At 68.4% G+C, this 57,671-nt stretch carries 53 protein-coding genes (1 of these 53 running past the window's edge); 14 read left to right on the plus strand and 39 right to left on the minus strand.

Annotated features, from left to right (window positions below; genetic code table 11):
• Positions 1-1,037: alpha-ketoacid dehydrogenase subunit beta (locus tag NJ1_RS11450; protein WP_281202109.1), on the plus strand; the 1,037-nt coding region annotated here is incomplete at its 5' end.
• A gap of 250 nt (positions 1,038-1,287) precedes the next feature.
• On the opposite strand, the gene NJ1_RS11455 is transcribed toward NJ1_RS11450, so the two are convergent.
• A complete protein-coding gene (locus tag NJ1_RS11455) occupies positions 1,288-3,549 on the minus strand; it encodes an ATP-binding cassette domain-containing protein (protein WP_067691680.1) in 2,262 nt (753 codons plus the stop codon).
• A gap of 61 nt (positions 3,550-3,610) precedes the next feature.
• Here NJ1_RS11455 and NJ1_RS11460 point away from each other — a divergent pair, with 61 nt between their 5' ends.
• On the plus strand, positions 3,611-4,612 hold the full coding sequence (locus NJ1_RS11460; protein ID WP_067691682.1) for a helix-turn-helix transcriptional regulator: 1,002 nt from the start codon (positions 3,611-3,613) through the stop codon (positions 4,610-4,612).
• Between the two features lie 245 nt (positions 4,613-4,857).
• Entirely contained in the window at positions 4,858-5,838 is a 981-nt protein-coding gene (locus NJ1_RS11465; RefSeq protein WP_067691685.1) for a M56 family metallopeptidase, read from the plus strand.
• 311 nt (positions 5,839-6,149) lie between these two features.
• Here NJ1_RS11465 and NJ1_RS11470 read toward each other — a convergent pair whose 3' ends face one another.
• Positions 6,150-6,524, minus strand: a complete 375-nt coding sequence (locus NJ1_RS11470) for a BlaI/MecI/CopY family transcriptional regulator (RefSeq protein ID WP_067691688.1) — start codon at positions 6,522-6,524, stop codon at positions 6,150-6,152.
• 236 nt (positions 6,525-6,760) lie between these two features.
• A complete protein-coding gene (locus NJ1_RS11475) occupies positions 6,761-7,120 on the minus strand; it encodes an ACT domain-containing protein (RefSeq protein ID WP_067691696.1) in 360 nt (119 codons plus the stop codon).
• Positions 7,121-7,240: 120 nt separating this feature from the next.
• Here NJ1_RS11475 and NJ1_RS11480 point away from each other — a divergent pair, with 120 nt between their 5' ends.
• Complete coding sequence (locus NJ1_RS11480) at positions 7,241-8,065, plus strand: TIGR02452 family protein (RefSeq protein WP_067691939.1); 825 nt, start codon at positions 7,241-7,243, stop codon at positions 8,063-8,065.
• Positions 8,066-8,353: 288 nt separating this feature from the next.
• On the opposite strand, the gene NJ1_RS11485 is transcribed toward NJ1_RS11480, so the two are convergent.
• From NJ1_RS11485 to uvrC, 11 genes are all read right to left on the minus strand, one after another.
• Entirely contained in the window at positions 8,354-9,010 is a 657-nt protein-coding gene (locus NJ1_RS11485) for a response regulator transcription factor (RefSeq protein ID WP_245717336.1), read from the minus strand.
• Entirely contained in the window at positions 8,977-10,098 is a 1,122-nt protein-coding gene (locus NJ1_RS11490; RefSeq protein ID WP_067691699.1) for a sensor histidine kinase, read from the minus strand. The genes NJ1_RS11485 and NJ1_RS11490 overlap by 34 nt, the downstream gene beginning before the upstream one ends.
• 5 nt (positions 10,099-10,103) lie before the next feature.
• A complete protein-coding gene (locus tag NJ1_RS11495) occupies positions 10,104-10,592 on the minus strand; it encodes a hypothetical protein (RefSeq protein ID WP_067691701.1) in 489 nt (162 codons plus the stop codon).
• A gap of 352 nt (positions 10,593-10,944) precedes the next feature.
• Positions 10,945-13,281 (minus strand): glyoxal oxidase, encoded by a 2,337-nt coding sequence (locus NJ1_RS11500; RefSeq protein WP_067691945.1) that lies wholly within the window; start codon positions 13,279-13,281, stop codon positions 10,945-10,947.
• 152 nt (positions 13,282-13,433) lie between these two features.
• Complete coding sequence (tpiA, locus tag NJ1_RS40420; protein WP_067691703.1) at positions 13,434-14,219, minus strand: triose-phosphate isomerase; 786 nt, start codon at positions 14,217-14,219, stop codon at positions 13,434-13,436.
• Positions 14,220-15,467 (minus strand): phosphoglycerate kinase, encoded by a 1,248-nt coding sequence (locus tag NJ1_RS40425; protein WP_067691705.1) that lies wholly within the window; start codon positions 15,465-15,467, stop codon positions 14,220-14,222. It abuts the gene before it with no gap.
• A gap of 5 nt (positions 15,468-15,472) precedes the next feature.
• Positions 15,473-16,492 (minus strand): type I glyceraldehyde-3-phosphate dehydrogenase, encoded by a 1,020-nt coding sequence (gap, locus tag NJ1_RS11515; protein WP_067691707.1) that lies wholly within the window; start codon positions 16,490-16,492, stop codon positions 15,473-15,475.
• A gap of 309 nt (positions 16,493-16,801) precedes the next feature.
• Positions 16,802-17,785 (minus strand): DNA-binding protein WhiA, encoded by a 984-nt coding sequence (gene whiA, locus NJ1_RS11520; RefSeq protein ID WP_067691715.1) that lies wholly within the window; start codon positions 17,783-17,785, stop codon positions 16,802-16,804.
• Positions 17,776-18,822 carry a gluconeogenesis factor YvcK family protein gene (locus tag NJ1_RS11525; protein WP_067691718.1) on the minus strand — a complete coding sequence of 349 codons (1,047 nt, stop codon included), beginning with the start codon at positions 18,820-18,822 and terminating at the stop codon, positions 17,776-17,778. Before NJ1_RS11525 ends, whiA begins: the two co-directional genes overlap by 10 nt.
• Positions 18,819-19,754, minus strand: a complete 936-nt coding sequence (gene rapZ, locus NJ1_RS11530; protein ID WP_067691720.1) for an RNase adapter RapZ — start codon at positions 19,752-19,754, stop codon at positions 18,819-18,821. Before rapZ ends, NJ1_RS11525 begins: the two co-directional genes overlap by 4 nt.
• A gap of 184 nt (positions 19,755-19,938) precedes the next feature.
• Positions 19,939-21,936 carry an excinuclease ABC subunit UvrC gene (gene uvrC / locus NJ1_RS11535; RefSeq protein ID WP_067691723.1) on the minus strand — a complete coding sequence of 666 codons (1,998 nt, stop codon included), beginning with the start codon at positions 21,934-21,936 and terminating at the stop codon, positions 19,939-19,941.
• A gap of 189 nt (positions 21,937-22,125) precedes the next feature.
• On the opposite strand from uvrC, the gene NJ1_RS11540 reads away from it, so the two are divergent.
• Together NJ1_RS11540 and NJ1_RS11545 are read left to right on the plus strand one after the other, a co-directional pair.
• Complete coding sequence (locus NJ1_RS11540; protein WP_067691726.1) at positions 22,126-22,338, plus strand: hypothetical protein; 213 nt, start codon at positions 22,126-22,128, stop codon at positions 22,336-22,338.
• Positions 22,339-22,472: 134 nt separating this feature from the next.
• On the plus strand, positions 22,473-22,805 hold the full coding sequence (locus NJ1_RS11545; protein WP_067691728.1) for a hypothetical protein: 333 nt from the start codon (positions 22,473-22,475) through the stop codon (positions 22,803-22,805).
• Positions 22,806-22,927: 122 nt separating this feature from the next.
• Here the strand turns inward: NJ1_RS11545 and NJ1_RS11550 are convergent, their stop codons facing one another.
• Positions 22,928-24,208 carry a winged helix-turn-helix domain-containing protein gene (locus NJ1_RS11550; RefSeq protein WP_067691948.1) on the minus strand — a complete coding sequence of 427 codons (1,281 nt, stop codon included), beginning with the start codon at positions 24,206-24,208 and terminating at the stop codon, positions 22,928-22,930.
• Positions 24,209-24,391: 183 nt separating this feature from the next.
• On the opposite strand from NJ1_RS11550, the gene NJ1_RS11555 reads away from it, so the two are divergent.
• On the plus strand, positions 24,392-26,056 hold the full coding sequence (locus NJ1_RS11555; RefSeq protein ID WP_067691951.1) for an FAD-binding dehydrogenase: 1,665 nt from the start codon (positions 24,392-24,394) through the stop codon (positions 26,054-26,056).
• Between the two features lie 76 nt (positions 26,057-26,132).
• On the opposite strand, the gene NJ1_RS11560 is transcribed toward NJ1_RS11555, so the two are convergent.
• Both NJ1_RS11560 and NJ1_RS11565 read right to left on the minus strand, forming a co-directional pair.
• Positions 26,133-26,630, minus strand: coding sequence for a hypothetical protein (locus tag NJ1_RS11560; protein WP_067691731.1), 498 nt, complete (start codon positions 26,628-26,630; stop codon positions 26,133-26,135).
• 486 nt (positions 26,631-27,116) lie between these two features.
• Complete coding sequence (locus NJ1_RS11565) at positions 27,117-28,586, minus strand: amino acid permease (protein ID WP_067691734.1); 1,470 nt, start codon at positions 28,584-28,586, stop codon at positions 27,117-27,119.
• Positions 28,587-28,849: 263 nt separating this feature from the next.
• On the opposite strand from NJ1_RS11565, the gene NJ1_RS11570 reads away from it, so the two are divergent.
• Positions 28,850-30,814, plus strand: a complete 1,965-nt coding sequence (locus NJ1_RS11570) for a gamma-glutamyltransferase family protein (RefSeq protein WP_067691741.1) — start codon at positions 28,850-28,852, stop codon at positions 30,812-30,814.
• Positions 30,815-30,979: 165 nt separating this feature from the next.
• On the opposite strand, the gene NJ1_RS40960 is transcribed toward NJ1_RS11570, so the two are convergent.
• From NJ1_RS40960 to NJ1_RS11590, 4 genes are all read right to left on the minus strand, one after another.
• On the minus strand, positions 30,980-31,612 hold the full coding sequence (locus tag NJ1_RS40960) for a PH domain-containing protein (protein WP_339380960.1): 633 nt from the start codon (positions 31,610-31,612) through the stop codon (positions 30,980-30,982).
• A gap of 2 nt (positions 31,613-31,614) precedes the next feature.
• Positions 31,615-32,094, minus strand: a complete 480-nt coding sequence (ribH, locus tag NJ1_RS11580; protein WP_067691749.1) for a 6,7-dimethyl-8-ribityllumazine synthase — start codon at positions 32,092-32,094, stop codon at positions 31,615-31,617.
• Positions 32,095-32,116: 22 nt separating this feature from the next.
• Positions 32,117-33,370 (minus strand): bifunctional 3,4-dihydroxy-2-butanone-4-phosphate synthase/GTP cyclohydrolase II, encoded by a 1,254-nt coding sequence (locus NJ1_RS11585; RefSeq protein ID WP_067691751.1) that lies wholly within the window; start codon positions 33,368-33,370, stop codon positions 32,117-32,119.
• 100 nt (positions 33,371-33,470) lie between these two features.
• Positions 33,471-34,097 carry a riboflavin synthase gene (locus tag NJ1_RS11590; RefSeq protein ID WP_067691754.1) on the minus strand — a complete coding sequence of 209 codons (627 nt, stop codon included), beginning with the start codon at positions 34,095-34,097 and terminating at the stop codon, positions 33,471-33,473.
• A gap of 549 nt (positions 34,098-34,646) precedes the next feature.
• Here NJ1_RS11590 and NJ1_RS11595 point away from each other — a divergent pair.
• Positions 34,647-35,093 carry a hypothetical protein gene (locus NJ1_RS11595; RefSeq protein WP_067691757.1) on the plus strand — a complete coding sequence of 149 codons (447 nt, stop codon included), beginning with the start codon at positions 34,647-34,649 and terminating at the stop codon, positions 35,091-35,093.
• 20 nt (positions 35,094-35,113) lie between these two features.
• On the opposite strand, the gene rpe is transcribed toward NJ1_RS11595, so the two are convergent.
• The gene (gene rpe / locus NJ1_RS11600; protein ID WP_067691765.1) at positions 35,114-35,773 is read right to left on the minus strand and encodes a ribulose-phosphate 3-epimerase; all 660 of its coding nucleotides are present in this window, start codon (positions 35,771-35,773) and stop codon (positions 35,114-35,116) included.
• 124 nt (positions 35,774-35,897) lie between these two features.
• On the opposite strand from rpe, the gene NJ1_RS11605 reads away from it, so the two are divergent.
• The gene (locus NJ1_RS11605; protein ID WP_067691957.1) at positions 35,898-36,320 is read left to right on the plus strand and encodes an ATP-binding protein; all 423 of its coding nucleotides are present in this window, start codon (positions 35,898-35,900) and stop codon (positions 36,318-36,320) included.
• Between the two features lie 17 nt (positions 36,321-36,337).
• Positions 36,338-37,240: an RNA polymerase sigma factor SigF gene (locus tag NJ1_RS11610; RefSeq protein WP_281202112.1), complete on the plus strand. Its 903-nt coding sequence runs from the start codon at positions 36,338-36,340 to the stop codon at positions 37,238-37,240.
• A gap of 303 nt (positions 37,241-37,543) precedes the next feature.
• On the opposite strand, the gene NJ1_RS11615 is transcribed toward NJ1_RS11610, so the two are convergent.
• Entirely contained in the window at positions 37,544-38,902 is a 1,359-nt protein-coding gene (locus tag NJ1_RS11615) for an RsmB/NOP family class I SAM-dependent RNA methyltransferase (RefSeq protein ID WP_157573906.1), read from the minus strand.
• Between the two features lie 741 nt (positions 38,903-39,643).
• Between NJ1_RS11615 and NJ1_RS38940 the strand changes: the two genes are divergently transcribed.
• Positions 39,644-39,805 (plus strand): hypothetical protein, encoded by a 162-nt coding sequence (locus NJ1_RS38940; RefSeq protein WP_157573907.1) that lies wholly within the window; start codon positions 39,644-39,646, stop codon positions 39,803-39,805.
• Positions 39,806-39,909: 104 nt separating this feature from the next.
• On the opposite strand, the gene fmt is transcribed toward NJ1_RS38940, so the two are convergent.
• From fmt to NJ1_RS11640, 5 genes are all read right to left on the minus strand, one after another.
• The gene (gene fmt, locus NJ1_RS11620) at positions 39,910-40,833 is read right to left on the minus strand and encodes a methionyl-tRNA formyltransferase (RefSeq protein ID WP_067691768.1); all 924 of its coding nucleotides are present in this window, start codon (positions 40,831-40,833) and stop codon (positions 39,910-39,912) included.
• Positions 40,833-41,402, minus strand: a complete 570-nt coding sequence (def, locus tag NJ1_RS11625) for a peptide deformylase (RefSeq protein WP_067691771.1) — start codon at positions 41,400-41,402, stop codon at positions 40,833-40,835. The genes fmt and def overlap by 1 nt, the downstream gene beginning before the upstream one ends.
• A 64-nt stretch (positions 41,403-41,466) precedes the next feature.
• Complete coding sequence (locus NJ1_RS11630; RefSeq protein WP_245717337.1) at positions 41,467-42,543, minus strand: esterase/lipase family protein; 1,077 nt, start codon at positions 42,541-42,543, stop codon at positions 41,467-41,469.
• A gap of 60 nt (positions 42,544-42,603) precedes the next feature.
• Positions 42,604-43,299 (minus strand): PadR family transcriptional regulator, encoded by a 696-nt coding sequence (locus NJ1_RS11635; protein WP_067691969.1) that lies wholly within the window; start codon positions 43,297-43,299, stop codon positions 42,604-42,606.
• A 133-nt stretch (positions 43,300-43,432) separates the two neighbouring features.
• Positions 43,433-44,128: an HAD family hydrolase gene (locus tag NJ1_RS11640; RefSeq protein WP_067691775.1), complete on the minus strand. Its 696-nt coding sequence runs from the start codon at positions 44,126-44,128 to the stop codon at positions 43,433-43,435.
• Positions 44,129-44,214: 86 nt separating this feature from the next.
• Here NJ1_RS11640 and NJ1_RS11645 point away from each other — a divergent pair, with 86 nt between their 5' ends.
• Positions 44,215-45,015: an ABC transporter ATP-binding protein gene (locus tag NJ1_RS11645; RefSeq protein ID WP_067691776.1), complete on the plus strand. Its 801-nt coding sequence runs from the start codon at positions 44,215-44,217 to the stop codon at positions 45,013-45,015.
• Between the two features lie 133 nt (positions 45,016-45,148).
• Here NJ1_RS11645 and NJ1_RS11650 read toward each other — a convergent pair whose 3' ends face one another.
• Positions 45,149-45,733: a TetR/AcrR family transcriptional regulator gene (locus NJ1_RS11650; RefSeq protein ID WP_084478019.1), complete on the minus strand. Its 585-nt coding sequence runs from the start codon at positions 45,731-45,733 to the stop codon at positions 45,149-45,151.
• An 86-nt stretch (positions 45,734-45,819) separates the two neighbouring features.
• Between NJ1_RS11650 and NJ1_RS11655 the strand changes: the two genes are divergently transcribed.
• Positions 45,820-46,665, plus strand: coding sequence for an NAD(P)H-binding protein (locus NJ1_RS11655; protein ID WP_067691972.1), 846 nt, complete (start codon positions 45,820-45,822; stop codon positions 46,663-46,665).
• Positions 46,666-46,971: 306 nt separating this feature from the next.
• Here NJ1_RS11655 and NJ1_RS40430 read toward each other — a convergent pair whose 3' ends face one another.
• The 10 genes from NJ1_RS40430 to carB all read right to left on the minus strand — a co-directional run.
• Complete coding sequence (locus tag NJ1_RS40430) at positions 46,972-49,980, minus strand: primosomal protein N' family DNA-binding protein (protein ID WP_245717339.1); 3,009 nt, start codon at positions 49,978-49,980, stop codon at positions 46,972-46,974.
• 120 nt (positions 49,981-50,100) lie between these two features.
• The gene (metK, locus tag NJ1_RS11665) at positions 50,101-51,315 is read right to left on the minus strand and encodes a methionine adenosyltransferase (RefSeq protein ID WP_084478022.1); all 1,215 of its coding nucleotides are present in this window, start codon (positions 51,313-51,315) and stop codon (positions 50,101-50,103) included.
• A 206-nt stretch (positions 51,316-51,521) separates the two neighbouring features.
• Positions 51,522-52,742: a bifunctional phosphopantothenoylcysteine decarboxylase/phosphopantothenate--cysteine ligase CoaBC gene (gene coaBC / locus NJ1_RS11670; protein WP_067691784.1), complete on the minus strand. Its 1,221-nt coding sequence runs from the start codon at positions 52,740-52,742 to the stop codon at positions 51,522-51,524.
• 78 nt (positions 52,743-52,820) lie between these two features.
• Positions 52,821-53,096 (minus strand): DNA-directed RNA polymerase subunit omega, encoded by a 276-nt coding sequence (rpoZ, locus tag NJ1_RS11675; protein WP_067691787.1) that lies wholly within the window; start codon positions 53,094-53,096, stop codon positions 52,821-52,823.
• A gap of 100 nt (positions 53,097-53,196) precedes the next feature.
• Positions 53,197-53,778: a guanylate kinase gene (gmk, locus tag NJ1_RS11680; RefSeq protein ID WP_067691790.1), complete on the minus strand. Its 582-nt coding sequence runs from the start codon at positions 53,776-53,778 to the stop codon at positions 53,197-53,199.
• Positions 53,779-53,785: 7 nt separating this feature from the next.
• On the minus strand, positions 53,786-54,109 hold the full coding sequence (mihF, locus tag NJ1_RS11685) for an integration host factor, actinobacterial type (protein WP_067691792.1): 324 nt from the start codon (positions 54,107-54,109) through the stop codon (positions 53,786-53,788).
• A 752-nt stretch (positions 54,110-54,861) separates the two neighbouring features.
• The gene (locus NJ1_RS11690) at positions 54,862-55,281 is read right to left on the minus strand and encodes a VOC family protein (protein ID WP_067691795.1); all 420 of its coding nucleotides are present in this window, start codon (positions 55,279-55,281) and stop codon (positions 54,862-54,864) included.
• Positions 55,282-55,398: 117 nt separating this feature from the next.
• Entirely contained in the window at positions 55,399-56,241 is an 843-nt protein-coding gene (locus NJ1_RS11695; protein WP_067691798.1) for a patatin-like phospholipase family protein, read from the minus strand.
• 186 nt (positions 56,242-56,427) lie between these two features.
• Positions 56,428-57,252 carry an orotidine-5'-phosphate decarboxylase gene (gene pyrF / locus NJ1_RS11700; protein ID WP_067691800.1) on the minus strand — a complete coding sequence of 275 codons (825 nt, stop codon included), beginning with the start codon at positions 57,250-57,252 and terminating at the stop codon, positions 56,428-56,430.
• A gap of 4 nt (positions 57,253-57,256) precedes the next feature.
• Positions 57,257-57,671: the 3' end of a carbamoyl-phosphate synthase large subunit gene (carB, locus tag NJ1_RS11705; RefSeq protein ID WP_067691802.1), read on the minus strand. 2,954 nt of this gene lie beyond the right edge of the window; the window shows 415 of its 3,369 coding nt (coding positions 2,955-3,369); its start codon lies off the right edge, out of view; its stop codon occupies positions 57,257-57,259.

Consider the following 57,671-nt stretch of genomic DNA (forward strand, 5'->3'; position numbering starts at 1 on the left):
GTGAGCCGGTGACCCTGGCACAGGCGGTGAATCACACTCTCGCGCATCTGCTTTCCCGCGATCGGGATGTGCTGGTGTTCGGCGAGGATGTCGGGCGCAAGGGCGGCGTGTACGGCGTCACCAAGGGATTGCAGAGCGAGTTCGGGGTCCGCCGGGTGTTCGACACGCTGCTGGACGAGCAGAGCGTGCTCGGCACCGCCCTGGGTGCGGCACTGGCCGGGTTCGTGCCGATTCCGGAGATCCAGTATCTGGCGTACGTGCACAATGCCGAGGATCAACTGCGCGGGGAGGCGGCCACGCTCTCGTTCTTCTCCGACGGGCGCTATCGCAATCCGCTGGTGGTGCGGATCGCGGGGTTCGCGTACCAGAAGGGGTTCGGCGGGCATTTCCACAACGACAATTCCATTGCGGCACTGCGCGATATCCCCGGCGTGGTGATCGCGGCTCCGTCCCGGGCCGACGACGCGGCGGCCATGCTGCGCACGTGCGTGTCGGCGGCGCGGATGGACGGTCGGGTGTGCGTCTTCCTCGAGCCGATCGCGCTCTATCACACCCGGGATCTGCACCGGCCCGGTGACGGCGGCTGGCTGGCGCCGGTCTCGGCGGTGCGCCACGCGGAGATCGCACAGGCCCGGGTGCACGGTGCCGGCACACATCTGACGATCGTGAGTTTCGCCAACGGGGTGCCGATGAGCCTGCGGGTGGCGCGGCGGCTGGCCGCGCACGGCGTGCACGCGCGGGTGCTGGATCTGCGCTGGCTCGCACCGCTGCCGATCGAGGATCTACTGGACAACGCCCGGGCCACCGGCCGGGTGCTGATCGCCGATGAGACCCGCCGCAGCGGCGGGGTGTCCGAGGCGGTGTGCGCGGCGCTGCTCGATGCCGGGTTCGAGGGCCGCGTCGCCCGGGTGACCAGCGAGGACAGTTTCATTCCACTCGGCCCCGCGGCGGCCACGGTGCTGCTGGACGAGGCCCGGATCGAGGCCGCGGCGCGCAGGCTGCTCGATCTGGACCGGGCCGACGGCGGCACGGCCTGAGCCGACCGCGGCGCACGGACGACGAGGGGAATGGGCCGGTGGGGGGATCAGCCCATTCCACCCGTCATCGGCACCGGTCCGGTCGGTGCCCCTGTGCCGGGTTCGTGCACGGCACAAGTTCATCTACGTTCTACGTACGTAGATAGTAATACCGGAGGGGGTGCACCGCACGCAAACCGCGCTCCGATACCCGCGCGCCGGTCGGCGCCGTCGGTCCCGGCGACGAAACATCGCATCCCCGTTGCGGCCCTCAGCGCAGGGCGCGGCCGGTGGCCGACTCCCGGCACCCGGGCAGATCGCCCGGAACGCCTTCGAACAGGATCCGGCCGCCGTGCCGTCCGGGCCCCGGCCCCAGATCCACCACCCAGTCCGCACCGCGGATCACCGTGAGGTCGTGCTCGACGACCACCACGGTATCCCCCTGTCCGACAAGGGTTCCGAGCACATCGAGCAAAGTGTCGACATCGGACAGGTGCAGTCCGGTGGTCGGCTCGTCCAGGACGTACAGGGTGTGCCCCTCGCGCTTGCCGAGTTCCCTGGCGATCTTCAACCGCTGGCATTCACCGCCCGACAGCGTGGCGAGCGACTGCCCGAGCCGCAGATAGCCCAGACCCACGCGGGCGAGGTCACGCAAGGCCCGCGTGATACCCGGACTGGGCAGCCGTTCGACCGCCTCGTCCACGGTGAGCTCGTCGATATCGGCGATGGACAGCCCATCGACCGTGTAGGTCAGCACCGCGTCGGTGAAGCGCCGACCGCCGCAGGTCTCGCACACCAGCTCCTGATCGTCCATGAACGCCAGATCCGTGCGGATGACACCCAGACCCGCGCAGGCCGGGCAACCGCCTTCGGAATTGGCGCTGAACAGCGCGGCACTCACCCCGTTGCGCCGCGCGAAAAGCGCGCGAATCGCCGGTGCGATACCGGTGTAGGTGATCGGCGTCGAGCGCCGATGAGCGGCGACCGGGCGCTGATCGACCACGGTGGCCGGATGCCGCGCCACCAATTCGGCCACCAGACTGGACTTTCCGGACCCTGCGACACCGGTCAGGACCGTCAGCACACCGGTCGGCACCTCGAGGTCGATTCCGGCGAGGTTGTTGCGGGTCGCGTTCCGCACGCCGATCGTGCCGGTGCGCGTACGCGGCGTGTGCTCGGTGCGAGCGCGCCGCAGGGCACGCCCGGTGGGAGTATCGGCGCGGCGCAGCCGGGTGAAGGACCCCTGGAACACCACGGCGCCGCCGTCGGATCCGGCGCCGGGGCCGATCTCCACGATCTGATCCGCGATCCGCATGACGGCCGGGTCGTGTTCCACCACCAGGACCGTATTGCCCTTGTCCCGCAGCCGTTTCAGCAGTGCGGTCATGGCGTGCACGTCATGTGGGTGCAGTCCGACAGTGGGCTCGTCGAACACGTACAGCATCTCGACGAGGCTGTTGCCCAGGTGCCGGACAGCCTTGACGCGCTGCGACTCGCCGCCCGAGAGCGTGGCGGTGGGCCGGGCGAGCGACAGGTAGCCCAGACCGATATCGGCCAGTGCGGTGAGCCGTTCGGCCAGCGCGTCCAGCACGGGCGCGACCCGTGGATCACGCACCGCGGCAAGGACCTTCAGCAGGTCGTCGATCTCCATGCGGGACATCTCGACGATGGTGTGCCCGGCCACCCGGGCCGAGCGCGCGGCCTCGTTCAACCGGTCACCACCACAGTCGGCGCAGCGCCGGGTGTGCGTGAAGCGGTGCAGCACAGCTTCTTTCCGGTCGGACTGGTTGTCGCCGGTGTGCAGGTGGATGCGTTCGAAGCGATCGATCACGCCCTCGTAGTCCCGGGGCGGGCTGCTCGCCAGTCGGGCGGCGGCCGCTCCCCCGTACAGCAGCGCCTCGCGCTGATCGGCGGTCCACTCCCGCAGCGGCGTCGTGACATCGAACGACCCGATATCCGCGTACTGCCGATACCAGTACTGCCCGTTCCCGAAGCCGGGCAACAGGATCGCGCCGTCGCGCAGCGATCGGTCCAGGGCGAGCACCCGGTCCGGGTCGGTGACCACGATTTCCCCGAGACCCGAACAGGCCGGGCACATTCCGGCCGGATCGTTGAACGAGAAGCGGTTGGACTCACCGACATAGGGGGTCCCGACCCGCGAAAACAGCAGGCGCAGATAGCTGTACACGTCGGTGCTGGTGCCGAGCGTGGATCGGGCATTGCCGCCGAGGCGCTTCTGATCGATCACCACCACCGGCGAGAGCCCGTCGATGGCGTCCACCTCCGGACGCCGCCGGCGCGGCAGCCGATTGCGCACGAAGGGCGGATAGGTCTCGTTCACCTGATACCCGGCCTCGGCGGCGATGGTGTCGAACACCAGCGAGGATTTGCCCGAGCCCGATACGCCGGCGAAGACGACCACACTGTTGCGGGGCACGTCGAGATCGATCCCGCGCAGATTGTTGGTCCGCGCGGCCCGGATGCGGATGGCACGATGCGGCACGGGTGCGGAGCGGTCGCGAATCTCGGTCATGACTCGAACGTACGAGCAGATGCGGCCGGATCCTGACCGCAATCGACGGCATCATGGAGACATGCCCGACGTCACCCAGCGCATGCTCGAACTGCTCGCGCAGCTGCAGACCGGCCGGCGCTTCGCGGGCCGCGAGCTCGCGGGACGACTCCAGGTCAGTCCGCGCACGCTGCGCCGCGATGTGGAGCGACTACGCACCTACGGCTATCCGGTCACCACCGCGCCGGGGCCCAGCGGCTTCTATCGACTCGCGGCCGGTGCCACCCTGCCACCGCTGGTACTCGACGACGAGGAGGCGGTCGCCACGCTGGTGGGGCTGGCACTGCTGGGCGCGACCGAGCCGCGCGCGGCACACGAGCACGCCGGCATCGGGGCCGCCGCCGATCGGGCCTTCGGCAAGATCGACCAGTTTCTCCCGAAACGCCTGCGGCCCAGCGTGATCGCGCTGCGCGGCACCCTCGAGGCCGCACCGCAGCGCGCACCGGCGGTGGATCCGGATCTGCTGTCGGCGCTGAGCATGGCGGCCGCCAGGCACGAACTGGTGACCTTCGAGTACACCGGCCGCGACGGGCGCGGTTCGCGACGCCGGGTCGAACCGTATCGACAAGTGCATCTGCGACTGCGCTGGTACCTGCTCGCATGGGATGTCGAGCGGGACGAGTGGCGCACCTTCCGGCTCGATCGGGTGCGCGAGCTCACCGCCACCGCCGCGCACTTCACCCCGCGTCCGCTGCCCGCGGACTCCGCCGCTGAGTATTTGCGTGCCGAGCTCACCGCGCCCCGGCACCGCGCGGTCGTGCGGGTCGACGCCTCGGCCGAGCGGGTGGGTGACGCGCTCAAGTCTCAGGACTGCGATATCGAGCCCCTCGGCGCGGACCGCTGCCGGGTCACCACCTGGGTCGATTCCTTCGAATGGCTCATGCTGAGCGTCGCACTGCTCGGTGCGGACTTCGCCATCGAGGAGCCCGAGCTGTTCCGGGAGCGCGGCCGGGAACTAGCGGACAGGTTGCGGCGGGCCACTGAAAAGTCAGCTGCGGAGTCCGGGGCGTCACCTGCGGAGTAAGGATGCCCTCAGGTTTCCTCCGTACACTCGTGCGGATCAACTGGAGGAGCATCGATGCGACCGGATGCACCGGCATGTTCGTGGAGGGACGAACAGGGCCGATGTAGTAACCGATCAGAACTGACAGTCATGCCGGGTGAGTGGTCCCCCGGCACGCGATCCGAATATCGCCGCGGGTACAGCGGCATACCGGAACGCCCGAATTCGATCGCCGCCGAGGCGATCACCCCGCGGCAGGTGATGCGATGAGTGTCGCCGCCTGCCTGGCGCTCTACGGATTCGCCGTCGCGGTCCTGGCGCCCAAGTTGTTGCGAAGTGTGAACCATGCGGGCGCGGTGCCCCATGTCGCCCTGGCCGCTTGGCTGGGCGCGATCGCCTCGACCGTGCTGGCATGGGCCATCGCACTGGCCGTGCTGATCATCGATATCGTCACCCACCCGTTCTCCATCACCCCGCGCCATTTCGTCGACAGCTGCCTGCTGCACCTGCACGACGCGCTCATCGGCCGCTACGGCCTGCCCGTGCAGACCGGACTGTTGCTGCTGGGCGGATTCGCCGGACTCGCGGCGACCATCTGCGCCACTCGCCTCGGCACCACCCTGTTCCGTGCCCGGCGCAACACTCTCGAACACGGCCGGCTGGCACGGATGGCGGGACGGCACCATCCCGACCTCGATGCCGTCGTGCTGGAGGTGGACGAACCGGCCGCCTATTGCGTTGCGGGCAAACCACATACGGTCGTGGTCAGTCGCGGTGTGCTGGCGGTGCTGGACGAGGATCAGCTCGACGCGGTGCTCGCCCACGAGCGCGCGCACCTGGCCGGACGCCATCATCTGCTGCTCGCGCTGACCCGGAGTTTCGCCGCGGTCATGCCGCGGATCAGCCTGTTCACCATCGGCGCCCGCGAGGTCGCCCGATTGCTGGAGATGATCGCGGACGACGCGGCGGCCCGCATCCACGGCCGCCCCGTCGTGCTCGGCGCGCTGCGCACGCTCGCGGGCATCGCCACCGGTCCCACCGGATCGCTGGGTGCGGCCGAAGTGGGCATCGAGAGCCGGGTGCGCCGGCTCGAAGGCCCGACGGCTCCGGCGGCGCTGCGGGCCAAGACCCGGCTCGCCTTCGTCGCCATGACCGCGATGGCCACGCTGGTGCCGCTCGCCGCGGTGCTCACCGCCGCGATCGGAATCGCGGTCTGCGCACCGATTCCGGGTGGAGGACACCTCTGATCGCTCCGCCGGGAGGACGGCAGCCGTGCTCCCGGCGGACACCGGTCCCGAACGGTCCGCCCGCACCGAGGTCATCGCCGGGCACGGACGTGATCCCGAATCCGATTGACCCGAGCGTGTTTTCGGCGTCCGGCCCACCTCACGGCGACATCATTGACATCGCCCGGAAACAATCTACTATCTGCGTACGTACTTAGTTGTACCTGTGTGAGCGCGTCCACGCATACGTCGCGAACACGAAGTGAACAAAGGAAACACGGGGCATGGGTAGAGGTTTCATCGTTCACGAACCCGGCCGGGCCGGGCCCGCATCAGGTCCGCTTGGCGCGCGAGAGCTTGCGCAGGGCGGCGCGCAGTCCCTCGGATTCCTCGGCGCTCATCTGCTCGACGAAATGCGCGAGCACGAGTTCGGACCTGCCACCGCTGCCCAGCGCCTCGCGCATGAGCTGGGCGCTGTACTCCTCGCGACTCAGCGACGGCCAGTACCGGTAGGCCTTGCCGATCCGCTCGCGCTCGAGCCAGCCCTTGCGGTGCAGGTTGTCCATGGTCGACATGACCGTCGTATAGGCGATTTCCCGTTCGGCGGCCAGTTCGTCGAACACCTCCCGGACTGTGGTCTTCTCGCCACGATCCCAGACGCGTTCGATGACGACCGCTTCCAACTCTCCGAAGCCTCGCGCGCCCACTTCTGACTCCTCACCTCACGGCCAAGCCGTTCGACACCGCGTCTCGGCCTACATCCCGGTGCGTCGCACCGATGGTAGGTGACGCCGAGGATCCGGCATGGAAATACCGGTCGGCGACACGGAGGCGCTCGCATTATTACGGTCTACGTACGTAGACCGTAATATGGTGCACCCGGGGGGCGGTCCGCGCAACCGGGCACGGGACCCGCGTGGCGCACCCGCGCGTGCGGCCCCGCTCAGGCGATTCGATGCCCGGCCTCGCGCAGGGTCGCCGATGCCTCACCGAGACGGTTGTCGGGCACGAGCACCAGATCCGCGTGATAGGTCGACGCGACGAATACCGGGATCCTCGCCTCGGCCAGCGGGCCGATCAGGGCGGCCAGCATGCCGGTCTTGCTCATCCCGTGCGGGCCGTCGCTGTAGAAACCCTTCCAGATCTCGCCCTCGGCCCAGCCCGGCGCCTCCCGAATCACGGTGAGCCCCTCCGGGGCACGCACGAGCGCGATCCACTCATCGTCGTCGGGGAACGTCGAATTCGGCATGTGATCGACGGAGAACTGCGACGGGACGATCCGCAAACGCTGGCTGCCGCTCATGGCGTCATCGTATGTGGCGCCGGTGTCGCCGGATCGACACGGCCCACCTCGAATCCATGAATTAGTACTTTTGACTAAAATAAGATGACCGGTACCGCCGGCACCCGTATCGTCACCGGAATGAGTACCGACCCAAGACAAATCGCCACCGACAACGAGCGGATCGCCGAGACCGGCGGCTACCGAACCACCGACGGCACGGCCGTCGACATCAGCGGCACACTCGCCGCCGCGTGCGCCGGGACGGTGTCCTACGCACCCGGACACGACGTATCCGGCGGCCCGCGAGGACCTTTCGCGGGGACCCCGGAGGTGACCGCGGAGGGAAGCGTCGACGCCGCCCAGCGGCTATACGACCGCGGTGGCACGCACGTCGCGATCCTGAACTTCGCCTCCGCGCGCAATCCGGGCGGCGGCTATCTGCGCGGCGCTCGCGCGCAGGAGGAGGACCTGTGCCGCAGCGCGCTGCTGCACCGCACGCTGCTGCGCGCGCCCGACTACTACGCGAACCATCGCGCCTCCTCGGATCTGAACTACAGCCACCACATCATCTACTCCCCCGGTGTGCCGGTCATCCGGGACGGGCGCGGTGAGCTTGTCGCACAGCCGATCCCGGTATCGTTCCTGACCTCGCCCGCACCCAATGCCGGACAGCTCGCGCAACACGCGGGCCGGCCGATCGACGTGCGCGAGGTGCTCATCGAGCGCGCGGACCGCGTGCTGGCCGTCGCGGCCGCCCACGGGGTGCGCGACCTGGTGCTGGGCGCGTGGGGATGCGGCGTCTTCCGCAATGATCCGAACCAGGTCGCCGAGGCGTTCGAGCTCGCACTGCGAACCCACGGGGCGGCGTTCGACCACATCGTGTTCGCGGTCTGGGACCGCTCCCCGGTCTCGGCCAATCGTTCGGCGTTCGAGGCCCGATTCGGCGCGGCGGTCTCACCCTGATCCCGCGCCGTCGCATCCCGGAATCGTCCGGGTTCACCCCGGACATCCTCCGACTCGCCCTGGATCAGCGGGTAGCGCTCCGGCCGCATATCTCGAACGGTCTCGGTGCGCGCCCTGTTCGTCCAGGCTGAGCGCCCGCGCAGCGGGCGGATGTCCCGGCGGGAAACCTGTCCCGGTTTTCATGCATAGATCGCTACATCTACAAATCTTGATTATTGGTCCGTGGCGAGGCACATTGCGATCCTGCCGGGCAGCCGGTAAGACGAGGACTCGTTCCCGCGCCGTGCGCTACCCCGCCAAACCGGTGCGGTGGGCGTAGGCGATGGCCTGTCCCCTGTCGCGGACTCCGAGCTTCGCGAACAGCGAATTGATATGCGTCTTGACAGTGCTCACTCCGATGAACAGTTCCCCGGCGATCTCGGAGTTGTTGCGGCCCTGGGCCATCAGGCGCAGCACGTCGAGTTCACGGTCGGTGAGGTCGGCATCCGGCTGTGCGGGCCCGGTCAGCGCCGAGACCACGCGGCGACCCACATCCGCCGCCAGGGTGGTGTGGCCACTGGCGACCGATCGGATGGCCGAGGCGATGTCGGCGCGACCGGCATCCTTGGTCAGATAGCCGCGTGCGCCGGCCCGCAGCGCGCCCGCGATCGAGGCGTCGTCCGCGTACGTGGTCAGCACCAGCACCGCGGTATCGGGATGGGACGCGGTGATCGCGGCGGTGGCGGCGACCCCGTCGATACCGGGCATGCGCAGATCCATCAGCACCACGCGGGGCGAGAGGGCGCGCACCAGCTCGACCGCCTCGGCTCCGTCGCGAGCCTCCCCCACCACGTCCACGTCCGGCAGCAGGGACAGCACCGTGGTGAGACCCTCGCGCACGGTGGTCTGATCGTCGGCAACCACCACCGTGATCACCTGCGCGGCACTCGAATTCGCACCGTCCACCGGCCCTGCTCCTTCCGTGCGTCCACCGATCCGCCCACGGCGGCCATGCGCTCACGCATCCCCAGCAGGCCGGCGCCCGATCCGGACTCCGCGAGCGAACCACGCCGGGCCGACAGCGGATTGGACACCCGCATCCGAATCACGTCCGCATCCGACCGCAGCGCGAGCGTAACCGGTTGTCCGGGAGCGTGTTTGCGGGCATTGGTCAGCGCCTCCCGCGCCGCGCGAGCGATGGCCACCGCCACTTGTTCGTCGGTGAGCTCGAGGTCACCGTCGGTGTCCAGGTCCACTCGTTCACCCGCGTCACGGTGTTCGTCCGCGAGCCGCCGCAGTTCGGTGGTCAGGTCGAAGCCGTCCGCGCGCAGGGCGTCCACCACCCCGCGCGCCTCGGCCAGACCGGACACCGCCAAGGCGTGTGAGGCTTTCACCCGGTCTGCGGCGCGCTCGGTCTCCCCCGCCTCGAACAGGGCATCGGCGGCGTCGAGCTGCAGCACCAGCCCACCCAGGGTGTGCGCGAGCACATCGTGCATATCGCGGGCGATCCGGCCGCGTTCGGCCAGCGCCGCGGCCCGGTCGCGTTCGGCCCGAATCACCCGGCTCTGTTCGACCAGCAGCCGATTCTGCTCGGCGGTCACCCGGTTCTGTCGTCGGCTCCACCCCATCAGTCCCACCACCACCGCGCCCGCGAGCAGCCCGAGGATCGCCTGCGCGCGCATTCCGGCAGCCACCGACGAGCCGAACATGCATGTCAAGGTCAGCGCGGCCACCGAGATCCCGGCCCGAAGCGATTCGCTCGACAGGGCGAAGGCGACGAACACCGTGGCGAACGCGGTGATCGCCGAACCGGCCACCTGAACACAGGTCGCACCGCCTCCGACAGCCATGGCGCACAAGCTGATTCGCTCGATGCGACTCGGCCCGGCGGGCGATATCGTCCAACCCGCCCAGCCGATCCAGGACACCGCGGCCAGGACCACCGCCCACGGCTGACCCGGCATACCGGCGTGGATCGAGGTCACCACCACCGAGACCAGCCCGACCAGGCGCAAGAGCCTGGTCAGGCGCGTCGGGGCGAGTGCGGGAACCATCGGTCTCAGTGTGCCCGAACCAGCCGGGCCCGCTCGGCGCGCCGGGCCAGCACGAGGGTGCGGCCCGCCCGGTTCAGTGCCACCAGCACCAGGATCACCCCCAGCGAGGTGACCACCTCGGCCCCGGACACACGCGCCACCACATCGACGCCGACCCGCACCGCCAGCAGCACGATCCACAGCAGCGATCCGGTCCAGCCGGTCCGCGCCTGCCAGCCGCCGTCGGCGAGGCGCACCTGTGAGAGCTGCCCCATCACCACCCCGACACCGAGGCTCACGACCGCCGACACCAGCAGCAGGCCGAGCGCCACCGCGCCGATCCCGTCCTCGGAAACCGCGGATTTCGCCTCGAACACGCCGATCACGGCCAGCACGATCGGTCCCCGCCACATCCGGGAGGAATCCAATTCCTGCCACCGCGTCTGCCGGTACATGATCCAGCCGACCACCGCGACGATGACGACGCCTTCGACCACCGCATTCCGCATATCCATACCTTCACGATGGATTCGCGAGCGCCTTCCACCCACCACCCAGGGGTGGACCTGGGGTGGATTCGCTCCCCCGCTCCACCGCACCGCACGACGGATGCACGTCCGTCCCCGACCGCTGTCCCACGAATACCCTGCCGCCGGATCGGCCACAGCCGGTGACGCACGCGTGCGGAGAGCCCTGCCCCGCCGCAGGTTTTCGAAAGGCGGGTCCCGGGCCGACACCGACCGATCGGGGCCGGATGCGGAGTAGTCGCCGAGTCTGCGACAACCTGCGGTCAGGCGGGTGGAGACCGACGGTGCGGCGCCTGCCGAGTGCTCGGCGGCCGCACGGCTGTCGGTGGCCGAACACCGTTCACGCGTGCAACTGGATCCACTTGCCGATGGACGGGACGCCGTCGGTGTCCACCACCACCACGAGGTACCAGCCCGGCGGTGCCAGAGCGGGGTTGTCCGGCATGGTCAGGGTGATCCTGCCGGGGGCGGTGACCGCGAAGTCGAGGTCGATCAGGCGCTGGTTGTTGTCGCAGGAGTGGGTGCAGGACGTCGGGTGCAGCAGGCTCGCTTCACGCAGGATGGCGGTGGTGGTCGCGGCGACGGTGGCGCCGTAGGTGGCCGTGGTCGCGGTCAGGTGCAGCGGTGGGCGAGGACCTCGGAAAAGGTATGGGGGCGAATAGAGTTCGATGCGGAGCTCTTCGGTCTTGCGGGCGGGGTTGGAGCCCGCGGTGATCACCTTGCCGTCGGGGGTGAGCAGCGCCACCGAGTGGTAGAGGCGAGGGATGCGCTGGGGCGCGGTGGGCATCCACATGCCCATGGCGGGATCGAGGATCTCGGCGTGCGCGGGAGCGGCCTCCCCCATCTCCTCCATGCCGGATCCGCCCGCCACCAGCACGGTGCGGTCGGGAAGGATGACGGCGCTCAGGTGCATGCGCGCGTGCATGAGCGGCGGGCCCGGCTCGTAGGCGGGGGTGGCCGCCGTCAGATCCACGACCCTGGTGTCCGCCAGAGCCGGTGCGGGCGAATGCATGTCGTACCCGCCGCCACCGATGATCATGACCTGCTGAGCTTGGGCGGGCGGAAGTAGCACACTGGTGGATTGGTTGCGCGAACCCGGATCCTGCAGGCCGGCCACCTCGGTGGTGGCGCCGGTCGCCGGGTCCCACAGGCACGGGCGCATGCCGTTGTTGCCACCGTATTGACCACCGGCATAGAACAATCGGCCGTCGGCGAGCAGGAAGAGGTGGCCGTACATGGGAATCGGGCCGGGCACCGGCAGCTCGGACCAGGTGTGCTCCGCGGGGTCCAGGACCTCGGGCGTGGTCGCCAGGAAACCGTCCGCACCGAGACCCGATACCGCCACCACCTCGCCGGTCGGCAGTGCCGACAGCGTCGGGTACCAGCGCCCGAATGCCATGTCCGGCAACGTGGTCCACTCCAGCGCGTCGGGATCGAAGATCAGCGCGTCACGCAGGCCGTAGAACGGATCGAAGCGCTCGGTGCCACCCACCGCGATCAACCGGCCGTCGGGCAGAAACGCCTGACCGGAACAGAACAGATCGATCGGGGTCGCCGGTGCGTCCAAGCCGGGACCGGGGTAATGCCAGACCCGCGTGCGGTATTCGTGCGCGTCGTGCCGGTCCGGGTCGTTGCCGGATCCGGCGAAGAACAGCACATCGCCGGTGCGCAGCAGGGCGGCGTGCACCGGGTTGATCTCGGTGCCGAAATCCAGGATGCGCCAGAGTCCTTCGGACGCGGCATCGGCCAGATCGGTGTCGAGGTCGAGCACCCGGACGTAGCCCGCGTTGCCGCCCTGCCGCTTGTCGACGGTGCACACGACGAGCTCGGGCAGCGATCCCGCACCCGGCAGCACGGCGACCGCGGCGCCGTCGTTCCGGTCGAACCCCCAGTCCGGCACGTGCGACCATCGGCTCCAGCCGTCGACGCAGTGACCGGTGCCGTCCAGTCCCCATCCGATGGTGTAGACGCCGGCGTTGCCGTTGTCGGGATGATCGACGGCGAACACGATCAGCTCGGGCCGGCCGTCACCGTCCAGGTCTGCGACCGTCACTCCGGCGCCCTGGGCCTCCCAGCCCCACCACTCCGGAATCGCCAGCCACGGAGTCCATTCCGCGACGACGCCGTCGCCGGTGAGCCCCTTGGCGAGGCGGAATCGGCCGGTGTTCTGTCCCGGCGGGTTGTCGACGGTCATCACCACGAGCACCGGATCGCCGTCGATCCGGGTCAGGCAGATGTCCGCGCCCTGGTTCTCCCAGCCGTACCAGTCCGGAATCTGTTGCCACGCAGTCCATCCGCCGGTCACGGTGCCGTCAGCCGCCATATCGCGGCCGACGCGGAAGTAGCCCTGGTTCTGGCCGGGCGGATTGTCCACCAGGAACACCACCAGGTCCGGCACGCCGTTGCCGCTCAGATCACCGACCGCGATTCCCGCGCCCTGGTTCTCCCAGCCCCACCAGTCCGGGACGGAAAGCCAAGGGCCCCAGGCCTGTACGGTCCCGTCGGTGGCCAGACCGGTGCCGACCCGGTAGTTTCCGGTGTTCTGCCCCGGCGGGTCGTCCACCATGAGCATCACGACGTCACGGGTACCCTCACCGGTCGGATCGACGACCGCGACTCCGCAATCCTGGTTGTCCTGAGAGAACCAGCCGGGGATCGGAACGAATTGCCCTGCCACACAGGCCATCATGCTGCCCGGTCGGATATCCGGCCACCGATGTCCGAATTGTCGTGGTGACTGAGTGGCCGGATACGACGGGAGGGCCCGGACATCCGTGGATGTCCGGGCCCTCCCGAGCACGAGATGCCCCTCGGGGCACCCGAAACGCCTTACGGCAGTGGACCGCCCGCGGCGATCGCGGACAGGGTGGCGAACTCGTCGCCCTTGAGCGACGCGCCACCGACCAGCGCACCGTCGATATCGGTCTGGCCGATCAGCTCGCCGACGTTCTTGGCGTTCACCGAGCCGCCGTACAGCACGCGCACGCCCGCCGCGACCTCGGGGTTCGCCAGCTCCGCGAGCTCCTTGCGGATCGCGCCGCAGACCTCCTGGGCATCGGCCGCGGACGCGACGCGTCCGGTGCCGATGGCCCAGACGGGCTCGTACGCGATGACTACCTTGGAGATCTCCTCGGCGGTGAGGCCCTTGAGCGAGCCACGCAGCTGCTCGAGGTTGAACTCGACGTGCGTCTTGGCCTCGCGGATGCCCAGGCCCTCACCGATGCACACGATCGGGGTGATGCCGTACTCCAGCGCCCGCTTGGCCTTGGCCAGCACGGTCGCGTCGTCCTCGAGATGGTACTGACGACGCTCGGAGTGACCGACGACCACGAACGTGCACCCGAGCTTGGCCAGCATGGAACCGCTGATCTCACCGGTATAGGCGCCTTCGGCGTGGGTGGAGACATCCTGCGCACCATAGGTGATCAGGAGCCGGTCACCCTCGACGAGCGTCTGCACGCTGCGCAGATCGACGAACGGCGGGATCACCGTGACATCGACCTTGGCGAAGTACTTCTCGGGCAGTGCGAAAGCGATCTTCTGCACCAGGGAGATGGCCTCGAGGTGATTGAGGTTCATCTTCCAGTTGCCGGCGATCAAAGGCTTACGTGCCATTCAGCTGCCCTCCGACGCGGAGTCGTCCGACGCGGAGTCGTCCAGCACGGCGAGGCCCGGAAGTTCCTTGCCCTCCAGGTATTCCAGCGACGCACCGCCACCGGTGGAGATGTGCGAGAAGCCGTCGTCGGGCAGACCGAGCGCACGCACCGCCGCGGCGGAGTCGCCGCCGCCGACGACCGTGAACGCGCCCTTGCCGGTGGCAACGGCGATCGCCTCGGCGACACCGCGGGTACCCGCCGCGAACTTCTCGAACTCGAACACGCCCATCGGGCCGTTCCAGAACACCGTCTCGGCCTCGGTCAGCAGCGCCGCGAAGCGGTCGGTCGACTCGGGGCCGATGTCCAGGCCCATCCAGCCGTCCGGGATCTCGTTGGCGTCCACCACCTTCGACTCGGCGTCGGCCGCGAACTTGTCGGCCACGACGATGTCGCGAGGCAGGTGGATGACATCGGCGTACTTGTCCAGCAGCTTCTTGCAGGTGTCGATCATCTCTTCCTGCAGCAGCGAGCCCCCGACCGGAAGCCCTTGCGCCGCAAGGAAGGTGAAGCACATGCCGCCGCCGATGACCAGCGTGTCGACCTTCGGCGCGAGCGCCTCGATGACCGCCAGCTTGTCCGAGACCTTGGAGCCGCCCAGCACGACCGCGTACGGACGCGCGGTGTCCTCGGTGAGCTTCTTCAGTACCTCGGTCTCGGCCGCGACCAGGGTGCCCGCGTAGTGCGGAAGCACCTTGGCCACGTCGTAGACCGACGCCTGCTTGCGATGCACGACGCCGAAGCCGTCCGAGACGAACGCGCCGTCGTCGCCCACCAGCTCGACCAGCGCGTTGGCCAGCTTGGCCCGCTGCGCGTCGTCCTTGCTGGTCTCGCGGGGATCGAAGCGGATGTTCTCGAGCAGCAGCACATCGCCGTCGGTGAGGCCCTCGGAGCGCGCGAGCGCGTCCTGACCCACCACGTCACCGGCGAGCTGGACATTGCGGCCCAGCTCCTGCTCCAGTCGCGCGGCGACCGGTGCGAGGGACAGCGCCGGGTCCGGCTCGCCCTTGGGGCGGCCCAGGTGCGCGGTGACGATCACCTTCGCGCCGGCCGCGGCCAGCGCCTTGATGGTCGGCGCGGACGCGATGATGCGGCCCGGATCGGTGATGGCGCCGGATTTGTCGAGGGGAACATTCAGGTCGGAGCGCACGAGCACGCCCCGACCCTCGACACCCTCGCTCAGCAGATCCTGGAGTGTCTTGATTGCCATCGCGCTTACAGGGACTTGCCGACGAGACCGATGAGATCGGCCAGGCGGTTGGAGTAGCCCCACTCGTTGTCGTACCAGCCGACAACCTTCACCTGATCGTCGATGACCTTGGTCAGCGGCGCGTCGTAGATGCAGGAGTGCGGGTCGGTGACGATATCGCTCGACACGATCGGGTCCACGTTGTACTTCAGGTAACCCTTCAGGGCACCCTCGGCAGCAGCCTGGTACGCGGCGTTGATCGCCTCGATCGAGGCCGACTTGGCCAGCGTCACAGTCAGATCGGTGACCGAGCCCGTCGGGACCGGCACGCGCAGCGCGTAGCCGTCCAGCTTGCCCAGCAGTTCGGGCAGCACCAGGCCGATGGCCTTGGCCGCACCGGTGCCGGTCGGAACGATGTTCAGGGCCGCGGCACGCGCACGACGCAGGTCCGAGTGCGGCGCGTCCTGCAGGTTCTGGTCCTGGGTGTACGCGTGGATGGTGGTCATCAGACCACGCTCGATGCCGAAGTTGTCGTTCAGCACCTTGGCCAGCGGGCCGAGGCAGTTCGTGGTGCACGAGGCGTTCGAGATGATGTTCTGCGAACCGTCGTACTTGTCATCGTTGACGCCCATCACGATGGTGATGTCCTCGCCCTTGGCGGGCGCGGAGATGATGACCTTCTTGGCGCCGGCCGCGAGGTGGCCCTTCGCCTTGGTCGCATCGGTGAAGATGCCGGTCGACTCGACGACCACGTCGACGCCCAGGTCGCCCCAAGGCAGAGCCGAGGGGCCCTCCTTGATGGCCAGCGCGGTGAGGCGCTGGTCGCCGACCACGATGGTGTCGTCGCCGTCGAGCGAAACGTCCTGCGGCAGGCGGCCGAGGATCGAGTCGTACTTGAGCAGGGTCGCCAGCGTCGCGTTATCAGTGAGGTCGTTCACCGCGACGATTTCGATATCAGTCTGGCCGAGCGCCTTCTGCGCCTCGACCGCCCTGAAGAAGTTACGTCCGATACGACCGAAGCCGTTGATGCCTACCCGGACAGTCACGTTATCGCTCCTCAGCTTTCAAGCGGATCGTTTCCGTTGCGCCTATCACCCTAGCGTCGCGCGGAAACATCGCCGACACGCCCCTGTCACTGATGAGTGGGGTGTGTCACGAAAGGGTCTCGGAGAAGAACAGTCGGTTTCGATTCGGCCCGTCGAATCATCCCTCAGCGCTGGCGTCGGCACCAGTGGTGCGGCCGAAACCTCGTGCGGGCTATGAACAGCAGCGAACCCCCGGCATCCGATGCGCGGGGGTTCACTGGTGTTCGGTTCATTTCCGGCTATCTGCTCCGAATGCTCGGAACAGACCGATCAGGCTTCTTCCAGCAACTCTGCCGTGACGGCGGATTCGGTGTCCGGAACGCCCAATTCCTTGGCGCGCCGGTCCGCCATCGAGAGCAGTCGCCGAATGCGCCCTGCCACAGCGTCTTTGGTCATCGGCGGGTCGGCCAGCTGGCCGAGTTCCTCCAACGACGCCTGACGATGCAGGACACGCAGTTTGCCTGCGGCTGCCAAATGATCGGGTACATCGTCGGCGAGGATCTCCAGCGCGCGTTCCACCCTGGCCGCCGCCGCGACGGCAGCCCGGGCCGAGCGACGCAGGTTCGCGTCGTCGAAGTTCGCGAGCCGGTTGGCCGTCGCGCGGACCTCGCGGCGCATGCGCCGCTCCTCCCACGTCAGCCTGGTGTCCTGCGCACCCATCCGGGTGAGCAGGGCGCCGATCGCCTCGCCGTCGCGCACCACCACTCGATCGGTGCCGCGCACCTCACGAGCCTTGGCCGAGATACCCATGCGCCGAGCCGCACCCACCAGTGCGAGAGCCGCTTCCGGACCGGGGCAGCTCACTTCGAGCGCGGAGGAGCGGCCAGGTTCGGTGAGCGAGCCGTGCGCGAGAAACGCTCCACGCCAAGCTGCTTCGGCATCACCGATACTGCCGCCGACGACCTGTGCGGGCAGACCCCGCACCGGACGACCGCGCACGTCGAGCAAACCGGTCTGGCGCGCGAGCGCCTCGCCTTCCTTGGAAACCCGTACGACGTACCGGGAGGTTTTGCGGAGCCCGCCCGCGCCGAGAACGTGCACATCCGAGCCATATCCGTACAGCTCGAAAATCTCTCGGCGCAGTCGGCGCGCGATGGAACCCATGTCCACCTCGGCCTCGACGATTACCCGACCGCCCACGATGTGCAAGCCGCCGGCGAACCGCAGTAGCGCGGACAGTTCCGCCTTGCGCGAGCTCACCTGAGACACGGTGAGCCGGCTCAGCTCGTCCTTCACTTCCGCTGTCATCGCCACGAGACGCGCTCCTTTCCACCCAACCCGGACCGCACCTGTTGACCCATATGCCGTCCTTCGACTCGAAGCCCTGCTGATTCCGGCCGAGGTTGCCGGATCACCTGATCCAGTGCGGCGGCAAGCTTTCCGGGGTGGTGCCGATCCGTCCCCGCCTCGGCGACATCAGCGAAGGTTACTCGCGCTCGCAGTTGTTCGGCAGCTCTTGCTACATGTTCGCGTTCCCTACCCTCGGGTACGGAACCGGAATCGACCAGAACGTGGTCCACCGTGAAATCCGGTGCGTGCTGGGACAATACATGCAGATGCCGCTCAGCGGAGAATCCGGCCGTTTCGCCCGGTTCCGCGGCGAGATTGAGCACCAGCACTTTCCGCGCTCGGGTATGCAGCAGAGCTTCGTGCAAATCGGGCACCAATACATGCGGGATGACGCTCGTGAACCAGCTGCCGGGGCCGAGCACCACCACATCGGCGTGCTCGATGGCCGAGGTCGACTCCGGGCACGCGGGCGGATCCGAGGGGATCAGGCGCACCCGGCGGACCTTGCCCGGGGTGGTCGCGACCGCGACTTGCCCACGGATGCAACGACTCACGCGCGGATCGCCCTCCAGCCCGGCCACATCGGCCTCGATGGTGAGCGCGATCGGCGACATCGGCAGGACCCGGCCGGTGATCCGCAGGACCTTGGCGGCCTCGTCGAGCGCGGCCACCGGATCGCCGAGTTCCTCGGTGAGCCCGGCCAGGATCAGATTGCCGACCGAATGACCGGCCAGCGCTCCGGAGCCACCGAACCGGTGCTGCAGCGTGCGCGCCCAGACACCGTCGGTCTCCTCGGCCAGCGCGGCCAGCGCCATGCGCAGATCACCCGGCGGCAGCATGCCGAGTTCGGCGCGTAGCCGACCGGAGGATCCGCCGTCGTCCGCGACGGTCACCACGGCGGTGATCTTGCGGGTGAGCCGTCGGATAGCGGTCAGAGTGGCGTACAGCCCGTGTCCACCGCCCAGAGCGACGATCGCCGGATTGCTCTCGCGCGCACTCATTCCCGCCCCAGATCTCGATGGACGACGCGGATGACGTCGCCCGATCCGTTCTTCGCGCCGGCGCCGAGCAGATCGCCCAGTTCCTCCGCTACCGCCACACTGCGGTGTTTACCGCCGGTGCAGCCCACTGCCACGGTCATGTATCGCTTCCCCTCTTGGCGGTAGCCCTCGGTGGTGAGATCTACGAGGTGGCGGCAGGTGCTCAGATAGTCCTGTGCACCCGGACGCGACAGCACGTACTCACTGACCGCGGCATCCTGTCCGGTCTGTTCGCGAAGCTCTGGCACCCAATGCGGATTGGGCAGGAAACGCAAATCCAACACCATATCGGCGTCCAGTGGTACTCCGTACTTGAAACCGAACGATTGGATTGTGAGCTGTAGCGCGGACGGGGCGTCGCCCCCGTAGGCCTCCTCGAGCTTGCGGTGGAGCTGATGAATGGACAGAGCCGTGGTGTCGATGACGAGATCGGCCGCGGTCTTCACCGTGGACAGTCGCGCGCGCTCGGCGGCGATGCCCGCGGTGAGGGTGCCGTCGGCGCTCTCGCTCTGCAGAGGATGGCGACGGCGTGCGAATCCGTATCTTCGGATCAGCACGTCATCGGAGGCCTCCAGGAACAGGATCCGGGTTCGCAGACCGGCCGAGCGCAAGTGCTCGGTGACCGCCGACAGGTTTCCGGTGAAGAACCGGCTGCGGACGTCCATCACCATGGCGAACTTGCGAGTGGGCGGCTCGGTGCCCTGACCCAGCTCGACCATGCGGCCGATCAGTTCGGGCGGCAGATTGTCCGCGACGTAGTACCCGAGATCCTCGAGTACCCGGGCCGCGGTGCTGCGACCGGCACCCGATAGCCCGGTGACGATCACGACTTCCACCGGCGTTGTGCCACTTCTGTTTTCAGCCGCTGCTGGGCTGGATTCGACGCGCGTCATGTCCTACCGGGTTCGTGTCTGAGTGTCCCTCGATCATCCTGCACCGATGCCGCAATACCCGGCAGGCGCACGCGGGTAGCGAGACACAGATGTGATTTTTGCTCCCGACCTGCACACACGGCGTGTCGCACTATACCCGCTCGGCGTGTCGCTGGCCCGGCGTGACACCGGGCCCGCAATGCCCCTATTCGGTGCGCAACGCCTCGAGCACGGCGTTCGCCGTGGCCACCCCGATCCCGGGAACCTCGATGATCTGTTCCACCGACGCCTCCTTGAGCTTGGCCACCGACCCGAAATGCGTGACCAGCGCGGTCTTGCGCGCCGCCCCCAGACCGGGCACCGCATCCAGCGCCGACGCGGTCATCCGGCGCGAACGCTTGGAACGGTGGAAGGTGATGGCGAAGCGGTGCGCCTCGTCGCGCACGCGCTGCAGCAGGTAGAGCGACTCGCTGGTGCGCGGCATGATCACCGGGTCCGGCTCGTTGGGCACCCAGACCTCCTCCAGGCGCTTGGCCAGGCCGATGACCGCCACATCGGTGATGCCGAGTTCGTCGAGCACCTCGGCGGCGGCGTTCACCTGCGGCGCGCCGCCATCGACCACGTAGAGGTTGGGCGGATAGGAGAACCGGCGCGGCCTCCCGGTGGTGGGGTCGATACCGGGCAGTCCGGGTTCGCTTGTGTCCGAATCGGATTCGAGTTCGGCGGCCTCGGCGGCGTCCAGATCGCGGCGCAGTTTGGCGAAGCGGCGGCGGGTGACCTCCCGGATGCTGGCGACGTCGTCGGAGCGGCCGTCGCCCGCGGCCTCCTTGATCGCGTAGTGGCGATACTCGGATTTGCGGGCCAGGCCGTCCTCGAACACCACCAGCGAGGCGACCACGTCGGTGCCCTGCACGTGCGAGATGTCCACGCACTCGATGCGCAGCGGCGCGCTGTCCAGATCGAGGGCGTCCTGGATGCCCTGCAGTGCGGCCGAGCGGGCGGTCAGGTCACCGGCACGCTTGAGCTTGTGCTGCTGCAGCGCCTCCTTGGCATTGCGCTGCACGGTTTCCGCCAGGGCTTTCTTGTCCCCGCGCTGGGGGACCCGCAGCTGCACCGCCGACCCGCGCAGGTTGGACAGCCACTGCTGCACCTGTTCGGCGTCATTGGGCAGCGCCGGGACCAGGACCTCGCGCGGGACCACCGCGGCGGACTGCTCGCCACCGGTCTGCACGGCCAGGGAGGTCTGCTCGCCGTAGAACTGGGTCAGGAACTGTTCGACCAGGGCGGCCAGTTCGCTCCCGGATTCCACCGCATCGATGGCGTCACCGGATTTGTCGACCACCCAGCCGCGCTGGCCGCGCACCCGGCCGTCGCGCACATGGAAGATCTGCACGGCGGCTTCGAGCTCGTCCAGGGCGAAGTCGATGACGTCGGCGTCGGTGCCCGTGCCCAGCACCACCGCCTGTTTCTCCAGGGCGCGCTTGAGGGCCTGGACGTCGTCGCGCAGGCGGGCGGCCAGTTCGAAATCGAGTTCGTCGGCGGCGTCCATCATGCGGCGCTCGATCTGTTTGACCAGGCGGTCGGTCTTGCCGGCGAGGAAGTCGCAGAAATCGTCGACGATCTTGCGGTGCTCGGACGCGGTGACCCGGCCGATGCAGGGGGCGGAGCATTTGTCGATGTAGCCGAGCAGGCACGGACGCCCGATCTGACTGTGCCGCTTGAAGACTCCGTTCGAACAGGTGCGCACCGGGAACACGCGCAGCAGCAGATCCAGGGTCTCGCGGATGGCCCAGGCGTGCGCGTACGGGCCGAAGTAGCGCACACCCTTCTTGCGCGCACCCCGGTAGACGAAGACGCGCGGGTACTCCTCGTCCAGGCTCACCGCCAGCACCGGATAGGACTTGTCGTCGCGATACCGGACGTTGAAGCGGGGATCGAATTCCTTGATCCAGTTGTATTCCAGCTGCAGCGCCTCGACCTCGGTGGACACCACGGTCCACTCGACGCTCGCCGCGGTGGTCACCATCTGGCGGGTGCGCGGGTGCAGCGAGGACACGTCCGCGAAGTACGAGTTCAACCGGCTCCGCAGGCTTTTCGCCTTACCCACGTAGATGACGCGCTTGTGCACATCCCGGAACTTGTACACGCCGGGTTCGACGGGAATGGTGCCCGGCGCGGGCCGGTAGGTCGCGGGATCTGCCACGCCCCCAGGTTAACGACCCGCCCCGACAAGCCCTCCGGCCCGGCTCACCAACGCCTGTCCACCGCACCCGGGACGGATGCGGCGAAAACGACACGACACCCGCGAAGGGTTTCGCCACGCCGGGCTTCGCATCCGCGACCGTCTCGGCGACGAAGACTCCGCAAGATCAGCGACAAGAATGGGAGCACCATGATCCGCCTCCGCCGCAGCCGCCGCTCGCTCGCCATCGGCTCCGCCCTGATGCTGGCCGCCGCCGCGCTCGTGGCCGTGACCCTGCCGGTCGCCGCCGACGCCGAGGACGGGTCGATCCTCGTGTACCGCGACCACTTCCGGACCACCTCCGTGCAGGCCGTCTGCCACGAGTCCCGGCCCACCGGATCGGGCCTGGTCCTGGCCGCCTAGCGCGGCCCGGGTCACCGCGGCGGCGCGCAACGCCGTAACCGCGCGCGTTCCCGCGTCCGAGCGTCGTTCGAGGCCACTATGGGGGCCGAACTGTCATCGGACGATCTGTCCACGCAACAAGGGGAGCATTGAGAATGAACCGTCCGCACCGCCGGTCGACCGCGATCGGCTCCGCCCTGGGCATGGGAGCCGCCGCCCTGGTCGTGGTGACCGCACCCGCCTCACACGCGGAAGGGCCGTGCCGCATCGATCGCACGCTCGACACCGCCACCTTCACCTGCCCCGAGGACACCTGGTACGCGGCCGTCGTGCAGTGTCTCGGAACTCGCAAGGTCGGCAACGGCGCGCAGAGCCCGACCTACATCGTGGGTGATTCGCCGCGACCGATGATCCCGATGACCATCGAGTGCAACGGCGAGGGCAAGCAGGGCATCGTCCTGAACACCTGGACCGACGGCCCCTTCTAGGAATCCGTTCCGGGGCGCCGGCACGTCGCCCCGGTCACGCGAAATCAGTTGTCGCGTAACGGGATAGCTGCATCTCGACGCCGGGGCGGTGGCCTGCTGCCGTCCCGGCGGTTCACCGGGTTCTACTTCAGGGCCGACACCGAGGCCCGTGCGGCCGCGATCTTCGCGGGAGCGTCGAGACCGATCGGCGTGGCCTTCACGGCCTTGCCCAGCGCGGTGGCCAGGTCGCCCCGCTCCCCCACCTCGATGGTGTCGAGCCCGAGCCAGTCGGCCATCTCGCGCAGGGAACGCGCGAGTTCGGTCGCCACCCGGGAGGTTCGGTGGCCGGGCTCGGCGAAGGCTCCGGGGACCAGGAGCCGGCCGGTGGCGCGTTCGGCGCGCAGATCCACGCGGCCGACGAGTTCCCCGTCGAGCAGGAACGGAAAGACGTAATAGCCGTGCACCCGTTTGTGTTCCGGGGTGTAGATCTCTATGCGGAAGTGGAAGTCGAACAGGCGCTCGGTGCGGGCGCGGAAGAAGATGAGCGGGTCGAACGGGCACAGCAGGGCCGCGCCGGTCACGCTGCGCGGGGTGCGGGCCTCGGTGTGCAGGTAGGCGGGTTTGTCCCACCCCTCGACGCCGACCTGCTCGAGTTCACCCGAATCCAGCAGATCCGCGATGGCGGGCTCGGTCTGGCGGCGGGTCAGGCGGTAGTAGTCGCGCAGGTCGGTTTCGGTGCCGATGCCGTGGGCCGAGGCGGCGCGACGGACCAGTTCGCGCACGGCATCGGCCTCGTCGACCCTGCGGGCGAGCACCTCGGCGGGGATGACGCGGTCGGTGGCGTCGTAGTGGCGCTGAAAGCCCGCGCGGGTGGGCACGGACAAGTCACCGGAGGCGAAAAGCGCCTCGCACACGACCTTGGTGTCGCTGTAGTTCCAGCCCCAATTGTCCTTGGCGCGTGGACGATCCAGCTCCAGGTGCCGTTCGATCTCACCCGCGGTGCTCGGTCCGAATTCCGCCAGCACGCCCAGGATGTCCTCGGCCAGGCCCGGATTGCGCTCGGCGACCTGGCGCATGCCGTTCCAGCGTCCGTGCCGGTACTGCACCATGCGCCAGCGCATCAGCGGCCAGTCCCGCACCGGTAGCAGCGCGGCCTCGTGCGCCCAGTATTCGACCAGTGCGCGCGGGCGGCGCGTGGTGTCACTCCACGCCGCCTCGTCCAGCAGGTCCCGGTCGTATCCGCCGATGCGGCTGAAGATCGGAGCGTAGTGCGCGCGCACCACCGCCGAGACCGAGTCCAATTGCAGCAGCCGGGTGCGCTCGAGCACGCGCAGGATCGTGCGACGGTTCGGCTGCCCACTCGGACGCGCGGCGGCGAAGCCCTGCGCGGCGAGCGCGGTGCGACGCGCCGCGGCGAGTGTCATGGTCCCGGCTGGGGTTATCGGCACACTCGACACCATGCCATGGCCCACCGACAACCACGCACCGGTCACCGCGGCCGGCAGTCGTTCCCGCAGCGCACCCAACGGTCCGGGCCCAATCCGTCCGGCCACCGCCGAAGTTCGATACATTGGTGTATCGAACTTCTACGACTCTAGGAAATGGGCATGATCGAGAACCCGGATGTCATCGTCGTCGGCGCCGGTCTGGCCGGTCTCGTCGCCACTCACGAGCTGGTCAAGGCGGGCCGTCGCGTCCTGATCCTGGATCAGGAGAACCGCGCCAACCTGGGTGGTCAGGCCTTCTGGTCACTGGGCGGACTGTTCTTCGTGGACAGTCCCGAGCAGCGGCGCTTGGGCGTCAAGGATTCACTGGAGCTGGCCAAGCAGGACTGGCTGGGCTCGGCCGGCTTCGACCGCGAGGACGAGGATCACTGGGGTCGCCAGTGGGCCGAGGCCTATGTCGAGTTCGCCGCGGGCGAGAAGCGCCGGTATCTGCACGACCTCGGATTGCGGGTGACGCCGCTGGTCGGCTGGGCCGAACGCGGCGGCGACACCGCCGACGGGCACGGCAACTCCGTCCCGCGCTTCCATCTCACCTGGGGCACGGGGCCCGAGGTGGTCCGGGTATTCCTCGAGCCGGTGCTCGAAGCCGAGAAGCGCGGGCAGGTGGGTTTCGCCTTCCGGCACCGCGTGGACGAATTGGTGGTCCAGGACGACGCGGTCACCGGCGTGCGCGGCAGCGTGCTCGAGCCCTCGGACGCCGAACGCGGTGTGGCCTCCTCCCGAGAGATCGTGAGCGAGTTCGATCTTCGAGCCCGCGCGGTCATCGTGACCTCCGGCGGCATCGGCCACAATCACGACCTCATTCGCCGCAATTGGCCGGTGGATCGACTCGGCCCCTGCCCCGAACACATGATCTCGGGCGTGCCCGCGCACGTGGACGGACGCATGCTGGGCATCACCGAATCCGCAGGCGGGCGCATCGTGAACCGGGATCGCATGTGGCACTACACCGAAGGCATTCACAACTGGGATCCGATCTGGCCCGATCACGCCATCCGGATCATTCCGGGGCCGTCGTCGCTGTGGTTCGACGCGAACGGAAAGCGTTTGCGCGCACCGAATTTTCCGGGCTTCGACACCAACTCGACCATGAAGGCGATTCTCTCGACCGGATACGACTACTCGTGGTTCGTGCTCACGCAGTCGATCATCGAGAAGGAATTCGCGCTCTCGGGCTCGGAGCAGAATCCCGATATCACCGGCAAGGACCTCAAACTCACGCTCAAGAGCCGGGTGGCCAAGGGAGCGCCGGGGCCGGTCGAGGCGTTCAAGAAGCACGGCGTGGATTTCGTGGTCGCGGACACCCTGACGGAACTGGTCGCGGGCATGAACAAGATCGCGCGCGGACCGCAGCTGGACGTGGCGGAGATCGAACGTCAAGTGGTGGCACGGGATCGGGACGTCGAGCACAAGTTCAGCAAGGACGCGCAGCTCATGGCGATCGGCAATGCCCGCCGGTACCTCGGCGACAAGCTGGGCCGGGTCGCGACTCCGCACAAGATCCTCGATCCCGCGCACGGCCCGCTGATCGCGGTGCGCCTCAACGTGCTGACCCGAAAGACGCTGGGCGGCTTGCAGACCAATCTCGACTCACAGGTCATGCGGCCGGACGGTTCGGCGTTCCCGGGGTTGTACGCGGCCGGTGAGGTCGCCGGATTCGGTGGCGGCGGCGTGCACGGCTACAACGCGCTCGAGGGCACGTTCCTGGGCGGCTGCATCTTCTCCGGCCGCGCCGCCGGGCTGGCACTGGGCCGCACCCTCGGGTGATCACGCGGTCCGAAGGACTCGAATCGGTTGCCGCCCAGCCCATCCCAGGGCGGCAACCAGATTCGAGAAATACCGGTCAGTCGACGACGAACCAGTCGTAGCAGTCGCGGCGCAGCAGCAGCGCCAGCACGATTCCCGACGTCATCACTCCGAACAGCACGGTGAACGGCCCCACCCCCGTGGGCATTTCGGCGGACACCAGGGTGAATGCGCCCAGGAAAGCCTGCAGGCTGGTGAGTCCCAGCGCCGCGACCCACACCCAGCGCGAGCGCAGTCCGAAAAGCAGTGCCACACCGCCGGTCACCCACGCGGCGAAGAAATGCCCGACGCTGCCGAGCGTCTCGGCGAATCCGCTCGTCAACGCCAGCAGCGCATGGATGACGGCGAATCCCGTTGCGGCGAAAGCCGCGTACTGCGACTCCCGCACTTTCACCGGCACCGCGATCTCGGAACTATCACGGCGGATAGTCCGGACAATGTCGGCGAACCCCTCGAAAATCATGGCAGGAACACCGTTCCGCGCATCGGGCGACGAGATTTCCATCTCGTCGACCACAGCCGACTGCGAACTCACAGCACTCCTCATCGAGCATCGATCGCTGACCCGCCCCCTGCGAACGTGTCAGCGCTGACGCTAACCACAGGGAACGAGCGCGGCCAAACACTCGGAGGAAGTTATGACAAGGGCCACAGGCTATTCGAGCAGGTGTCCGGTAGTGATCACAGACACATCATGCGGAGCGCCAGCCTACTGAACAATCGTCCGACCGGGAATTGCACAATAGTAGCGTCTCGACCGCGAATACGTCCATACGCACGGTAAACCCGGTGTGCCGCAGCGGAGCCCGGCGTGTGCGGTCTCGACGCGGTGCGAGCCCGCGAATCCGCACTGGTAGGCAGCACACATGGTGAGGCCCGCGAATCATCGTCCCGCAGCGCATTTTCGACGTTGCTCACCCCGGCGGCTCCCGAGGGACTCGCAGACGGAAATCGCCCCGCCCGGCCGAGGCCGAACGGGGCGAAAACGGATCCGGGAGCGCTCGGCGCTCCCGATCCGGAACTACTTGTCGTCGCGCGGAATCGGCGGGATCACCGGAAACTCGCCGGTGTATCCCTCTCGCTGCTGCGCTATGGCCAGCACCCGCGGCGCCGCGACGCGCCAGCCGATCATCAAGGCGGGCACGATGATCACCAGGCTGGCCACCGTCCAGGTGCCGACCGGGCGATCGAAGGCCATCAGCACCAGCACGACGAACAGGAACACCAGGGTCGCGATGCCGGTGTAGGGCGCGCCGAACATACGGAACGCCGGGCGTTCGGCCTGCCCCTGCTTCCACCACCACCACAGCTTCAACTGGCACAGCACGATCACCGCCCAGGAGGAGAGAATGCCCAGCGACGCCACGTTCAGCACGATCTCGAACGCCTCGTCCGGCACGATGTAGTTGAGCCAGATACCGAACAGGGCGATCGCGCTGGTGAGCAGGATGCCGCCGTAAGGCACACCGGCGCCGGACATCCGGGCGGTGAACTTGGGCGCGCTGCCGTTCATCGCCATGGAACGCAGGATTCGGCCGGTCGAGTACAGGCCCGCGTTCAGACTCGACAGCGCGGCGGTCAGCACCACGAAGTTCATGATCGAACCCATATGCGCGACACCGAGTTTGCCGAAGAACGTGACGAACGGGCTCTCGCCGCTCTTGTAGTCGGTGTACGGCAGCAGCAGCGCCAGCAGGATGATCGAACCGCAGTAGAACAGGGCGATCCGCACGATCACCGAGTTGATGGCGCGCGGCATGATCTTCTCGGGGTTCTCGGTCTCACCCGCCGCGATGCCGACCATTTCCACTGCGGCATAGGCGAAGATGACGCCGGAGGTGACGGTGACCAGTGGCAGCACGCCGGTGGGGAACCAGCCGCCCGCATCGGCGATCATGCCGAGGCCGGTCTGCTTGCCCTGCACGTCGAAGCGACCGGCCAGGAAGACGGTGCCGACGATGAGGAAGGTCACCAGGGCCAGCACCTTGATCATGGCGGCCCAGAACTCCATCTCACCGAACCATTTCACCGACACCAAATTGATGCCCAGCACGATGATCAGTGCGCCCAGCGCCAGAATCCATTGCGCCACAGGCTCGAACGGCCCCCAGTAGTGCAGGTACGTGGCCACGGCGGTGGTGTCGACGATGCCGGTCATGGACCAGTTCAGGAAGTACATCCAGCCGGCCACGAAAGCGGCCTTCTCACCGAAGAATTCGCGCGCGTAGGAGACGAACGAGCCCGAAGACGGGCGGTGCAGCACCAATTCGCCGAGCGCACGCAGGATGAAGAAGACGAAGATGCCGCAGATCAGATACACCACGAACAGGGACGGACCAGCGTTGGCCAGCCGTCCGCCCGCGCCCAGGAACAGGCCGGTTCCGATGGCGCCACCGATGGCGATCATCTGCAATTGCCGCGGTTTCAGCGCTTTGTGATAGCCGCTGTCTTCCGCACTTAAGTTGGTGGCCTTTGTCCGGATCTCGGTCATTCGCCGGTTAACCCTCCGCAATCGTGAAGTGAGGCGTAGCGAGAGTACCCCGCGATTTGCCGAGAACCACATCGGCGCTCCGTACCTGGTCATCGCCGTGAAGCAAAAGGTGTACCAACAGCAGCCGGGACAATTCATCCCAGGGGTTGCTACTACGACGCTCAACTTCGTACATTTCGCCCCGATCGCCGAGATTCCGACAACCTCTCATTTCGACCGCGCAAAGCCCTGCCGCCGTACCGCCCCGGCGATAGAGTCCGACGATGAGGCGCTTGCGACAGCGGACCTGCGGCGGCGCGGCCGCCGTGCTGCTCCTACTCGGAGTGGCCACCGCCTGCTCATCCGATTCCGACCAGGACCACGCCACCTGCGAGACGACGGCGAACGGCACCCCGGTCGCCGCGCAGACCGGTTCCGGGCCCACCACCACCAATCTCGGCCTCAATCCCGAGATCGCCACCGGGTACCGCACCGGCATGAAACCGGTGCGCACCGACTCCTTCGCGGTCTCCACCGCCAACCCGCTCGCCACCGAAGCCGCGTGTAAAGCGTTGCGGGACGGGGCAACCGCGGCGGACGCGCTGATCGTGGCGCAGACCGTACTCGGATTGGTGGAGCCGCAGGCCTCGGGCATCGGCGGCGGCGCGTTCATGCTCTACTACGACGCCGCCGGCCGCAGCGTCGAGGCCTACGACGGGCGCGAGACCGCCCCGAAGGCCGCCACCGGAGACTATCTGCGCTGGATCAGCGACACCGATCGCACTGTGCCGCAACCCAATGCGCGCGTCAGCGGCCGTTCCATCGGCACCCCGGGCGTGCTGCGTCTGCTGGAACTCGCGCACAAAGAGCACGGCAAGCAGCCGTGGCGCGAGCTGTTCGACCCCGCCATCGCGCTCGCCGACCAGGGTTTCGCGATCAGCCCCCGAATGGCGGGCCAGATCGCGGAATCCGCAACCGATCTCGCGCGTGACGAGAGCGCCAAGGCGTACTTCCTGCAGGCGGACGGCAGTGCGAAGACCGCCGGAACCACACTGACCAATCCGGCGCTGGCCAAGACCCTCGGCGCCATCGCCTCGGACGGCGCCGACGCCTTCTACACCGGGGCCATCGCCGCCGATATCGTGGACGCCATCGCCACCACCTCCGGCGGGCGCACCCCCGGGCTCACCTCGCTCGCGGATCTGTCCGCCTACCAGGCCAAGAAACGCACCGTGCTGTGCTCGCCGTACCGCACGCACGAGATCTGCGGCATGCCCAATCCGTCCTCGGGCGGTATCACGGTGGCCGCGACGCTGGGCATTCTGTCGAACTTCGATCTCTCGGCGATGAAGCCGGACAACAGCTCCGGCGACTCGAACACCGCCCGTGACGGTGGCAAACCCACCGCCGCGGCGGTCCACCTGATCTCCGAGGCCGAGCGGCTGGCGTACGCCGACCGTGACAAGTACGTCGCGGACTCGGATTTCGTTCCGATGCCGGGCAATTCACCTCAGACGCTGCTGGATTCGAACTACCTGAAGCAGCGTGCGGGCCTGATCGACCCGAACCACAGCATCGGCACCGCGCAACCCGGCGACTTCGGCCCCGTCCCGCTCGGCACCGGCCCCCAGCCGCCCGAACACGGCACCAGCCACATCTCCATCGTCGACAAGTACGGCAATGCCGCCTCCATGACCACCACGGTGGAATCGGCCTTCGGCTCCTTCCACCTGGTCGACGGGTTCGTGCTCAACAATCAGCTCACCGACTTCTCCGCCGAACCGCTCGGCAAAGACGGTCTGCCCGTGGCCAATCGCATCGACGCGGGCAAACGTCCCCGCAGCTCCATGGCGCCCACCATGGTCTTCGACCGCGGCGCGGACGGGTCGCGGGGCTCACTCGATTACGTCACCGGCTCGCCCGGCGGCTCGGTGATCATCCAGTTCGTCGTCAAAACCCTTGTCGGCCTGCTCGATTGGGGACTGAACCCGCAGCAGGCGGTATCCCTGGTTGCCTTCGGCGCGGCCAACTCCCCCATCACCAACGTCGGCGGCGAGGACCCCGTCATCGACGCCACCGACAAGGGCGATCACGATCCGCTCGTGCTGCGCCTGCGCGAACTCGGCCATCAGGTCTCGGTGGCTCCGCAATCGAGTGGGCTGTCGGCCCTGGTGCGTGAGGACAAGGGCTGGACCGGCGGCGCGGATCCACGGCGTGAGGGCGCGGTCATGGGAGACAACCAGCGCTGACCCCGGGGCGAGGCAGCGCGCCAGGTCCCGGCTCGAACACGGATGTGGCCCACCACCCATGACGGTGGTGGGCCACATCGGTACCGGTGAACCGGCCGGTGCGCATCCGAGCTTCCAGCCGCGGGGACGCTCGGGTCTCCGCCTGCAGGCTCGCCGAACGCCTACTCAGGCAGCGTTGTCCCGGGTGTATTCGGCGCCGAGCTCACGGAAGCGATCCATGGCCGCGGCCGCGTAGAGCTTGTCGTTGGAGCGGATCGCCATCATCGGTACGTATTCATCGTGTGCCAATTCCAGTCGTGCCCAGGACTTCTTGTCCGGGAAGGAGATGCCTCGCACGTCCTTCCACTGGAATTCGTTGTCGCCCAGAATATTGCGCACCACGACGCCACGGGCGCCGACCCGCACGCGCGGCCTGGTGAGCATCAGCACGCCGCCCGCGAGCAGCAGTCCGATGCCGATCATGGCCAGCTGATCGGCGATCCGGAAGTTCACGCCGGTCGAATCGGAGCGCAGGAAGACACCGCCGATGACGAATACCGCGGCCAGCAGCGACGCCACGATCCGCGCGGTCATCACCGCGCGTTTGGGCCGCACCTCCAGGTCCCATTCGGGGGATGCCGCCCGGCCCCGGGCCGAGACCGGACCCGATACCGATGGGGCACCGGTGGATTCGGCATCGGATGCTGACTCGTGTTCCGTGGCGGGCACTTCGGGTTCACCGGCCTTCGATTCGGCGGCAGGGTCGAGCGGCGGTTCCGGAGAACCGCCGTCTCGCTTCCAGATCCGGACGACGGGCATGACTAGACGGTCTGGGCGAGCTCGCGCAGGGTCAGGGCCGCATCGAGCGCGGCGGCCGCGGCCTGCTCGCCCTTGTTCTCGGCCGCGCCGGGCAGGCCCGCACGGTCCAGGGCCTGCTCCTCGGTGTCGACGGTGAGCACGCCATTGGTGACGGGGGTGCTCTCGTCCAGCGACACCCGGGTCAGACCGGCGGTGACCGAATCACACACGTACTCGAAATGCGGTGTGCCACCGCGGATCACGACGCCGAGCGCGACCACCGCGTCATGGCTGCGGGCCAGCGCCTGCGCCACCACCGGCAACTCCATCGCACCGGCGACCCGCACCACCGTGATGTCCGTGACGCCGGCGTCCTGTGCGGTCTGCACGGCATTGGCGACGAGCGCATCGCAGATCGTGGTGTGCCAGCGCGATGCGACGATGCCCAGCTTGAGGTGCTTGGCATCGGCGAGCTCGAATGTCGGTACGCCGGTACCGCTCATCGGTTTCCGCCCTTCTCGTAGGTCAGTTCGCGGTTTCGCCCAGGTCGAGATCGTCCAGGCCGACCAGGTCGTGGCCCATCCGATCACGCTTGGTGCGCAGGTACCGCAGATTGTGGGAATTCGCGCGCAGCGGCATGGCGACCCGCTCGGTGATGCTCAGGCCGTAGCCCTCGAGTCCGGCGCGCTTGTCCGGGTTGTTGGTCAGCAGACGCATGGAGGTGATGCCGAGATCGGCCAGAATCTGTGCGCCGGTGCCGTAGTCACGGGCGTCCGCGGGCTGACCGATCTTGATGTTGGCGTCGTAGGTGTCCAGGTCGAGCTCGTCCTGCACCTGGTAGGCCTGCAGTTTGTGCATCAGGCCGATGCCGCGACCCTCGTGCCCGCGCATGTACAGCACCACGCCGCGGCCCTCGTCGGACACCATCTGCATGGCGGCGTTGAGCTGCGGGCCGCAGTCGCAGCGCAGCGACCCGAACACGTCACCGGTGAGGCATTCCGAATGCACTCGAACCAGCACGTCCACGCCGTTCGCGCCCGCGACGTCACCCATGACCAGGGCCACGTGCTCGGAATCGTCGTAGTCGCTCTTGTAGCCGATGGCCTTGAAATCGCCGTACTCGGTGGGCAGCTTGGCCTCGGCCACGCGCTCCACGTGCTTCTCGTTGCGACGCCGCCAGGTGATCATCTGGGCGATCGAGATGAAGGCCAGATCGTGTTCGTCGGCGAAGACGCGCAGCTCCTCGGTGCGCGCCATATCGCCTTCGTTCTTCTGGCTGACGATCTCGCAGATGACGCCCGCGGGGCTGAGCCCGGCCATCCGCGCCAGATCGACGGCGGCTTCGGTGTGGCCGGGCCGGCGTAGGACGCCACCGTCCTTGGCCCGCAACGGAACCACGTGACCCGGGCGGGTCAGATCGTCGGACTTGGCTTGGCGATCGGCGAGCACCCGCATGGTGGTGGCACGGTCGGCGGCCGAGATACCGGTGCTGATGCCCTCGCGCGCATCGACCGAGACGGTGTAGGCGGTGCCGTGCTTGTCCTGGTTGACCGCGAACATGGGCGGCAGGCCCAGACGGTCGCAGTCGTCACCGGTGAGCGGGACACAGATGTAACCGGAGGTGTAGCGGATCATGAAGGCCACCAGTTCGGGGGTCGCCTTCTCCGCCGCGAAGATGAGGTCGCCCTCGTTCTCCCGGCCCTCGTCGTCGACGACTACGACGGCTTTACCGGCGGCGATGTCGGCGACTGCGCGCTCGATGCTGTCGAACCTGGTCACGTCTGTTGTGCTCCATCTCCAATTTAGGTGCTCACCTACAGTAAGCCAGCGCCGGATTTGCGCCGTTACCGGCTGCGTCGGGCGGGTTGGGCCCGGCGGGTCAGCCCCGCGACACGAGTCGTTCGACGTACTTGGCGATGATGTCGACCTCGAGGTTCACGGTCGTGCCGACAGGGGCGGAGCCGAGCGTGGTGAGGTTCCGGGTGGTGGGGATGAGCGAGACCTCGAACCAGTCCTTGCTGCCGTCCGCGGCGGCCTCCTCACCCAGGCCCAGACCCGAGACCGTCAGGGAGATGCCGTCGACGGTGATCGAACCCTTCTCCACGACGTAACGGGCGATGCTGTCGGGCAACGAGATTCGCACCACCTCCCAGTTCTCGGACGGGGTGCGGGAGAGCACGGTGCCGGTGCCGTCGACGTGACCCTGCACGATGTGGCCGCCGAGGCGGCTGTTGACCGCGGCCGCGCGCTCGAGGTTGACGCGGGAGCCGACGTCCAGAGCGCCGATGCTGGAACGGTTCAGGGTCTCGGCCATGACGTCGACGGTGAAGACGTCGCCGGCCACCTGCTGGTCGACCACGGTCAGGCAGACGCCGTTGACCGCGATCGAGTCGCCGTGTCCGGCATCGGAGGTGACCAGGGGGCCGCGAATGGTGAGACGGGCCGCATCGGCCAGTTGCTCGGTGGCGACGATCTCGCCCAGCTCCTCCACGATGCCTGTGAACATGCCCTGCCTCTCCGTACTCGGCCCGCGTGCCGGGCCCGCCGATTGCGCCAACAGCCCGGGCCACCGGCGGTATTCCCGATGACAGGATGTCCCCTTCAGCCTAACGACGCCGCGCCGTAAGCGACATGCGGCCTTGTTCACTGGAGCGTTCGATACCGCCGGACATCAGAAAGCCGACTAAGCAGACTAATTGGCTAAATAGGCAGTGAATTAGATGGCTCCGCCAATTGAAATGCGAGAATTTCGCGTCTGACCGAATTACCGGGTGCCGGGAAGCGGCGAGTTCTTACCCATATCGCGACTCGCTTACACCAGAATCTTGCGCGGGAGCGAAAATGGACGCAATATTGTTATGCAGCTGATTCCCGCAGTTCAACTTCACTGCACGCACAGTTGCAACCGCACCGCACGCAGTTCAACGCAGAACCGTTTCCGCCGCCCGCCACCACCTCGAGCTCGGGCGATCACGCAGCACGCCGAACCTCGCCGAGGCTGGTCTGCGCGCGGGGCCGGAACCAGGTGGACGACATACACAATTGGGAGTGAAGCGTGACCACGTTTCTCGATACGACGCTCGAAGTCCGCTGTGTGCGGTACCGCCGCGAATTTCACCTGCCGGCCTCGATCGATCCGACGTCGCGTCACATCCTCTTGGAGATAGGCAGCCGGTACGGGGCCATCACGATGCCCGCCGAACTCGGCGAACGCGTGCAGCAGCGGCTCGGGCAGGCCGAACTCGCCGGACCGGTCGTGCACCATCCGCGCGCGCGGCGCTGGACCTTCATCACCGGGCCGATCCGCCCCGAGACGCTGAACAAGTCCACGGCCGCGGCGCTGTTCCGCCTGTACGCCACCGTCGCCTGCCCGGGCGCGCAGGTGGTGCTCCCGTCCGCCGACGACGAGCGGACGGGATATCGCACCTGGATCCAGGCACCGGAGACCGTCAGCACGGTGCCGCCGGTGGAATCGGTGATCGACGCCCTGCTGGGCCGCTGAGCCGTACCGGCCGCTGAGCCCTATCGGGCGGCTTCGACCGCAATGACCTTCTGCCGCAACGTTTCCACCGTTGCGGCGGGGTCGGCGGTCCCGTACACGGCCGAACCCGCGACGAAGCAGTCGACACCGGCCTCGGCGGCCTGCTCGATGGTGTCCATATTGATGCCGCCGTCGATCTCCACGACCAGACGCAGTTCGCCCGCATCCACCAGACGCCGGACCTTGCGCGCCTTGTCGAGCACGTGCTCGATGAACGACTGGCCGCCGAACCCGGGCTCCACCGACATGACCAGCAGTGTGTCGAATTCGCGCAGGATCTCGAGGTACGGCTCGATCGGGGTGTTCGGCTTGACCGAGAGCCCGGCCTTCGCACCCGCGGCGCGAATATCACGCGCCACCGCGAGGGGGTTGTCGGTCGCCTCGGCGTGGAAGGTGACGTTGTAGGCGCCCGCCTCCGCGTAACCCGGCGCCCAGCGCTCGGGATCCTCGATCATGAGGTGGCAGTCGAGTGGGATATCGGTCACCTTCAGCAGGCTCTGCACGATCGGCAGACCCAGGGTGAGGTTCGGGACGAAGTGGTTGTCCATCACATCGACGTGCACCCAATCGGCGCCCTCGATGGCTTCGACTTCCTCACCGAGACGCGCGAAGTCGGCGGAAAGGATGGAGGGGGCGATCATCGGCGCCGGACGGTGGAACGACGAGGAAGAGGTGCACACGGGCGGCAGTCTATCCCGGACCCGATGCGGCCGATCGCTGCCATTGCGCTGATTGCGGCGCTACGGAATGGGTAGCCTCTACAGGGTGATCAACATTTCGGCGGAACAAGGGCTGCGTGCCACACCGGTCGAGATCGGTGTCGCCGCATCCGTCTCCCAGTTGCCCATCGTTCGCGGCCTCGCCGAAACCCTGGTGCTACTCAGCGATTTCACTCTCGACGAGGTGGCCGACATCCGGCTCGCCGTCGACGAGGCGGCCTCCACGATCATCGCCCTGGCCGCTCCCGACACCACACTGCAGTGCCGGTTCACCGTCGGGGACACCGATCTGGTGGTTCAGGTCAGCGGTATCGCCCATGCCGAGGGCATACCCGATCAGCGCAGCTTCGGCTGGCACGTGCTGCGCACCCTCTCCGATGAGGTGACGGCGACTCAGGGCGCCTTCGACCCGGCAATCTCCGGATACCCGACATCGGTGGAATTCCGGCGCGGCCGGGGGAAGGCGTAGTGCCGGAGGAAGACACCGTGTTCGAACCATCCGACTCGCCGAAGCCCGAACCCGATGTCGAGAGCGGTGTGCCCGAGGACGCGAGTGCGGAGACGCGCGAAGCCGACGCGGAGGAGGCGGTCGCTCCCGAAGAGGCCGAGGAGGTCGTCGAGGAGGTCTCGCGCAGCTCCGGATACGACGACGTGGCAGGGCTTTTCGAGCAACTCTCCGCCGCCGAGCCCGACTCGGCGCGCCGCGCCGCGATTCGCAATCAGCTGATCCATCGCTGCATCCCGCTCGCCGACCACATCGCCCGCAAGTTCAGTGGGCGCGGTGAACCCTTCGACGACCTCACCCAGGTGGCGCGGGTCGGCCTGGTGCACGCGGTGGACCGGTTCGACGTGACCCGCGGGTCCAACTTCCTGTCCTTCGCCGTGCCGACCATCATGGGTGAGGTCCGCCGGTACTTCCGCGACAACACGTGGGCCATGCGAGTTCCCCGGCGTGTCAAGGAAACCCACCTGCGCATCGGCTCGGCCATCGACGCGCTCTCACAGCAGCTGGGTCGCTCCCCCACCGCCAAGGAGATCGCGGCGGCGCTCGAGATCGATCCCGACGAGGTCACCCAGGCGGTCATCGCCGGAAACGCCTACCAGCCCAGTTCCATCGACGCGGTGTCGGTGGGGCGGGACACCGAGGCGTCCCTCCTGGACACGCTCGGCGAGGAGGAATCCCAGTTCGATCGGGTCGAGGAGTACGTGGCGATCCGCCCGCTGCTGGCCGGGCTCCCCGAGCGCGAACGCCGCATCCTCACCATGCGCTTCTTCGAGTCCATGACCCAGACCCAGATCGCCCAGCAAATGGGTATCTCGCAGATGCACGTTTCTCGCATTCTGGCCAAAACCCTTGCCCGGCTGCGGGAGCAGACGACCAGGGAGTGAGCTGAGCGGCCCTGGTCGCTCCGGGATACGCGACCGCATCTCCGGAAGCGGATCCGGCGGGCGTAGACGCGGCAGCCCGCATCGCCTGCACCTGGCACGGATGCGGGCAACATCGTGAAGCCGTAGCAGCGGAACCTGCGGCATTCGGGACGCCCGCCGCGTCCGGAGGCAGCGCCGATCCCGAGAAGAGCGGGACGCATCGGACTCGACCGTGGCGCACCGGAAAAGGCCGGGGAAGCGATGCCCTCGGCGTGCCGAACCCTGATCCGCTGCCGTGCCCCGAGGGCACGGCAGCGGTCGGAGTTACTGCGACTGAAGGGGTTTGCGCAGGGCGGCCAGGAACATGGCATCGGTGCCGTGGCGGTGCGGCCACAGCTGCGCGCCGGGCCCGTCACCGAGATCCGGTACGCCGGGCAGCAATTCGCGGGTGTCGAGCTGTTCGGCACCCGTTCTGCGAACCATGTCCGCGACCACCGACACCGTTTCCGGGAGGTGGGGCGAACAGGTGGAGTAGACGACCACACCGCCGGGGCGGACCAGATCGTATGCGGCGGAGAGCAATTCGCGCTGCAGAGTGACCAGTTCCCGGACGTCGGAAGGCTGGCGGCGCCAGCGGGCCTCCGGACGGCGGCGCAGAGCGCCGAGACCGGTGCACGGGGCGTCGACCAGGACCCGGTCGTACCCGGGGGTGAGACCGCTGTCGCGGCCGTCGACCACATGCACCTCGACCGGCATGCCGCGGGTGGTCTGGCGGACCAATTGCGCACGGTGCTCGGCGGGTTCGACGGCGTCGACGCGGAAGCCGTCGATATCGGCGATCGAACCGAGCAGCGCGGTCTTGCCGCCGGGACCGGCGCACAGGTCGAGCCAGTGACCGCCGTCGGGGCCCTGCAGGGGTGCGCGGGTGACGGCCAGCGCCACGAGTTGGCTGCCCTCGTCCTGGACGGCGGCCATGCCGTCGCGGACGGGTTCCAGTTTGGCCGGGTCACCACCGTCGAGGTACACCGCGTACGGGGACCAGCGGCCTTCCTCGCCACCGGTAACCAAAGCCAGTTCCTCGGAACTGATTTCGCCCGGGCGGGCCACCAGGTGCACCGCCGGGCGCGCGTCGTCGGCGGCCAGCACGTCGGCCAGTTCACCGGCCCGGGCGCCCAGCGCGTCGGCGAACGCCTGCGCGATCCAGACCGGATGCGCGTACTCGAATGCCAAGCGCCCCAGCGGATCCTTCGGCGCGAGCGTCTCGATCCACTCCTGCGGCGTGCGCTCGGCCACGCGGCGCAGCACGGCGTTGACGAACCCCGCACGCCCCACACCGAACTCGGCCCGCACCATCGCCACGGAGGTGTCGACGGCGGCGTGCGCCCCGATCCGGGTCCGCAGCATCTGATACGTCCCGAGCCGCAGCGAATCCAGCAGGCCGCCATCGATGTCCGCGATCGGCCGTCCCGCGCCCGACTCGATCACCGCGTCCAGCAGCCCCTGCGCTCGAGCCGCCCCATAGGTCAGCTCGGTGGCGAGCGCCGCGTCGCGGCCACTGATCCGCCGCTCCCGCAGCAGCCCCGGCAGCACCAGATTCGCGTACGCATCCCGCTCCCGCACCGCCCGGAGCACATCGCGCGCGACGGCCCGCACCGGATCGCCCCCATCGGGAACCTGCTCCACCTTCCGAGCACCGCCGGCCGAGGCTTTGCGCCCAGCACCCGCCGCGCCCCTGTCCCCCTTCGCCTTCTTGGCCGGGCCACCCTTGCCACCGGCACTCGTGGTCGACGAGCTCTCGGCCCGCCCACCCCGAGCCCGATCGCCCGGCTGCTCCACGCCACCGTCGCGAGCATCCCGGGTGCGGGTTCGATCGCCACCGGAGTCGCCTCCCCGCGTCCCTGCCGCCTGGCCGCCGTTCGACTGGTCACGGGTGCCACCGTCAGATGCGCCACGCGACCCGTCCGCGCGCACAGCATCGGCACGATCCCCGGTCGACGGACCGGACCCACCGCCATCACGGTGCCGATCGCCACTCGAACGAGTCGAGGCTGCGGCGCCACGGGACTCGTTGCCGCGCACCGTATCTCCCCGGCGGGCGGGTTGATCCGAGCCACCGTCGCGAGCGCCTCGGGTATCGCCCCGATCGCCGCTCGGACGATTCCAGCTTCCGGCGCCACGAGAGTCGCTGCCGCGGGCGGGGCCGTCCGACGCGCCTCGGGGGCGATCGTGTGCGGTGCTCGATCGGGGCCGGGATCCGCTGTCTCGGGCGCCGCCGGGCTGGTCGGCACGGCTCACCGACGTGCCGCCGGTGGACGGGTTCCGGTTGCCGCCGTCGTTCTTGGCGGACGGGCGGTTCTTGCTGCCTCGCCAGTCGAACTTGGCCGGGGCGCGACGTTCACCGTCGGAGACTCGGCCGGCGCGGCGTTGATCGCCCTGTGCGGCAGGGCGGTCGCGGTCGCGACCGCCCTCGGCGTCGCGGGTCGCGCCGGTGGGGCGGGATCCGCGATCGGGGCGGTTGTCGCCCTGATGGGGGCGGCCGGACCGGGCGGAGTCACCGCGGGCGCGGTCACCGGAGCCGGAGCGTGAGGCAGATGTGCTGCGGGAGTCGGAGTTTCGGGCAGGACGGCCGCCGCCGGTGTTCGGCGTGCCGGTGCGGCGGGGTTCGTCGTCGCGGTCGCGATCGGGGCGGCTCATTCGACCACCGCGCCGGCCTCGATGCGGGCGCCACGGGCCCAGTCCAGGGCGGGCATCATGCGTTTGCCCGGGGGCTGGACTTCACCGAGCCGGACCGCGGTGGTGGCGGTGCCGATGAAGACGCCGGTCTTGCGCACGTCGATGGTGCGCTCGGGCAGCACCTCCTCGACCATCTCGACAGGTCCGAGTTTGAGGCGCTTGCCGTCGAATTCGGTCCACGCGCCCGGCGCGGGGGTGACCGCGCGCGAGCGGCGGAAGACCGCGAGCGCGGGTTCGTCCCAGCGCAGGCGACCGGCCTCGGTTTCCACCTTGGGGGCGTAGGAGATTCCGTCCAGCGGCTGCGGAACAGCGTGCACGACACCGTCTTGCACCCCGTCGAGGGTGGATTCCAGCAGGTGCGCGCCACTCTCGGCGAGCCGCTGCAACAGACTGCCCGACGTGTCGGTGATGGCGATCCTCTCGGTGATGGTGCCGAAGACCGGGCCGGTGTCCAGGCCCTTCTCGATCAGGAAGGTGGACGCACCGGTGAACTCGTCACCGGCGAGCACGGCCGCCTGCACGGGAGCCGCACCACGCCAGGCGGGCAGCAGGGAGAAATGCAGGTTGATCCAGCCGTGGCGCGGAATCGCGAGCACCGATTCGGGCAGCAGCGCACCGTAGGCCACGACCGGACAGCAGTCAGGGGCCAGTGCGGTGAGCTGCTCGACGAATTCGGGCTCGGACGGGCGGCGCGGGGTGAACACGGGAATCCCGTGCTCGTCGGCCAGCTGCCCGATCGGCGAGCGAGTGATCTTGCGACCGCGTCCGGCCACCGCGTCGGGCCGGGTCACCACCGCGACCACCTCGTGCCGCCCGGATTCGATGAGCCGCTTCAGCGACGGCACCGCCGGTTCGGGTGTTCCCGCGAATACCAGACGCATCAGCGACTCCGTTCCTGCGCGGCGGAGGGGGCGCGGCGATTGCCGATCTCGGATGCCGCGAGCACCGTGATTCCCCGTGTGAACCAAGCGGATTCGCGAAGCGTACGCATCGCGTCCTTGCGCAGGTCGGGCTCGAGGCGCTGCAGGAACAGTACTCCGTCGAGGTGGTCGGTCTCGTGTTGTACGCAGCGGGCCAGCAGCCCCTCGGCGCGGAATCGCACCGGATTGCCGTCCATGTCCACGCCGCTCACCTGCACGGTCAGCGGCCGGGTCACGTCGTGCCGCACCCCGGGGATCGACAGACAGCCCTCGGGGCCGGTCTGGGTCTGCTCGCCCTCCACCTCGAACACCGGATTGATCAGGTGCCCCTGCGCGTCCCCGGTGTCGTACACGAAGACCCGCAGCCCGACCCCGATCTGCGGCGCCGCGATTCCGACCCCGCCGCTCTCGTACATGGTGTCGGTGAGGTCGGTGACCAGCTGGCGCACCTCTCGATCGAACGTCTCGACCTCCGCCGCGCGAGCGCGCAGGATCGGATCGCCGAACAGGCGGACAGGCTGGATGGTCACGGGCGGCTCCCGATAGCGAACGAATACGGTCGCCTCATTTTACGGATGCCCGGGACCGTCCTGATCAGGAATGCGCCGCCTCGACCACCTCGGCGATTCCGGTGCCCAGTTCGACCTTCACGCACGGGGGTTGCACGGCGTGCTCGGGATCGAGCACATTGACCACCATCTGCTGCACATACGGGTCGTAGACCATGTGGAAATGCCCGGTCAGATCGATCGAGCAGTAGTCCTGCAGCACCAGATTCCTCGCGCCCTCGCCGTGCAGCGCGATGTTCGAATTCGGCTGGATCATCTCATCCACCCTGCTGCCGATGGTGGTAAAGCGCACACCGGGCACCGTGTCACTCCCGGCATTGAGCTCGGTGATGAACGGCGAACCCGCGGCCTGCTGGATCGCGGCGACCGAGGAGGCCATCTCGGCGAGCGTGAAGATGAACGGCGCCTTCTGCGCGACCGGAACCAGCCCGTACATGATGCCGCCGTAGCTCGGCGAGGCGAGTCCGACCCACTGGCCGACCTTCGCCGCGCCGCCGAGTCTGTTGATGTAGTAGCGGGTGACGCTCGCACCCTGGGAAAAGCCGACCATGTCGACCCGACTCGCTCCGGTGGCCGCGAGCACCGTATCGACGAACGCGCCGATCTGCGCGGAACTTGCCCACACGTCCTCGGTGCCGTAGCTCTTGCCGCCCGCTTTACCGCCGTAGTTCAGGGCGAACACGCAGAACCCGGCCTGGACCAGCTTCGGCCCGATCCCCGAGTAATCGGAGTAGGCCGAGGAATCGGTGCCGTGCGCGAGCACGATGGGACGCGGATGCTCGGCGCTCGGCGTGCAGCCGAAATCGTTCGTGCCCTCCGGTGCGGCGTCCGGGTGCTGTCTGAGATATCTGGCCGCCGCCAGATGGTCGGTCTGCGGCGGTCCGGGGTCGAGAGGAACGGCAGCCGGTCGAGCGATCGGATCGGCTGCGGCGATCCCCGTGCCGATCGGGGCGGCCCCCACCCCGATCACCAATGCGGCCCCGAGCACCACTGCGGCCGAAGCCAATACCCCCGCCGGCGCGACGCGGCGCAGCGCCGATCGACCCTTCCGGCTCCCCGTCTGTCCCATGTCACTGTGATCCATGGGGCGCTTCTGTGCCATTTCACAATAATGGCCGCTCGAGCATCGAATTTTCCAGCGCGACGGGGCGTTTCGACGCCATTACTTTTCGGGTGTGTCGTCTTCGGCGAGGATCCGATAGAGGGCGCGGCGAGCCTCGGTGAGGACCTCCGCGGCCTTGGCTGCCTGAGCCGGCGAACCGACCGAGGCGACCTGTGCGGCGGCGCCCATGAGCTGGCCGATCAGACCGCGCAGATCCAGTGCCTGATCACCCACGCCGTCCTTGACCTCCTGCCAGGGATCACCCAGGTCGGAGCGATTTTCCTCGACATAGGCGGTGCCGGATTCGGTGAGTTTGGCGGTCTTTCGACCGGACACCTTCTCGATGATGACCAGGCCCTCGTCCTCGAGCTGTGCCAGCGCGGGGTAGATGGACCCCGGACTCGGACGCCAGACGTCCTCGCTGCGCTCGCGGATCTGCTGGATCAGTTCGTAGCCGTGCATCGGCTTGTCCTGCAGCAGAAGCAGAATCGCCGCGCGGACGTCGCCACGGCGGCCACGTCCACCCCGGCCGCGACCGCGACCGAATCCCGGGCCGCCGAAGCCGCCGGGGCCGAAGCCGCCCGGACCGAATTCGGGACCGAAGCCACGGCCGTGGCCGTGCCGATGCGGGCCGTGCTCACGCGGACCGTCGTGTCCACGCGGGCCGCCGCGCCGGAAACGCGGATGTTCGGGGCCCTGCTGCTCTTCCACGAGTCGCCGCCGCCAGGGTCCGCGACCCCGCTCTGTGTTGTCCATGTGTTCCATGGTGTGCCTCCTGAGGCTGTGTTGTCGATCAAGAGGTTGTCGTTCCTCTTGCTTGTATCGACGATATATCGGCAATGCATCTACAGCAAAGTGATGCGCGTCACAAACGGATTGACCTGCGGGTTCAGGGGCGGGCTGGGATCAGACCGTGCCGGGCCACCGCGGCGCGCAGAGCATCGGGGCGATCCGACGTCGGCAGCGCCTCGACCAGCGCGAACTCGCAGCCCAGCGCGGTCGCGCCACCGTCGGCCTCGGCACTGTCGCCCACCATCAGGGCGTTCTCCCCGGCAATACCGAGGTGATCGAGCGCGGATCGGAAGATGCGCGGATCCGGCTTCATCGCGCCGACCTCGAAGGACAGGGTGAACACATCGACATAGCGGTCCCAGCCCCGAGTCGTGAAGGCCGGACGGAAATCGAAGGCGATATTGCTGACCACGGCGATCCGCCGACCACTCTCGTGCAGGGCGCGCAATACATCGCCGGTGTCGGGATACGGGGTCCAGGCCAGCGGCTCGAGCAGTCGGTCGTAGAGGCGATGGGCGGAGGTGACCGGCACGCCGGACTTCTCCAGCACCTGCAGATAGGCGGTGCGATGTTGGCCGGGATCGAGATCCCGGTTGTCCCAAGCGAATTGACCGGCCTCGTCGAAGGTGACGAACTGCTCCACCGGTGCGGTCATGCGGCGCATCACCTCGGCGACCTCGTGGGTGTCGAACGGCCTGCCGTCCTCGGCGGTCAGTTCCACCTCCCGCAGGGCCGGCTCCTCCAATCGGAAAAGCGTGCCGGAATAGTCGAAGAGAACCGCCTCGATCGCCATACCGCAACAGTACCGAGCCGATCTTCCGCGGACCCGGCGATGGATCTCACTCCTCAACTTGTCTGATGAGTTGCTACCGTGGGGGCATGACGGATTCCCCGGTTCTCCAGGTCGATGCGGTCGATGTCGTGCGGGACGGAAACACCATCCTGCAGGGCGTTCGCCTCACCGTGCGGGCGGGCGAGCACTGGGCGCTGCTGGGACCCAACGGAGCGGGCAAGACCACCCTGCTGCGTATGCTGGGCGCGTTCGAACATCCGACCCGGGGTGCGGTGCGGGTGCTCGGGCATCAGCTCGGACGGGTCGACATGCGCGCGCTGCGCACCGCCATCGGGCACGTCGATCCCCGGCACACCCCGAGCGGACCGCTGACGGTGCACGAGGTCGTGCTCACCGGGATCACCAATACCGCCGCGCTCGTTCCCCGCTGGGAACCGACCCCCGCGCAGTCCGCCGAGGCCGACCGACTGATCGACATGCTGGGGCTCGAGCACCGCCGGGACGCGGCCTGGCCGATCCTGTCGCAGGGTCAGCGCGGACGGGCGCTCATCGCCCGGGCCCTCATGCCCAGCCCACGGCTGCTGCTGCTGGACGAACCCGCCACCGGACTGGATCTCGCAGGGCGGGAACAACTTCTGGAGCGCATGGACGTGCTGCAGCACGCGCATCCGGAGCTGGCGTCCGTGCTGGTGACCCACCACCTGGAGGAACTGCCGCCGGGCACGACGCACGCCATGCTGCTGCGCGACGGACATGCGATCGCCGCCGGACCGGTCGACGAGGTGATCACCACCGAGCACATCAGCGCGTGCTTCGCGCATCCGGTGCGCATCGTGCGCGAGGATCGGCGCTGGAGTGCGCGCGCCGCGCACACGGTGAGCAGCTGAGGCGCGAGAACAGCTGCCGCACACCACGATCGGCGCTCGTCGACTCGGCCCGTCCGCCCGCCTCCGGGCGAGCGGCGGGTCACCACCACCGGGCACCCGACGTCGCGTGCGAGCACGCGCGATCACGGAGCGCTCAGCGCAGGGAATCGATCCAGCGTTCCAGGCGCGCACCTTCGTTCGCCATCATCTCCGGATCGCGAAAGGTGTTGGCGAGCAGCGAAATCCCCTGATACGAGGCCAGCAGTGCGACGGCCAGCTCGCGCGCGTCCGCGCGACCCAGCGCGGCGAACTGCGCCTCGATCCAGCCCAGCAGGCCGCGCATGACCTCCGCCAGCTCCCGATCCAGGCCGTCGGCGCGTTTGTCCAACTCGGTCGCGAGAGTGCCCGAGGGACAACCGAATCGCACCGCGAGCTCGCGCTGTGCGACCCATCCGCGCACCAGCGCCCGGAGCCGCTCCCCCGGTTCGTCGAGTTGCTCGAGCGCCGCGATGATCTCCCCGGCCGTACGCGCGTGCGCGCCGATCGCGGCCTGGACCAGCTGGTCCTTGGTCTTGAAGTAGTAGTAGACGTTTCCCAGCGGCACCTCGGCCGCGCGCGCGATATCGGCGATAGTCGTCTTCTCCACGCCCTGCTGGTGAAACACCGTCGCGGCCGCCTCGGCCAGACGCTCACGCTTGCCCGCCCCGGCGATACGCGCACGAGGTTCTGAGTTAGTCACACAACTAACTATAGACAACGCCCGGTGAAGTGCCCTATCGTTCGACTCGGCAATTTAGTCAGTCAACTAACTCAGGAGTGAGACGGATGATCGCGGTAACCGGTGCGACGGGCAATGTCGGCAGTGTTCTGGTGCGGACCCTCGCGGAAGCCGGAGAGAAGGTGGTCGCGATATCGCGTGGGGAGAAGCCGGTGGATTTGCCGCCGGGTGTCGAGCACCGCCGGGCGGACATCGGCGACCTGGAGCAGCTGAGCGCGGCGGTCGCGGGGGCCGAGGCGCTGTTCCTGCTGATCACCGGACCCCAACTGGTGTCCGGGCCGGAGCCCGAGCGAGTACTGCACGCCGTCGCGGCAGCGGGTGTTCGACGCGTGGTGTTCGTCTCCTCACAGGGTGCGGTGACACGGCCGGACAGTGGCGGGTACGCCCGCACCATCGCGTTCGACAGGGCGCTCGCCGCATCGGATCTGGAGTGGACCTCGGTGCGGCCGGGGGCTTTCGCCGCCAATACCTACGCCTGGATCGAACCGGTGCGCACCCAGCGCACCGTCTTCGCGCCGTTCGGCGACGTCGGGTTGCCGGTGGTCGATCCCGCCGATATCGCGGCGGTGGCCGCCGCGGCGTTGACCCAGGACGGGCACAACGGCCAGGCCTACACGGTGACCGGCCCGGAAGCCGTGACTCCCCGCGCACAGGCCGAGGCGCTCGCCGCCGCGCTCGGTGAACCGCTGAACTTCGTGGAGCTGACCCGCGATCAGGCACGGGTGAACATGCTGCGGTTCATGCCGGAATCGGTCGCCGACCACACCCTGGAGATTCTCGGCACACCGACCGCCGCCGAACAACAGGTCAGCGGTGACGTGCAGCGTGTACTCGGCCGCCCCGCGACCAGCTACGCCGACTGGGCTCAGCGCAATATCCCCGCGTACCGCTGAGCGAGGACACCACCGCCCGCGAATGTCTCGGGTCCGATCCCGGGCCGAAGTATTCGCGGGCGGGCCGCTGTCGGCAGGCTCGCCGTAGGTGAGTCCCGCGTGCCCCCACGAGATCTCGATACGAGCCACACGGCGACTGGATGCTGCCGGTTCCGATCGGAGGCCGAAAGGGTCCGAACGGGGAAGGGCGGCGCGGCGGCCATCGTGTCGTGATCGATCCCGACCTCGGAACCGCAATGCGGACAGGGCATTTCGGCGCGGCGCGCCTCGTGCGGCGATCAGCACGAGGCCCACGCCGCCGTCCGGTCAGCCGATGTCGATGGGGTCGATCTGTACACGAAGGGGGGCATCGGATTTGTGGGTGCTGCGGACCGCCTGGGCCGCCGCGAGGGCACGGGAGAGCCCGGCGCCGTGCGCCCGGTCGACGCGCAGGATCATGCGTTCGACTTCGGCGGGAGAATCGCCGCCGCTGAAGGGTTTGCGGGCCCCGGGTGGAAGCGGCACCGGGCCGAGCACCTCGACGATCTCGGGAAGCTGTGCCTCGGAGAGCAATTCGGCGATCGACTCGGTGGTGCCGTCGATCGCGGCCAGGCGCACGGACGGCGGGAAGCGAACCTCGGAGCGTTCGTCGAGCTCGGTGCGAGCGTGGCCCACCGGATCCCAGCGCAGCAGGGCCTGCACGACCGCCAGCGCGGGCTCGGCCATCACGATCACCTGCCCGGTGGGACGCACCAGCGCGGCGGCGGACATCCAGCGCCGCATGGCGTCTTCGGCGGCGCGCAGATCGGCGCGGCCCAGCATGGCCCATCCGTCCAGCAGCATTCCGACCGCGTAACCGCCGGGCACCCGGGGCTCGGCGCCGATGGTCGCCACCACCACCTGGGGCCCCTCGGGCACCGTGTCGAGGATCGACGCGCCGCCCGAACCCCGCACGGGCACACCGGGAAAGGCGCGACCGAGCTCCTCGGCCGTGCGCGCCGCACCGATCACGACCGCCCGCAGCGCCCGGGAACCGCATGCGCCGCACCGGAACGCGGCCTCCACGATCCCGCACCACCTACAGGCCGGACTGTGCGCCTCTGCACCCTGTGCGCCCCGAATCGCCGCGCTGGGATACCCACCCGCACCAGCCACCGGGCGAGTTCCCTGACCCGCGGAGCCATCGGGCCGCCACTCCGTCGCCGCGGCGTCCGACGGCCGAGCCGGGCCACGGTTGCGCTTTCCCGTACCGGAGTTGTCGTCCGGCAGCGCCAATGGGCCGTTGCAGTGGCGACAGCGGGCGGGTGTGCGGCATTTCGCACACGAGAGGGCCGGGATGTAGCCGCGCCGGGGCACCTGCACCAGGACCGAGTCGCCCGCGGCCAGCGCGCGCCGCGCGGCCAGGAACGCCAGACCGGGAATGCGCACCGCACGGGCGATCGGATCTCGTTCCATCGCGAGATCGGTGTCGCCCGGCGCGGTGATCCGGGGCATGGCGTCGCGGAGCACGGATCGCTCGGCCAGAAGGTCATGGGCCCACCCGGATTCGACGACCGCCTGGATCTCCGCGGTCCGTGCGAATCCACCCGCGACGAATCCGGCCCCGGTCTCGTGCGCTCGCAGCATCGCCACTTCCCGCGCATGCGGGTACGGCGACCGAGGCTCGGCGTAGGTATCGTCCCCGTCATCCCAGATGGCGATGAGCCCGAGATCCCGCACCGGCGCGAACACCGCGCTGCGAGTCCCCACCACCACCTTCGCGGTCCCCCGCAGCGCCGCCAGCCAGCGCCGGTACCGCGCCGAGGGTCCCAGTCCAGCCGCCAGCCCCACCGCCGATTCCCCCATCAGCGCAACACATTCCGTCAGCACCCGGTCCAGATCCCGCTGGTCCGGCACCATCACGATGACCCCGCGCCCACTCCCGGCCACCACGGCCGCCAACTCCGCCAGCCGCCGCGCCCAGTCCTCCCCCGGTAACGCCTGCCATGCCGCCCGAGGCGCCCGACCGGCCGCCGCCGCCGTCAGGAACGACACCCCGTGCGCGTACCGCCCCCACCCGGGGTAGCACTCCCCCACCGTGGGCACGCCCACGATCTCCCCCATCGCCACGTGCTCCGCCGTGCCGCCAGCCGTTCCGTCATCAGGTGCGGCGGCCGCGACGGCTTCCTCGACACCGGAGTCCGCTAACACCGGCGTTCCGTCGGAAACGACTGCCGTGTCGGTTGTCTCGTCATCCTCCGAACCGACGGGGACATTCGGACTCCCGGCTGTCCCTTCCCAGGTTCGCGCCTTGTCGGCATTCGATTCGGCACCGAGCGCGGCAGGCCCGGCAGCTCCGTCGACACCGCCGTCCCCCACGTCCTCGCTACGGTCTGGCTCGTCGCCGACGTCATGACGTTCGCCACCGTCGCTCGCACCGGGCACCTCGGGGACGCGCTCGCCACGGCCGGCAGTCGCACGAGCATGCGACTCGGACGCGCCCGACACGACAACTCGCGCTGTGGCGTCGGAATCGGCTGCGCCGGAACCCGGTTCGCCGGATTCGGGGTGGGCGCGGGTTTCCTCGTTGGCGGCGGAATTCGCGATGTTCCGGTCGTGTGCGCCGGAGCGCGAGTCGGCTGTCTGGGACTGCGACGTCGAAATCTCTTCGGATGCGGGAACTGTTCCCGGCTCGGTCGCGCCCGGCGCGTCGTCGATCCCGGATACTGAGACGGGCGTGGCGGATTCGGATACCTCGTCGGGGCGCGCCGGGGTGCCGGCAGGGGCGGCGCTCGGGTCGATCCGGGGCGGGCTCGCCGGCGCACCGTCGACGGATCGAGGGTGCCGGACGAGTTCGGCATCGCCCGGGACGTCCAGGTCCACCGGGTCGGCGGTTCGCGGATCTTCCAGGGGGACACCGGGATCGACCGCGAGCGGCGCGGATTTGGCTTTGCGTTTCTTCGCGCGCGGGGGCTTGGGCTCGGTGCCTTCGGCTTCGGTGCGGGCGTGGCGGGGCGGGATGGCCAGGCGCAGCACGTCGGCTCGGGTGCCGGCGTAGCGGTGGGCCACGGCGGTGACGAGCCGGAGGATTTCGGGGGTGAGAACCTGTTCCGCGGACACGACTCGGTCCAGCCGGACCAGTTTGCCGGTGTGGGAGGACTTTTCGAGGCGCTCGAGGATGTAGCCGTCGACGAGGCGACCGGAGAAGCGGACTCGCACTCGGACACCCGGTTGGGCCGCCTCGGACATGTCGTCGGGGACGAGATAGTCGAAATCGCGGTCCAGGTGGGCCGGTTCGAGCAGCGGCAGGACGCGTGCGATCGGGCGTTCACCCTCACACGGCGGCGGGGAGGGCACCGCCGCGCCGGAACGGGCTGCGGCGGAACGCCCCTCGTCCGACTGTGCGGAAACCGCAACGGCGGGAGCGGGGCTCGATGAGCCCGGCGCTCCCGCCGTCGAGGAACGGGTGTCGGCCAATTACAGACCGGCGGCTGCGCGCAGCTTCTCGGCGCGGTCGGTGCGCTCCCAGGGCAGGTCCACGTCGGTACGGCCGAAGTGGCCGTACGCGGCGGTGGGCGCGTAGATCGGGCGGAGCAGGTCCAGATCGCGAATGATCGCGCCGGGACGCAGGTCGAAGACCTCGGCGATGGCCGCGGAGATCTTGGTCGGGTCGATCTTCTCGGTGCCGAAGGTCTCGACGAACAGCCCGACCGGAGCGGCCTTGCCGATCGCGTACGCGACCTGCACCTCGACGCGCTCGGACAGACCGGCCGCGACGACGTTCTTGGCGACCCAGCGCATGGCGTAGGCGGCCGAGCGGTCGACCTTCGACGGATCCTTGCCGGAGAACGCGCCGCCACCGTGACGGGCCATGCCGCCGTAGGTGTCGACGATGATCTTGCGACCGGTCAGGCCGGCGTCACCCATCGGGCCACCGAGCACGAACTTGCCGGTCGGGTTGACCAGCAGGCGCACATCGGAGGTGTCCAGCGGGTTGGGCAGCTGCAGCTCGGCGAGCACCGAGTCGACGACCTTCTCGCGGATGTCCGGGGTCAGCAGGTTGTCGAGGTCGATATCGGCAGCGTGCTGGGTGGAGATGACCACGGTGTCGAGGCGCTTGGGGATCTGGCCGTCGTACTCGATGGTGACCTGGGTCTTGCCGTCCGGGCGCAGGTACGGCAGCACGCCGGACTTGCGGACCTCGGTCAGGCGACGAGAGAGCTTGTGCGCCAGCGAGATCGGCAGCGGCATCAGCTCGGGGGTCTCGATGGTGGCGTAGCCGAACATCAGGCCCTGATCGCCCGCGCCCTGCTTGGCGATGGCGTCGTCCTCGCCGCCGACCCGGGCCTCGTGCGAGGTGTCCACGCCCTGAGCGATATCCGGCGACTGCGCGCCGATCGCGACGTTCACGCCACAGGACGCGCCGTCGAAACCCTTTGCCGAGGAGTCGTATCCGATCTCCAGGACCTTCTCGCGAACGATGGTCGGGATGTCGGCGTACGCCGAGGTGGTGACCTCACCGGCCACGTGCACCTGACCCGTGGTCACCATCGTCTCCACCGCGACGCGGCTGCGGGGATCCGCGGCGAGCAACGCGTCCAGGATGGAATCGCTGATGGCATCACAGATCTTGTCCGGGTGACCTTCGGTCACGGACTCACTCGTGAATAGGCGGCTGCCAGACGTGCGCACAGTTGTTCCCTCTCCCTGAACGGGTTTTCTTCTCGTATCGGCCTGCGACGGTGACGCGTCCGCGCTACCGCACAGCCCCTTGTCTCAGACTATTCCAAACCGTTCGCCGCGGGGGCGAGCACGCTCTGGATATTGAACGGATTGTGACTCAGACAGTTCGGATCGACTCTAGCGCGCCGATCCCACCGAACGCCGTAACTTCCGCCTCAACGCAGAAGTGGTCCGAGCGCGTCCAGCACCCGACTCGCCAGCAGTGCCTTGGACCCGTGGTCCAGGGCGATCTCGGTGCCGTCGGCGCCGAGCAGCCAGCCGTCGTTGTGGTCCACCTCGAAAGCCTTACCTTCACCAACGGCATTGACCACCAGCAGGTCACAGCCCTTGCGCGCGAGTTTGGATCGCGCGTGGGTGAGCACATCCGCATGCTCGTCACCGGTCTCGGCGGCGAAGCCGACGATCGTGGTGCCCGGCAACTGACCTTCCCGGCGCGTCTGCACCAGGCCGGCGAGGATATCCGGGGTTTTGGACAACTCGATCGAATTCGGTTCGTCCGCACCCTTTTTGATCTTCGCCGCGGCCACGTTCACCGGTCGGAAATCGGCCACCGCGGCGGCCATGATCACCGCGTCCGAGCCCAGTGCGTGCTTGTCCACCGCGATTTTCAACTGCTCCGCGGTGGTCACGTGCACGACCTCGACTGCGGCCGGTGGTTCCAGACCGATGGTATTGCCGGCGATGAGCGTCACCTGTGCACCGCGCTGTGCGGCGAGTCGCGCGATCGCGTAGCCCTGCTTGCCGGAGCTGCGATTGCCCAGGAACCGCACCGGGTCCAGGGGTTCGCGAGTTCCGCCCGCGGACACCACGACTCGGCGACCTTCGAGGTCGCGGGGCAGGGCGTCGGGACGTTCCAGCAGCAGCGTCGCGAGACCGAAGATCTCCGCGGGCTCGGGCAACCGGCCCGAACCGGTGTCGGCTCCGGTGAGCCGGCCCGACGCGGGTTCCATCACGGTCGCACCGAACGAGCGCAGCATGGCCACGTTCGCGACGGTGGCGGGGTGCTCCCACATCTCGGTGTGCATCGCGGGCGCGAACAGGACCGGACATCGGGCGGTCAGAAGTGTGGCGGTGAGCAGATCGTCCGCGCGGCCGGATGCGGCACGCGCCATGAGATCGGCGGTCGCGGGGGCGATGACCACGAGGTCGGCTTCCTGCCCGAGTCGCACGTGCGGCACCTCGGGCACATCGGCGAAAACACCGGTGTGCACGGGATTGCCGGACAGCGCCTCGAAGGTGGCCTTGCCGACGAAGTTCAACGCCGCTTCGGTGGGGATGACACGCACCTCGTGGCCGGTTTCGGTGAACCGGCGCACGAGGGCGCAACTCTTGTATGCGGCGATACCGCCGCCGACACCGACGATGACCCGGGTCACCGCATGCCCCGGGTGGAATGTGTCGTCGTCACTACGCCTCCAGCGCCGTAGAGAAGTGGCCTGCCTGACCCGTGTGGCTTATTCGCCTTCGGAGTGCTCGAGCAGATCGGCGTGGATCTCGCGCATCGCCACCGACAGCGGCTTCTCCTGCAGACCCGGCTCGACCAGCGGACCGACGTATTCGAGAATGCCGTCGCCCAGCTGGTTGTAGTAATCGTTGATCTGACGGGCCCGCTTGGCCGCGTAGATCACCAGCGCGTACTTGGACGAGGTGCGCTCGAGCAGCTCATCGATCGGCGGGTTGGTGAGCCCGATCGGAGTGTCGTAAGTGGGAACGGTCTTGAGGTCACTCACTAGGGAGGCTCCTGCGGGGTTGTCGTTCGGAAGGATTTCGAACCGGCTCACTGCACGCGATCACGAGTGATCCGCGAGTAGACGAGCCGGTGTTCGAGGGCTACCTCGAATTTGTGCTAACGAACAAGGATACCAACTGCTCGCAGGCGCTGGTCACCTCGTCGTTCACTATGACGGTGTCGAACTCGTCACAGGCCGCCATCTCGGTCTTCGCGGTGAGCAATCTCCGCTCGATGACCTCGGGAGTCTCGGTGCCGCGGCCGGTCAGCCGGGACACCAGTTCTTCCCAACTGGGTGGGGACAGGAACACCAGTGTGGCTTCCGGCATGGTCTTGCGGATGGAGCGCGCGCCCTCGAGGTCGACCTCGATCAGGACCGGGCTACCGGCCTTCAGCGCGTCTCGCACAGGTGCGGCCGGAGTTCCGGACCGCTGCAGCCCACCATGGATGTCGGCCCATTCCAGAAGTTCGTCCGCATCGATCATCGCGTCGAATTCCGTCCGGGACACGAACCGGTAATCACGTCCGTCGACCTCCCCGGGCCGGGGAGCCCGGGTGGTGGCCGAAACACTGAAAACCAATTGGGGCAGCCGTTCGCGCAAACAGCGCACGACGGTGGACTTGCCTACGGCCGAGGGGCCGACCAGGACTACCAGTCGACCCTTCCGAGTGTGTTCGACCACCCTCGGATTAATCGGCGGTGAAGTCGAACCGGGCCAGCAGCGCCTTACGCTGCCGGTCGCCCAGTCCGCGCAGTCGGCGGGTGGGAGCGATTTCCAGCTCACTCATGATCTCGGCAGCCTTGACCTTGCCAACCTTCGGCAGGGCCTCGAGCAGGGCCGAAACCTTCATCTTGCCCAGAACTTCGTCTTTCTCGGCATCGCTAAGGACCGTCTTCAGATCGGTACCGCCACGCTTCAGGCGCTCCTTGAGTTCCGCCCGAATGCGCCGGGCGGCAGCCGCCTTCTCCAAAGCAGCGGCGCGCTGCTCGTCAGTCAGCTGGGGAAGGGCCACGGTTCCTCCGTCTCATCGTTCATTGCATGATCTCCCGCCGGTAACCCAGCGGTCTCAGCGACCGTACCCACGACGCCTGGGGATTGCGAACCCACCCCCCAGGTCAGCGCGTGATTCCGGGCACGACCGGGCCGGAGGGGCATTGATGCACATCCGCTCCTACCGGCCGCGACCACCCTACAACCAGCCCACCGAATGTCCTTGTACCCAGGGCTTTTTCGGCTCCTGACCAGGTCATCGGACCACTTGCCCGAACACGCTTTCGGACCGTGACCACACTGTGATCACGCGACCTGGAACTTTCTTGAATTCTCCGGCGTGTCGCGTGTTTTACGCACCGCGTGTCGCGTGTCACAGGCCCTGCGGGACGACGTTCGGCCGAACCCGCGAGTGAGCGGTTCGCAATGCCCGCGACACGAGTGCGCGATATCCGCGCAACCCGCTCGCTCAGCCACAGGAGGCCGAATCCGGTCGAACGCCCATCCCGGGTTCGGCGAGGTCCGAACGGGCGACAGGCGGCCACTGGGCCCGCTCCAGGGCTGGTCACAGCCGGTGGGCCGCCCATCTCCGGGGGCGCGCAGCCTGGAGCGCGGCATCGGACCGACGAATCGCGCTGTTCCCCAAGACAATTCATGTCAATATCGGACAAAACAGACCAAACGCCCTGGTACGGGGCCGTGTTCGCGGAAAGCGAACAACCGAGCGCCCTGATCAGCTCATCGCGACCGGCGGATGCGCGCCGGGGCGCGGGGTCAGTCCTCGTACTCGCAGAGCTCGACGAGCGTGCCCTCCGGCGCGCGCAGATGGGCCACGCGGGTCCCCCAGGCGGGCTGATCGACCGGTTCGGTCAGCAGTTCCGCGCCGCGCGCGCGGACGGCCTCGGCCGCGGCGTCGACGTTCGCGACCCGCAGCACGACCACGACGCCGTCCGCCGCACCGCGCGCGCGGTGCTCGGCGCCGATGGCGGCGTCCATGTAGGCGCGCTGGAACAGCGCGAGATCGGCGGTACCGGCGACGAAGCACGTGTACGGGCCGTCGACGGGCTCTGGGTCGCCCGGCTGGTGATGTTTGAGCGACAGGCCCAGCACCTCGCGATAGAACCGGTAGCTGGCGGCGAAATCGTCCACCAGCACCCGGGTTTGAGCGAAGGAGAGCAGACCGACATCGGACATGGGTGATTCACCTTTCAGTACGCGAACGCGCAGAACTGTAGTGAAAGGTGGTGCGGGGGGCGACAACCGCTGGAGCATCACTCCTGCGGGCTGCGATCTACAAGGTCCGGTGGCCGCTCAGCGCGTCGGCCACAGCTCCTTCAACTGCACGGCGACCTCGGCGGCCTGACGGACGCCGGCCTCGTAGGCGGGCTCGAGCAGATGCGGGCTGAAGAAGTCGACGCCGACCGCCGCGACCATCTCGGCGTCGGGAACGACGGAAATGGTTGCCGCGCCGCCGAGTTCGCCGTCCTCGGGGATGCGCGGGAACACGTTCGCGAGCGGCTCGATGATCACCACGAGATCGAATCCCGCGGCCAGATCGGCATTGATCGGCGAGCGCATGCCACCGTCGAAGTACTCCCGGCCCTGGATCGGGATGGCCGGGAAGATGCCGGGCACCGCCGTGCTGGCGGTCACCGCGACGTCCAGCGGCACACCGTCCGCCCTGGACCACGCGCGCAGTTCACCCGTGCCGATATCGATGGTGGTGACCAGCAGGTCCCGATCGGACCACTCCGAGGTGCCGACCAGCGGACGAATCCGGCCGAGGTGGACCTCCGGATCCTCCACGGCCAATTCGGTCACCCGAACACCGGCCAGGCGACGCGCTTCGGCCGGAGAAACCCCGGGGGTCGCCAGAATTCCCAGGATCTCCCCGAAGCGCACCAGATCGAAGTTGATCGGGGCGGCCCCGTCCGACCGCGGGGCCACCAACCTGGCCAGGTCACCGTCACCGGCCAGCACCGATCCGACCACCGCACCCGCCGAGGTGCCCACGATACGATCGGCCAGCCCCAGATCGATCCCCGCCTCCCGCAGCGTGAGCGCGAGCCCCGTCATCCAGGAGATCCCGACCGGCCCACCTCCCCCGAGCACGAGGGCGATCCGAGATCCGTTGGGCGGCAACGCTGCAGACATACGCCCACTCTATCGGAGCAGAGGCGCCCCGTTCGGGTTCCGTTCCGGGCCGGGTGCGTGCCTCTCGTCAGCTCGCCCATGAGCCCAGACTCCGTTCTGCCGCGGTCCGATTCGGATGCGGGAGGGGGAGAAGCCTGGATCCCGAAGGATCCAGGCTTCTCCGGACAGGTGCCGTGTCGCGCCCGATCAGCGCTGCAGGAAGGCGAATTCGTCGGTGAGTTCCGAGACTCGCTGCTGCAGGGCCGATATCGAGGGGCCGGACTTGAGGACCTCGCGGGAGACGTTGGGCAGGACCGCGCCCAGGCCGCTCGCCGGGACCAGGGCGCGGATGGAGTCCGCTCCCCCGCCCTGCGCGCCGACCCCCGGCATCAGGATGGGGCCGTTGAGGGCGCTCAGGTCCGGGGCGTCGGTGAGGGTCGCGCCGACGACCACACCGACGGAACCGAATCCGGCGCCCGCGTTCGCCGCCGCCGCGTCATCGACCATGCGCTGGGCGATGGTGCGGCCGTCCGGACCGGTGATGCGCTGCAGTTCCGCGCCCTCCGGATTCGAGGTGGCGGCCAGGACGAAGACGCCGCGGCCGTTCTTGTCCGCGAGATCCAGTGCCGGTGCCAGCGAACCGAATCCGAGGTACGGGGACACGGTCACCGCGTCCGAGGCCAGCGGTCCATCGCCGAGCCAGGCGTGGGCGTACGCGTCCATGGTGGATCCGATATCGCCGCGCTTGGCATCGGCGAGCACCAGGGTGCCCGCCTCGCGCAGTGCGCCGATCGTCTCCTCCAGCACCATGATTCCGGCGGAACCGTAGGTTTCGAAGAATGCCACCTGCGGCTTGACCAGGGCCACCCGCCCGGCGAAGGCCTGGACGCACGCGTCCGCGAACTTCGCCAGGCCGAGGCTGTCCTCGTTCAGGCCCCAGGCCCGGAGCAGCGACGGGTGCGGGTCGATGCCCACGCACAGCGGACCGTGCTCGCGCATCGCATCCCGCAGCCGCACACCGAAACTCGTCATCGGATCAGCCCCGGAGGGTGGCGTGGAGTTCCTGCAGGGACCGCACGCCGATGCCGCCGTTGATGCTGGCCTCGATGCCCTGTACCGCGGCGGCCGCACCCTGCACGGTGGTGATGCACGGGATGTTCGCCCCGACCGCGGCGGTGCGGATCTCGTACCCGTCCACGCGCGGCCCGTTGTTGCCGTACGGGGTGTTGAACACGATGTCGACGTCCCCGTCCTTGATCATGTCCACGATGCTCGGCGAGGACACGGAGTCGCCGGCGGCGTCCGATCGACCCTCGGCGGGCTGCGGGTCCGAATGCTTGCGCACCTGCTCGCACGGAATACCGTTGCGGCGCAGCATTTCCGCGGTGCCCTCGGTCGCCAGGATACGGAACCCCAGATCGTTGAGGCGCTTGACCGGGAACACCATGGCG

This window comes from Nocardia jejuensis NBRC 103114, from assembly GCF_001613145.1.
GTDB lineage: Bacteria > Actinomycetota > Actinomycetes > Mycobacteriales > Mycobacteriaceae > Nocardia > Nocardia jejuensis.

What these genes read in the sequence shown, in the direction of transcription:
- NJ1_RS11455 (WP_067691680.1), bottom strand. Translation starts at nt 3,549, where the DNA reads ATGACCGAGATTCGCGACCGCTCCGCACCCGTGCCGCATCGTGCCATC.
- NJ1_RS11460 (WP_067691682.1), top strand. Translation starts at nt 3,611, where the DNA reads ATGCCCGACGTCACCCAGCGCATGCTCGAACTGCTCGCGCAGCTGCAG.
- NJ1_RS11465 (WP_067691685.1), top strand. Translation starts at nt 4,858, where the DNA reads ATGAGTGTCGCCGCCTGCCTGGCGCTCTACGGATTCGCCGTCGCGGTC.
- NJ1_RS11475 (WP_067691696.1), bottom strand. Translation starts at nt 7,120, where the DNA reads ATGAGCGGCAGCCAGCGTTTGCGGATCGTCCCGTCGCAGTTCTCCGTC.
- NJ1_RS11480 (WP_067691939.1), top strand. Translation starts at nt 7,241, where the DNA reads ATGAGTACCGACCCAAGACAAATCGCCACCGACAACGAGCGGATCGCC.
- NJ1_RS11490 (WP_067691699.1), bottom strand. Translation starts at nt 10,098, where the DNA reads ATGGTTCCCGCACTCGCCCCGACGCGCCTGACCAGGCTCTTGCGCCTG.
- NJ1_RS11495 (WP_067691701.1), bottom strand. Translation starts at nt 10,592, where the DNA reads ATGGATATGCGGAATGCGGTGGTCGAAGGCGTCGTCATCGTCGCGGTG.
- tpiA (WP_067691703.1), bottom strand. Translation starts at nt 14,219, where the DNA reads ATGGCACGTAAGCCTTTGATCGCCGGCAACTGGAAGATGAACCTCAAT.
- NJ1_RS40425 (WP_067691705.1), bottom strand. Translation starts at nt 15,467, where the DNA reads ATGGCAATCAAGACACTCCAGGATCTGCTGAGCGAGGGTGTCGAGGGT.
- NJ1_RS11525 (WP_067691718.1), bottom strand. Translation starts at nt 18,822, where the DNA reads ATGAGTGCGCGCGAGAGCAATCCGGCGATCGTCGCTCTGGGCGGTGGA.
- rapZ (WP_067691720.1), bottom strand. Translation starts at nt 19,754, where the DNA reads ATGACGCGCGTCGAATCCAGCCCAGCAGCGGCTGAAAACAGAAGTGGC.
- NJ1_RS11540 (WP_067691726.1), top strand. Translation starts at nt 22,126, where the DNA reads ATGATCCGCCTCCGCCGCAGCCGCCGCTCGCTCGCCATCGGCTCCGCC.
- NJ1_RS11545 (WP_067691728.1), top strand. Translation starts at nt 22,473, where the DNA reads ATGAACCGTCCGCACCGCCGGTCGACCGCGATCGGCTCCGCCCTGGGC.
- NJ1_RS11550 (WP_067691948.1), bottom strand. Translation starts at nt 24,208, where the DNA reads ATGACACTCGCCGCGGCGCGTCGCACCGCGCTCGCCGCGCAGGGCTTC.
- NJ1_RS11555 (WP_067691951.1), top strand. Translation starts at nt 24,392, where the DNA reads ATGATCGAGAACCCGGATGTCATCGTCGTCGGCGCCGGTCTGGCCGGT.
- NJ1_RS11565 (WP_067691734.1), bottom strand. Translation starts at nt 28,586, where the DNA reads ATGACCGAGATCCGGACAAAGGCCACCAACTTAAGTGCGGAAGACAGC.
- NJ1_RS11570 (WP_067691741.1), top strand. Translation starts at nt 28,850, where the DNA reads ATGAGGCGCTTGCGACAGCGGACCTGCGGCGGCGCGGCCGCCGTGCTG.
- NJ1_RS40960 (WP_339380960.1), bottom strand. Translation starts at nt 31,612, where the DNA reads ATGCCCGTCGTCCGGATCTGGAAGCGAGACGGCGGTTCTCCGGAACCG.
- ribH (WP_067691749.1), bottom strand. Translation starts at nt 32,094, where the DNA reads ATGAGCGGTACCGGCGTACCGACATTCGAGCTCGCCGATGCCAAGCAC.
- NJ1_RS11590 (WP_067691754.1), bottom strand. Translation starts at nt 34,097, where the DNA reads ATGTTCACAGGCATCGTGGAGGAGCTGGGCGAGATCGTCGCCACCGAG.
- rpe (WP_067691765.1), bottom strand. Translation starts at nt 35,773, where the DNA reads ATGATCGCCCCCTCCATCCTTTCCGCCGACTTCGCGCGTCTCGGTGAG.
- fmt (WP_067691768.1), bottom strand. Translation starts at nt 40,833, where the DNA reads ATGCGTCTGGTATTCGCGGGAACACCCGAACCGGCGGTGCCGTCGCTG.
- NJ1_RS11630 (WP_245717337.1), bottom strand. Translation starts at nt 42,543, where the DNA reads ATGGCACAGAAGCGCCCCATGGATCACAGTGACATGGGACAGACGGGG.
- NJ1_RS11635 (WP_067691969.1), bottom strand. Translation starts at nt 43,299, where the DNA reads ATGGACAACACAGAGCGGGGTCGCGGACCCTGGCGGCGGCGACTCGTG.
- NJ1_RS11640 (WP_067691775.1), bottom strand. Translation starts at nt 44,128, where the DNA reads ATGGCGATCGAGGCGGTTCTCTTCGACTATTCCGGCACGCTTTTCCGA.
- NJ1_RS11645 (WP_067691776.1), top strand. Translation starts at nt 44,215, where the DNA reads ATGACGGATTCCCCGGTTCTCCAGGTCGATGCGGTCGATGTCGTGCGG.
- NJ1_RS11655 (WP_067691972.1), top strand. Translation starts at nt 45,820, where the DNA reads ATGATCGCGGTAACCGGTGCGACGGGCAATGTCGGCAGTGTTCTGGTG.
- NJ1_RS11690 (WP_067691795.1), bottom strand. Translation starts at nt 55,281, where the DNA reads ATGTCCGATGTCGGTCTGCTCTCCTTCGCTCAAACCCGGGTGCTGGTG.
- NJ1_RS11695 (WP_067691798.1), bottom strand. Translation starts at nt 56,241, where the DNA reads ATGTCTGCAGCGTTGCCGCCCAACGGATCTCGGATCGCCCTCGTGCTC.
- pyrF (WP_067691800.1), bottom strand. Translation starts at nt 57,252, where the DNA reads ATGACGAGTTTCGGTGTGCGGCTGCGGGATGCGATGCGCGAGCACGGT.